This is a genomic window from Providencia sp. PROV197 (assembly GCF_028479625.1).
Classification (GTDB): Bacteria; Pseudomonadota; Gammaproteobacteria; order Enterobacterales; family Enterobacteriaceae; genus Providencia; species Providencia vermicola.
This window is the reverse complement of record NZ_JAMPNZ010000036.1, coordinates 1-57,671: the sequence shown is the minus strand read 5'-3', so window position 1 is coordinate 57,671 and position 57,671 is coordinate 1. Positions and strand designations below refer to the sequence as shown.

Genomic DNA, 57,671 nt, shown 5'->3' with positions numbered 1-57,671 from the left:
CTTCCGCATCGCTTTGCAAAATAATGTCAGGGTTATCTTGAACTTCTTTTAATAATGTATTTAACGCTTGTTCTAAAGATTGCTGTTCGCTCTCTGTCAACACCCCGACGGTGACCAATGATTTTGACCATGCGACTGAACCGATAATATCTTGTTGCGCCAAGCGATAATCGAAACGCAATGAATCATTAAATTGTTTAAACCGCTGATCTGCCTGCTGACTAAAACGTCCACCCCAAAGTGCCATAACGGATCCCTACCTGATTGATAAAATAAGTTTTTAACACCCGACAGCTGTGTAACTGCCGGGTTACTGCGATTAGCTTTATTTTGCTTTGTTTTGTTCTTTCAGCGCACGAATACGTGAGGACAGGGAATAAAGACGGATAAACCCACCAGCGTGGCTGTGGTCGTAAACTTCATCTTCACCAAATGTCGCAAATTCTTCAGAGTACAAACTCTTATCCGCTTTTTTCTGAATCGCTGTTACTTGGCCTTTATACAGTTTCAGTACCACTTCACCCGTGACGTCTTGTGCTAAGGACTCTGCCGCTGCTTGTAATGAATGACGTAATGGCGCGAACCAACGGCCATCATAGACCACATACGACATTTCTAAACCTAGCTGCTCACGCCATTTGTAGCTGTCACGGTCTAATACTAATTGCTCAATCCCACGCAGCGCAGCCATCATAATGGTGCCTCCTGGGGTTTCATAGCAACCACGAGATTTCATACCGACTAAACGGTTTTCAACGATGTCGATACGGCCAACACCGTGTTTCGCACCCAGCGTGTTCAGTGCTTCTAAACACCCTAGAGGAGACAATGCCTTACCGTTAACAGAAACCACTTCGCCTTGTTTCACACCAACAGTCACCAGTTCCGCTTCATCTGGCGCATCTTGCGGATCAACAGTCCATACCCAGCAATCTTGGTTGGCTGCATTCCATGTGCTTTCTAATACGCCACCTTCAGTGGAAATATGCCATGCGTTTTCATCACGGCTATAGATTTTTTCAAGACTCGCTGTTGTCGGGATATTACGCTCTTTCAGGTAATCGAGCAGCGCTTCACGAGAACGCAAATCCCACTCACGCCATGGTGCAACCACTTGCAGTTGCGGCGCTAACGCCGTATAGGTGCTTTCGAAACGCACTTGGTCGTTTCCTTTACCCGTTGCACCATGAGCAACGGCATCCGCACCCACTTTTAATGCGATTTCAACTTGTGCTTTCGCAATAATTGGGCGAGCCATTGATGTGCCTAATAAATAGCTACCTTCATATAACGCACCCGTTTTTAATACTGGATAGATATATTCTTTGATGAACTCTTCACGTAAATCAACGACATAGCATTCTGATGCGCCTGATTGCAGTGCTTTTTTCTCAACACCAACGAGATCTTCCCTGTCTTGTCCCACATCGGCAACGAATGCAACCACTTCACAACCGTCATAGTTTTCTTTCAACCATGGAATAATTGCCGAGGTATCTAAACCACCAGAGTATGCTAATACAATCTTTTTAATGCCCTTTTTCATAACGTACCTATCCGCTCAATTAATTTTTTATGTGTATGGCTCGATTACGATGCCAAGATCCGAGTTCCGATTGCTGTACCATTAAACAGCTCAGGAAGTTGTTCTGCGTGACGCCAACTTGCAATATCGACGGAGCGTTGTAGTGCGTTAGCTGCGTCTAATGCAGCATTCACCTTAACAATCATTCCATCTGTAATAATTCCTTGGTCGATGAGTTTCTGCGCTTTTTGCGTGGTCATCTCATCAATTTTTTGGCCTTTACCATCTAAAATGCCACTGACATCCGACAATAAAACCAGATCGGCATTGAGTGCTTGGGCTACAGCGGTTGCGGCTTGGTCTGCATTCACATTCATCAGCTCACCTTGTGCAGTGATCCCAATAGAACTGATGATTGGCAAATAACCCGCACTAAGCAGCAATTTTAATAGTTTGGCGTCACCTGGTTTTGCATTCCCAACATGACCCAGTTCGTCATTTAACTGTGTGACAACCGCACTTTGTCCGTCACCGAGTGATAACCCCACCGCGGGCAACTGGTGTTTGATGCTCCATGCCAGTAAGGTTTTATTTGCCGTACCCGCTAAAGCCCCCGTAATAATGTCAATTTGATCCGCGGGTGTGACACGCAGTCCTTGCTTTTTCACCACAGGAAGTTGCAGTTTCTGCATTAATTCATCAACTAGACAGCCTCCACCATGGACAATTACCAGCTCACGCTTATGCGTTTGGCGGTAAGTTTGAATGGCAGTAAAAAGTTTTTCTAACGCTTCGGTACTATCGAGTAACACACCGCCCAATTTAATCACTAAGGGTTGCATGGGTTGTCCTTATTAAAGTAATGACTGAGTTTCATTGAAACCAAAACGAATATTCATGCACTGTACAGCCTGTGCAGCGGCACCTTTTAGTAGGTTATCTTCTGTACCGACTAAAATCAGGTGTTCCCCTTTCAATACATAACCGATATCACAAAACGGTGTGCCGACCACCGATTTCAATGCAGGAACGCCTTTATCATATAAACGCACCAATGGTTTGTTTTGATATGCTTCTTTAAACGTTTCGCCAATTTTCTCTGCCGTAACACCTGCTTTCACCTTGCATGTAATAGTGGCAAGGATCCCCCTTGAGAAGTTGCCCAGATGCGGCGTGAAAATCACTTCTTGCCCTAAATGTGTGGAGATTTCAGGTTGATGGCGATGAGTGAAAATACCGTATGGCTGCAAGCTCACTTCACAGAAGCTATTTGTCATTGAGGCCTTACGCCCTGCCCCTGACACACCACTGGTTGCATTGATAACAGGCCACATGTTGTTGTCTAATAATTTTGCGTCAATTAACGGCTTTAACGCGAGCTGTGAAACGGTTGGGTAACAGCCCGGCACTGCAACTAATTGAGCTTGACGAATTTTATCGGCTTGCCATTCAGCCAAACCGTAAACTGCTTGCATTAACCATTCGGTATTTGTATGTTCAAAGCCATAGTATTGCGTGTAGAACGCAGGATCTTGAACGCGGTAAGCACCCGACAAATCGAATACCACACAGCCTGCCTCAAGGAATTGCGGAGCGATATCGTGGCTTACTTCGTGCGCCGTGGCGAGGAAAACAACATCAATACCTTTTGCCGCCTCAGCCACATCAGTTAATGGCTGTACAGGAAGGTCAATAATGCCTTTATACTGAGGATATAAATCAGAAAAACATTTATTTGCATCGGCACTTTGCTTCGATACCATCAACCCTTGAAGGTTAATTTCAGGATGACGTTGCAAATAAGCGGCTAATTCTGCTCCAGTATAGCCACTAGCCCCGATAATGAGTGTGTTCAACATGTGCTTTCTACCTTGTACTCGTGACTCAAACAGTTTAATGTGTATTTTTATTCAAATAAAGTGCATGAATATTGATACTATTATGGATTAAGGCTGTCAACAGTGAATATTAAATTACCTGCATTTATTGAGATTTATCGTCAATTAATTGCCACTCCATCGATTAGTGCAACTGATTCTCATTTGGATCAAAGCAATAAAGCCCTTGTGGAACTCCTTGGTGGATGGTTAGAGACTCTGGGGTTTTCGGTCAATATTCAGCCCGTACCGGAAACACGTGATAAATATAACCTGCTGGCTTCCATTGGAGAGGGTAATGGCGGCCTGATGCTATGTGGGCATACCGATACTGTGCCTTTTGATGATGGACGTTGGAGTAAAAACCCTTTCGAGCTTACTGAACATGATGGTAAGCTTTACGGTCTTGGTACTGCTGACATGAAAGGCTTTTTTGCTTTTATTGTCGATGCATTGCGCGATATGGATCTTGCCAAACTCAAGCGCCCTCTGCATATCCTTGCGACTGCCGATGAAGAAACCTCGATGGCAGGAGCCCGTTACTTTGCAGCGAATACAGCACTGCGCCCTGATTTTGCCATTATCGGCGAGCCAACCTCATTACAACCGATACGTGCACATAAAGGCCATTTATCTAACGCTATCCGCATTACGGGGCAATCGGGACATTCAAGTGACCCTGAGCGTGGTGTAAATGCCATTGAGCTGATGCATGAGTCGATTTCTCATTTAATGACGCTGCGTAACACATTGAAAGAGCGTTTTAATAACCCAGCTTTCGTGATCCCTTATCCCACCATGAACTTTGGTCATATTCATGGCGGTGATGCGGCGAACCGTATTTGTGGTTGCTGTGAATTACATATGGATATTCGCCCATTACCAGGGCTGACATTGCAAGATTTGGATGAGCTATTGAATGATGCACTCGAACCTGTGCGGGCAAGATGGCCAGGTCGTTTGGCGATTGAGTCAATGCACCCACCGATCCCAGGTTATGAATGCCCGACAGACCACAAAATGGTCGCCGTGATTGAGCAGTTACTGGGTCAAAAAGCGGATACCGTGAACTACTGTACCGAAGCGCCATTTATTCAAGAACTTTGCCCTACTTTAGTCCTCGGCCCAGGTTCTATTGAACAAGCTCATCAACCCGATGAATTTATCGATATGCGCTTTATCGAACCTACACGCCAATTAATTAGCCAAATGATTGAGCATTTCTGTTTCACCGAATAAATCTAACTAGCCACTCATATAAACGCGACGCTGAAAAGAGTCGCGTTTTTTTATCATGAATTTTTTTCCTGTTCTGACTGAAAAAACATCAGCGACATAATTTAATTTAAGTATTGACTATTGATACCGATCTGGTAATTTCTATTTAGACGTCTAAACGTATAGATGCATACATGGATATAATAATTTACAAAGATAATAGTTAGTCTGCTAATTGCGAGGTTACAGGGTATGAGTTTTTTTCACGCGAATCAGCGCGAGGCGCTAAATCAAAATTTAGCTGAATTAGATGGCCAAATTAATGTTTCATTCGAATTTTTCCCACCTCGCAGTGAAGAGATGGAGCAGACGCTTTGGAAATCCATCGATCGGCTCAAAAACCTGAAACCTAAATTTGTCTCTGTTACCTATGGCGCTAACTCAGGCGAACGGGACAGAACCCATAGCATCATTAAAGATATCAAAGACAAAACTGGCTTAGTAGCTGCACCACACTTAACCTGTATTGACGCAAGTAAAGATGAATTAAAATCTATTGCTCGTGACTATTGGAATAATGGTATTCGCCATATTGTTGCCTTACGAGGTGATTTTCCCGATAGCAGCCATAAACCTGATATGTATGCGACAGATTTGGTTGAGTTATTAAAAGGCGAGGCCGATTTTGATATTTCAGTCGCGGCTTACCCTGAAGTTCACCCTGAAGCCAAAAGCGCACAAGCTGACTTAATTAACCTGAAAAAGAAAATTGATGCAGGGGCTAATCGCGCTATCACCCAGTTTTTCTTTGATGTCGAAAGCTATTTACGTTTTCGTGACCGCTGCGTAGCAACGGGTATTGATGTGGAAATAGTGCCAGGAATTTTGCCTGTGTCCAATTTCCGCCAATTAGAGCGTTTTGCCAAACTGACCAACGTGCGCATCCCTGCGTGGATGAGCAGAATGTATGAAGGGTTAGATGATGACCCAGAAAGCCGCAACCTTGTTGGGGCATCCATCGCGATGGACATGGTGAAGATCCTCAGCCGCGAAGGCGTGAAAGATTTTCATTTTTACACACTGAACCGTTCTGAGCTCACCTATGCCATCTGCCATACTTTAGGGGTTAGGCCTTAATCCCTCATTGTCGTGATGCGTTTTTGATAATACATCACGGCATTGCTTGCTTTATGAAAGCGTTCTAATTCCACTTAGTTATACTCATTGAACATGATGAGCGAAGCTCAATCACTCAGCGAGTATTTATCCTTAAAAAGTACCGTACCTTACTACGATATGCCACCTTGGAAAGAGGGCGTTGCTGAAGGCTTAATCAAGCACGCAAAAAAATACGGTACTGAAGATGCCATGACGTCTAAAATCAGTGGTTACACACTTGATGGCGATATTAGGGCTTCCTATTTAAATGCGGCCCAGTATATTCCACCAACCCCAAACCAATTAAATTAGCTAAAGAAGAAGCAACTAATAAGGAGATTGCTAGTTTAAAAGCCAACGATAAAATCCGTGAATTCATTACACCAAAAAATGAATGGGAAAAATGGGATCAATGGAAAGCAAATCAATAAAAAGTAAAAAGGTTACCTTAATAGGTAACCTTTCAATTCTCAGCTAAATCGGTAACTCGCTACTAACCTGTATTACGCATCCCTGCCGCAACACCAGCAATAGTCACCATCAGTGCTTGTTCAACACGTGGATCTGGGTGTTCTTGTTGGCGAGAACGGTGCAGTAATTCTGCCTGCAACACGTTAAGTGGATCGGTATATACGTTACGCAGGGCGATAGACTCGGCAATCCACGGTAAATCCGCCATAAGTGCTTCGTCTTTCGATACCGCCAGCACACTCTTAATATCATCCGATAACTGGTCACGCAGTTTTTGCCCCAATGGCCACAAACGCTCTTCCACTAAACGGTGATCATAGTATTCCGCCAGCCACAGGTCAGCTTTGGCATACACCATCTCTAACATCGCAATTCGCGTATTAAAGAACGGCCATTGCTGCCACATTTCATCAAGCACAGATTGCTTGCCCTCTTGCTCAATTACATGTTTCAGTGCCGCCCCAGCACCTAACCATGCAGGGAGCATTAAGCGGTTTTGCGTCCAGGCAAAAATCCATGGAATTGCACGCAAGGTTTCCACACCACCCGTCGGGCGACGTTTTGCTGGACGTGAGCCTAATGGTAATTTACCCAGTTCTTGCTCGGGGGTTGCAGCACGGAAGTAAGGGACAAAGTCTGGCTGCTCACGCACATAGTCTCGGTACATAGTACAAGAAACGTCAGACAGCGAATCCATGACAGATTTCCACTCATTTTTTGGCTCTGGTGGTGGTAATAAATTCGCTTCTAAAATCGCACTTGCATACAACGCAAGGCTGCTAATGGTGACTTGTGGTAGACCGAATTTAAAGCGGATCATTTCCCCTTGTTCAGTCACGCGTAAGCCACCCTTTAAACTTCCTGGTGGTTGAGACAGTAATGCAGAATGTGCTGGTGCACCGCCGCGACCGATGGTACCACCACGGCCATGGAATAACGTCAGCGTAACACCTTCTTTTTCACACAGTTTAATTAACGCATCTTGCGCACGATATTGCGCCCATGATGCGGCCATCACACCCGCATCTTTCGCGGAGTCTGAGTAACCAATCATCACCATTTGGCGGTCATCGATAAGCTCACGATACCAGTCAATGCTTAACAGTTTTGTCATGACGCTTTGTGCGTTATTTAAGTCCTCAAGGGTTTCAAATAACGGAGCAACAGGCAGTCGAATAGAAGCACCCGCCTCTTTGAGCAATAATTTGACTGCTAAAACATCTGAAGGGACTTTTGCCATTGAAATCACGTAGGCTGCGATGGAATCATTCTTCGCTTTCGCAATCACGCGGCACGTTTCAAACACTTCTTGGGTTTCAGCACTTGGTTGCCAATCTTGCGGGATCAATGGACGGCGGGACTGCAATTCTGTTAATAAAAATTGCTGCTTTTCTTCCTCAGACCACTGTGCATAATCGCCTAATCCCAAATACTGAGTAAGTTCTGCAATCGCATCGGTATGACGTGTGCTTTCTTGGCGCACATCGATACGCACCAGTTGTAAACCAAAGCTGCGAATACGGCGTAAGGTATCTAACAACTGACCATTGGCAATAATTTTCATATTGCAGGCAATCAATGATTGATAACAGGCGTATAGCGGGTCCCATAATTGGGCGTTATCCGTTAACAGATCTGCAGGTGGCAGAACTTGTTCGCCTTTCACACGACGTTCTAAATATTCTAACGTAGAGAATAATTGACTACGCAGGTTTTTTGCGATCTGACGATAAGGTTCGTCAACATCGTCTCCCCCTGCTAACGCACGCAGCTCAGGTGTGGCTTCCGTCATGGATAACTCAGAGACTAGAACCTGAATATCTTTGAGGAATAAATCTGCCGCTTTCCAACGGCTTAATAGCAAGACGTGGCGAGTGACATCTGCTGTTACGTTTGGGTTACCATCCCGGTCGCCCCCCATCCATGATGTAAAACGGATTGGGTTAGCTTCGACAGGAAGAACAGCCCCAATAGACTCTTCCAGTTGCTCGTTAAACTCGCGTAAAAACGCAGGAACCCCTTCCCACAACGAATTTTCTACAACCGCAAATCCCCATTTTGCTTCATCAATTGGCGTTGGGCGAATTTTACGGATTTCGTCCGTATGCCAGGATTGAGCCACTAATTGGCGCAGACGGCGCATGATGTTATTACGTTCATAGTCGGCAATATCATCGTGATCGAGTTGTGATAAGCAATTATTTACCTCGACCAATTTGTGGATCAGAGTTCGACGCGCAATCTCAGTTGGGTGCGCGGTTAACACCAGCTCAATGGATAACTGCTCCACCGCTTTTTGGATATCGTTATCGGTAAAACTTTTGTCTTTTAAGCGGCTGAATAATTTTTTCAGTGCCACTGGGTTGCTTGCCGCTTCCCCGTGTGGAGAAATACTGTGGTACTGCTCAGCCACGTTAGTCAGGTTTAAAAATTGGTTAAATGCCCTTGCAACGGGAAGCAATTCATCATTCGAAAGGTTTTGTAATGTCATCAACAATTTTTGGCGTTGAACTTCATTACCTGCACGGGAGGATTTGGAAAGCTTACGAATGGATTCAACTTTATCAAGTATGTCCTCGCCTAGTGCTTCCTTGATGGTATCGCCGAGTAGCTTACCCAGCATACTGACATTACTGCGCATTGCGGAATATTGCTGATTCATGAGACTCCTGACCTTGTGCTTCTGGCAGAATGCATCCCCGCACTAAGCACGGTTAACAGACTGCGACCTGTTTCCTGTAACAAAATTTCAGTCGGCTGCGTTAGAGTTGTCGTTTTGTGATGCAGCCCGCTAAATTTACCCTTGAGTGTATATTCATATCAGAAAAAAATGGCTTTGGGGGATTTTTCTGAAATTTAATTACAGCCTTATTTTTATTAATTTTTCTTATTTAAGTATTGTTTCAGCGCAATATATCGTCGATTCAGCACTTTTAAGACATGAATAATGTTGAAGAATTAAATCATCAGAATAAAAAAAGGGAAAAAATGGCGAGAATTAAAAAATTTCATGGATGCATTGGCGCTCTTTATAAAAATAAGAGCACCAATACAAACAAAAAATAACTACAGCAATTGAGATAATCGGTTTAAATCCGATTGAATTGCCCCAGCAGTGACATCGCGCCCAGCACCAGGGCCGCGGATGACTAATGGGTTATCACGATACCAACGACTTTCGATAGCAAATACATTATCGCCTGGCAATAATGAAGCCAATGGGTGGTCTGGTTTTACCGCTTCCACACCCACTTTCGCTTTCCCTTTCACTGCATCAAACCGAGCCACATAACGCAGCACTAACCCTAGTTCTTGTGCCGCTTCTAAACGCTGTTGCATTTGCTCGTTGATCACCGCGCTGTTTTCGAAAAACTCATCCAAAGAACCTGTCTGTGCTTGTTTTGGTACTAATGATTCAACACGTACTTCATCGGGTTCAATATCATAACCCGCCTCACGTGCTAAAATAATCAATTTACGCATCACATCTTGCCCAGAAAGGTCAATTCGTGGGTCAGGTTCAGTTAAACCCTGCTGCCACGCTTGCTCGACAAGTTCGCTAAACGGTACTGAGCCATCAAATTGCAAAAATAACCAAGACAACGTCCCCGAGAAAATACCGCTAATCGCCAGTATTCCATCTCCACTTTCTTTCAAGTCACGCACTGTGTAGTTGATGGGTAACCCTGCACCTACAGTCGCGTTATACAACCAGTGGCGACCTGTTTTTGAAAAGGCGTCACGAATTTGGCGATATTGCTCTGTTTGTGCCGCCCCAGCGATTTTGTTGGCACTGATCACATGGAAACCATAACTGGCAAAATCTATATAGCTTTCCGCTAATGCCTCACTGGCTGTAACATCTAAAACCACTAAGTCATCATAAGGATGGGAACGCATCCAAAGAAATAAGTTGTCGTCTGCATGTTCAATGGCTTCATCGTCAAAAAAGGCTAATGCACGACTTGGGTCGATACCTTGATAATTCAATAAGCTGCGACGACTATCCACCACACCTGCCAACACAAAATCGAAATCACTGCGAGCAGAGATATTCGGTTGTTCTGCCGCGAAAAGCTCTAACCAACGTGCGCCAATATTCCCTTTACCAAATAACACTAAGCCAATACGTTTTTCGGCGCGGAACAAGCTTTGGTGCATACCTTGGATCAGGTGCTCAGTTTGATTAGTTCGCAGCACTGCAACCAAACTAATGGCATCTTCTGAATGCCAAATGAATTCGACAGGCTGGCCTTTAAGCTCTTCATAGAAACGATGGCTATGTAGTGGTTTTTTGCAAACACCTGCGCCAACTAAAGCGACTAAAGAAAAACCTTCCCGTAACGATAATGCCCCTGGTAAAGCCGCTTCTTCGAGAACATTTAGCGCACTTTCGACAATTTCAGAGGTATAACACAATTGAATTAACGCACGGTCATCGTGAATTCCCCGCGCAAGTGGACGTAACTGAACGCGTTTGAGCAGTAAGTCCACATCTTTGCAAATTTGTTTGAAATCACGACCTGCTGCAATACGCAGCTCAATCAAACAGACATCATCATGGCTTGTGACAATTTTTGCCCCTGCACCAGAGGCTAAAACGCGTTCAATTTTTGTAGAGCCCTGCTCTGGCTGGTAACTACACCTAAGTTGCAAATCAATATTGCTTACAGAAACAGGCTGTAAAGTACGTGTATGTAAAACAGGAGCCGCTAAACGCGCTAATTCACTTGCTTCATCAAGGCGCAATAAGGGCAGCAAACAGGCATCTTTCACTTTACGAGGGTCCGCACTGTACACCCCTGCAACATCACTCCAAATTGTGACTTTTGCCACATCTGCCAATGCTCCCACTTGGGTCGCCGAATAATCACTCCCATTGCGCCCCAATAGAACTGTTTCACCCTGCTGATTACGCGAGATAAACCCAGTCACAACAATACGGCGATTAGGTAATTGCGTTAACTGCTGCTGTAATAAATAGCGTGATTTTATTTCATCAACTTGTGGCTGTGCAGCACGTTCAGCGCGTAGAAATAGACGTGCATCTAACCAAGCACTTGGCATGCCAGTTTGTGTGAGTACTTCCGCCATTAAGCGTGCCGACCAAATTTCACCATGGCCAACCACTTCCGCATAAACCGCATCATTAACGGGATGATCAAGCAAAGCACTTAAACGCTCTAAGTCTTGAATAAATAACCGCCCTAAAGTCTCTGCCTGTTTTTCTGGCAAAAGATTTTCAATTAGCTCAAGCTGATAACGACGTAAAGATTGCTGTACCTGATGAGCCGAAATACGGTCACTTTGGCTCAATTTCAGCCAATTAATCAATTGATTAGTTGTACTGCCAGCTGCAGAAACCACCATTAAATCATCGGGTTGGCTATAGTTTGCCATAATAGCTGCGACCCGCTGATAACACTTTGCATCCGCTAAACTACTTCCCCCAAACTTATGTAACTGACGGTGACAAGGAGCCACCTCAACCGCTGTTAGTACACTCATCAAAAAACTCCGCTAACGTTGTGCCGCAACCTTAAATGCTTGATCTAAATCTGCAATTAAATCCTGCACATCTTCAATCCCGACTGAAATACGCAATAAACTGTCTGTAATACCTGCCTCAAAACGCGCCTGTGCTGACATCCCTGCATGGGTCATTGTGGCTGTATGTGAAATCAATGTTTCTACCCCACCTAATGATTCCGCTAATGTAAACAGCTTTAGTGCACTCAAGAAATGACGTAATTGTGACTCATCACCTGCAAATTCAAAACTTAACATCGCCCCAAACCCTTTTTGTTGTTTGAGTGCAATTTCATGGCCTGGATGATCTTCCAGTGCAGGATAATACAATTTTTTGACCAAAGGCTGAGCTTTAAGATATTTTACGATTTCATGTGCATTTTGTTGTTGCTGTAAAATACGCGGGGACAAGGTTCGAATGCCCCTCAACAATAAATAGCTATCAAACGCCCCGCCTGTTACGCCAATATTATTGGCCCACCACGCTAATTCTATTGCCCATTTCTCTTCTTTTGCAATCACAACCCCTGCCACAATATCTGAGTGACCATTAAGATATTTTGTACACGAATGCACAACAAAATCGGCACCGAGCGAGATAGGTTGCTGAAGTATCGGGCTCAAAAACGTGTTATCCACCACGACCAATGCGCCAACTTCATGGGCTAACTGAGTAATCTGCTGGATATCAAAAATTCTTAATAGCGGGTTACTTGGCGTTTCGATAAGAACTAATTTTGGTTTTTTCGCCAACGCCGCTTTTAATGCCGTTTCATCACTTTGGTCGACAAACTGAACTTGATATGCCCCGCGTTCATGCAGACTGTTAAATAAACGGTAGCTGCCGCCGTAACAATCATGTGGGGCGACTAATAAATCTCCTGGTCGCAAAAATACAGTACATATTAGGTGAAGCGCCGACATACCGCTATTTGTCATCACTGCTCCGCTACCACCTTCCAGCTGTGCCAATGTTTTTTGCACAATATCACGTCCTGGGTTGCCACGACGTGAATAATCATGAGCCCGAGGCTCATTAAAGTCAGTAAAATTATAGGTACTGGATAAATAAATGGGAGGCACTACGCAACCAAATTGTTGGTCTTCATTTAATCCATTATGAATTGCGATGGTTGACGGCTTGTAAGTCATAAACGCTTCTCCTGAACAGTGATAGACCAAATCATACCCATTGGATGTTTAGACGTCAACATATCTAGACGTCTAAACCTCTTTACGTTTATATCAAGTAATGGAATAATCAGCCTTAATAATTATGTGTTAATTGATAGTCAATCGCATAAGTAGGCTTAGATCGTTAATTTTACGCAATATTTTGTGTTAAACTACATTAAGTCGCGCCTAACATATATGCAGGCATTCTCGATTTAGAGCTTAGAATAAGTTTCTATTAAAAAGAATATGCATATTATTTTTTATTATTACTGAAAATATCCAAGGTATCTCATGGCTGAATGGAATGGTGAATATGTCAGTCCGTATGCTGAACATGGCAAAAAGAGTGAGCAAGTAAAAAAAATTACAGTATCTATTCCGTTAAAGGTACTCAAAATTTTAACTGACGAACGTACTCGCCGTCAGATTAACAACTTACGTCATGCCACTAACAGTGAATTACTGTGTGAAGCATTTTTACATGCGTTCACTGGACAACCACTGCCAAATGATGAAGATCTGCGTAAAGAACGCAATGACGAGATCCCAGAAGCCGCAAAAGAAATTATGCGCGAATTGGGTATTGACCCAGAAACGTGGGAATATTAATTCTTACGAATTGCACTTACGCATTCCAAATACCCGTACTACGCCACAATCTCTGTGGCGTAGTGCCGTTTCCTAGATAAAAAATGGGCTAGATTCTTCTGAATTATTTTCAATTCAGAATCCCCCTCAGGCTTTATTCACTCCCACGCTCTACACTTTCGAGTATTAATCCATAGCCATAGCTAATAGTTAAAATCACGAAGGATAGTGCAATGAATAAATACAATCTGGCTTTAATTGGGCTACTAAGCGGTATGTTACTGGTCACCGCGGGGTGTGGGAATCGCCCATATGCGGAATTCCAAGACAATAAAGATGTCGCAGCACCCCAATCTTCAGCGAAAAAACTCGGGACAAAATGGGGGGAAGATATCAATTCTGCGGTTACCACCGTTAATGCCACACGCTTAACCAACACGCCTTTTGATACTGCTGCTATCTATTACCGTGGCGAACGAGTTCCTAACCATCTTCAAACCATGAGCTATATCGCGTTATCTCCCGTCGAAATTCGGGTGACAGATGAACGTGGTCGTAAAATGCCAATGTACCGTAATAACCAAGGGCAATATATTTTGCCTGCTCAAGAAGGCCAACGTTACCAATTAACCATCAAAAATACCGATAGAAATCGGATTTATGAAGTGGTGACAAGCGTCGATGGCATTGATGTATTAAATGGCCGCGCAGGTTCTTATCAAAATAGTGGATATTTAATTCGCCCTAGAAGTGAAGTGACTATTGAAGGCTTCCGTAAAAGCCAAGATCAAGTCGCCGCATTCCGTTTTGCCGCTCCGCAAGAGTCCTATGTGAATCAAAATGCCCAAGGCGATGAACGAAATATTGGCGTCATTGGTTTTGCACTTCTTGAAGTCCGTGAAGAATTACCTGATTGTGAAGCCAATCCGTTCCCAGCAGATACGCAATACGCACCGGCTCCGTGCCGTAAGCGATAGATAATAAGCTATCGCTTCTTAGACGCGGGTAAATCTGATGTCAGTTATAACGACGATGGCGATACACTCAAGTCTAAAGTATAAGCCCGTAGTAATGATGGCATGTTCGGCGTGCTTAACCGTTTCTAATTTATTCGGTTAAAAACAAGAAACGCCTATTTTAGGCATTAAAAAAGGGAAACTGAGTTTCCCTTTTTTTCGCATTTCACAAGTTCGATTATTTTTTAGAACCTGGGATGCTGAAACGTTGGTTGAAGCGATCAACACGACCACCAGTTGCAACATCACGCTGTTTACCAGTATAGAACGGGTGGCAGTTACCACAAACGTCCAGGTTCAGCGAGTGACCAGCAGTTGAATTAATTTTCATTACATTACCGCAAGAACAAGTTGCAGTAACTTCTTCGTATTTAGGGTGAATACCTTTTTTCATGGGAGAACCTCTATTAAGGCCGTGTCGCCATTCCAGCCCTAACGCCGGACACCACACGTCGTGTTGATTGAATTTACGTATTGGTAAAATTAAGTACCAAAGGCGGCGGATCATACAGAAATTCTGTTTATCACGCAATGAAAACCGAGTAAATTTTGTGATACTCTAGTGAAATATTATTGTTATCATCGCATAAAAAATAGACGGAAACCCAGTTATGATCGTCGTTCAGGTGGCTTTACCTGTTCCTTTAAACCGCACTTTTGATTATCGACTGCCAGATAACATGCCACTTCCTGTTGTGGGGAGCCGTGTGATGGTACCATTTGGTAAACGCCAAGCCCTTGGTATTGTGGTCAAACATAGCGATAAAAGCGAGTTTACAGAAGATCAGCTAAAAACCATCGAACTGGTTCTAGACACACAAACACTGTTTCCTGATGATGTGTGGCAGCTCTTACTGTGGTCTTCTCAATATTACCATTACCCGATAGGCGAGGTTCTCTTTCATGCCTTACCAATATTACTGCGCCAAGGGAAAGCCGCTGAATTTACGCCAATCTGGCAATGGCAAGTCACTAAAACGGGAAGCGCTGCCGATCTCAATGAATTTAAGCGATCGCCCAAACAGCAACAAGCGCTAGCACTCCTCAAACGCCGCGCGGTTTATCGCCATCAAGTTAGTGAGCTTGAAATCAGTGAAAGCGCGCTACAATCCCTTAAAAAGAAAGAGTATGTCGAACTACATCCTGTGCAACCGACTGCCGAAAAATGGCAATCCACTTTTGAAGTGTGCGGTGAACGGTTACGTCTTAATAGTGAACAAGCTACAGCTGTCGGGGCGATACGTGCTCAAGACGATGAGTTTTCGCCTTGGTTACTAGCAGGTATCACGGGCTCAGGGAAAACAGAAGTCTATTTGAGTGTGCTAGAAAATGTGCTGGCACAAGGAAAACAAGCGCTCGTCCTGGTGCCTGAAATTGGTTTAACGCCACAAACGATTAACCGCTTTCGCGAACGGTTTAAAGCCCCTGTGGATGTGCTACATTCCGCTCTTAATGATAGCGAACGCTTAGCCGTCTGGTTACGCGCTAAATTAGGCCAAACCGCCATTATCATTGGTACGCGCTCTGCCCTTTTTACGCCATTTGCCAACCTCGGCATCATTATTATTGATGAAGAACACGACAATTCATACAAACAACAGGATGGCTGGCGTTATCACGCACGGGATTTGGCCGTTTTTAGAGCGAAAAAAAATAACATCCCAATAGTGATGGGCACTGCAACCCCTTCACTCGAAACCTTACTCAATGTGAAGCAACAAAAATATCGCCAACTAAATCTGACTATCCGCGCAGGAAATGCACGCCCTGCTACACAGCATTTAATTGATTTAAAAGGCCAACCGTTGAAGTTTGGTCTTTCACACTTGCTTATCCAACACATTAAAGAGCATCTAGCACAAAATAATCAGGTGATTTTGTTTTTAAATCGCCGCGGCTACTCCCCTGCGCTGATTTGCCATGAATGTGGTTGGATTGCTGAGTGCCAACGCTGCGACCACTACTATACGTTGCACCAAAACTTCCACCAGTTACGCTGCCACCACTGTGATAGCCAGCGCCCCGTCCCTCGCCAATGCCCACAATGCGGCTCAACCCATTTGGTTCCCGTTGGCATGGGAACGGAACAACTCGAAGAAGGGATATCGGAGCTATTCCCTAATACCCCTGTCACACGCATTGACCGAGATACAACAAGCCGCAAAGGGGAACTTGAACAACACTTGAACCAAGTCCACGAGGGCGGAGCTCGCATTTTAATTGGTACGCAAATGTTAGCCAAAGGCCATCATTTTCCTGATGTTACGCTAGTCGCATTACTGGATGTCGATGGTGCCCTCTTTTCCAGTGATTTTCGCGCCGCAGAGCGTTTTGCTCAACTGTATGTGCAGGTTTCAGGTCGTGCAGGTCGTGCGGGTAAACAAGGGGAAGTACTTTTACAAACTCACCACCCTGAACACCCTTTACTATTAACCTTATTGGAAAACGGCTATAACGCATTTACTCAAGAAGCGATGGAAGAACGCCGTGTAGCAATGCTCCCACCTTATACCAACCATATTTTGATCCGCTCAGAAGATCATAATAACCAGGACTCACGACAGTTCTTACAAAATGTCCGTCAGTACATCACAGAGCACCCACAAAGCGATGCTAAGCTATGGATTTTAGGGCCATCTCCGTCGATTCAAGCAAAACGTGGCGGTCGTTTCCGCTGGCAACTGCTGTTACAGCACCCTTCTCGCCCTTATTTACAACAATTTATGGCGCAGTTACTCCCTGAAATTCTTAAGCAGCCAGAAAGTCGCAAAGTAAAATGGAATGTAGATGTCGACCCAACAGATGGCTAAAGCATGACCGAAATTTAAAGGGGTATTTTATTTTACCTGATTATTCTATCAGTCGTTCTTCGTCTCTTGGCGTTCAGTTTATTGATATTATGAGCTATCTACTTTTTTGCATAAATATCATTTTTGTGTGAATTTCGAACAGATTGAGTTTCACCTATCTTTTTGCATCCTAAATTATTTTTGAAATTTGCGAAGCAGCTCTAAAAAATGACGCATGTCACACTTTTTATGCAAACTAGGTAACAGATATTATTGAGAATCCAATTAGAATAACTTCTAATCATAAATAATGACGTGCTTGCGCCATTCAAAAAAAAGCAAACGATTAAATCAATCTAAGGAAGGCGTTGTGGAAAGTAAAAAACACAATAACACAGCAACAATGAAAGATGTTGCTAGTGCCGCGGGCGTTTCGACAGCGACGGTCTCCAGAACATTAATGAACCCTGAAAAGGTCTCCTTACAGACCCGCCAAAAAGTCGAACAAGCGGTTATGGATGTTGGCTACTATCCTCATAACTTAGCAAGAAGCTATAAACGCAATGAATCAAAAACCATTCTGGTGTTAGTTCCCAATATTCGTGACCCGTTTTTTAGTGACGTGGTCTGTGGCATTGAAGAAATTGCCGCACAAGAAGGCTACTTTGTGTTGATTGGTGACTGCAAACATCAAGAAAAACAGGAAAATGCTTTTATTAATCTAATAATCACCAAACAAATCGATGGCATGGTGTTATTAGGCTCAAATATCCCGTTCGATATTTCGACTGAAGAACAAAAAAACTTACCCCCTATTGTGATGGCGAATGAATTCGCCCCTGAATTAAAACTACCGACTGTACACATTGACAACTTAACAGCAGCATTTAATGCCACCCATTACCTTCAAAAACAAGGCCACAAGCTGATTGCGTGTATTGCAGGGCCATCGCATATGCCACTTAGCCAGTATCGTTTAGAAGGCTACAAAAAAGCGATGCTGAGGACAGGGGAAAAATTGCGTGATGACTATATTATTCGTGGCGACTTTACACATGAGGGTGGCGCTGAAGCCGTGAAAACACTGTTATCTCTCCCTGAACCACCAACTGCGATTTTTTGCCACAGTGATATCATGGCTATTGGCGCAATGTGGCAAGCCAAAAAGATGGGGTTAACTCTGCCAGATGATTTATCTTTTGTTGGATTTGATAATTTAGAACAAGCAAAATATACCTTACCTGCGTTAACAACAATTAACCAACCTCGCGCGGAAATTGGTCATCATGCAATGCAATTGCTACTTGAACAAATCCATGGCAACAACGTTACACCAGGTTCACGTCTCCTAGATTCTGATTTAATCATCAGAGAAAGCACAAAAGCGCCTAAAAGCTAGTCAAAATTGTTCAGGTTAAGTAACATGTTAATCCAGATGATGACTAACGATTGATAACTAGTGAATTAATAGCGTGGCACAAAAAGATTATGTAGCTCGTGGGCGGTCATCCGCCCGTAAAAAAGGCAAAGGGAAATCAAAAAAAGCACAAGGTCTACCAATGACCACGCTGGTTGTTGCGGTGGCAATTGTTGTGCTATTTGTTGGTGGCCTGTTTTATATCACCCACAACAAAAAGGATGCGCCGCAGCCGCAAGTTGTTACACCTTCAGCTCCTGCAGGCAGCACGCTTCCCCCCAAACCTGAAGAGCGCTGGCGCTATATTAAAGAATTAGAACGCCGTGGCGTTGATTTGCCAAATACCCAGCAACCTAGCTCGGGTAATAATATTCTGCGCCCTTCAGACTTAACCCCTGAACAACGCCAATTATTAGAGCAAATGGATTCAGATAGACGCCAACCCGTCACGAATTTGCAAGAAGTGCCGTCCAACGGCAAACCTGTTCCTCGTTCTCAAGTGATTATCAATGAGCCCGCTCAACCTATTGAGCCTGTTCAACGTAAACCCGTGGTGAATGCTGAGCCAAAACCAGAAACTCGCCCTACTGCGCCAATTGCCCCTGTACAACCTGCAACACCTGCGGAGCCAAAGCCCGCAAATAGCATGCAAAACATGTTGGTACAATGTGGCTCATTCCGTACCGCTGACCAAGCGGAGTCTGTTCGCGCCACTTTAGCTTTTGCAGGGATTGAAAGCCGCGTGACTGCAGGTGGTGGCTGGCATCGAATTGTTCTTGGCCCTTATTCCAAGTCAACTGCAGAGAAAATGCGTGACCGCGCAGCAGGTGTTGGCGTTTCAGGTTGTATTCTTCGTGCATCAGGGGGTTGAAAAACCCCATCCCCCACCCCATCTACTGTTTTAACGCACTCATGAGCGGTTGTTTTTATCTTTAACCTAATCCAAGTGATAGCTAATCAACAACTATCACTTGGGTTTTATCTCTTGAAAATAAAACTCAACTGCATTTTTTTGTAATAAAACCAGGGGCTAACTCATGACAACAATCGTAAGTGTTCGCCGTAATGGCCAGGTCGTAATTGGTGGTGATGGACAGGCGACGATGGGTAATACCGTCATGAAAGGCAATGTCCGCAAAGTTCGCCGTCTCTATAATGACAAAGTCATTGCCGGATTTGCCGGTGGCACCGCAGACGCATTCACGCTTTTTGAATTGTTCGAACGCAAACTCGAACTGCACCAAGGCCATTTAACCAAAGCGGCCGTAGAACTCGCTAAAGATTGGCGTACAGACCGTATGCTGCGCAAACTAGAAGCACTGCTTGCCGTAGCAGATGAACATACCTCCCTCATCATCACGGGTAATGGTGATGTCGTTCAGCCAGAAAATGATTTAATCGCTATTGGCTCTGGTGGCCCATATGCACAATCTGCTGCACGCGCACTGTTAGAAAATACAGATTTAAGCGCAAAAGAAATTGCTGAAAAAGCACTCGCCATTGCAGGCGATATCTGTATTTACACCAACCATAATGTCAACTTTGAAGAAATTTCTTCAAAATCATAAGGATTGTTAGCATGTCCGAAATGACTCCACGCGAAATTGTCAGCGAACTCGACAATCATATTATTGGCCAAAATAAAGCCAAACGTTCTGTTGCCATTGCTCTGCGTAACCGCTGGCGCCGCATGCAGTTAAACGAAGTGTTACGCCATGAAGTCACGCCTAAAAATATTTTGATGATTGGCCCAACAGGGGTAGGTAAAACTGAAATTGCCCGCCGCTTAGCTAAATTAGCCAACGCGCCATTTATTAAAGTTGAAGCCACCAAATTTACTGAAGTAGGTTATGTGGGTAAAGAAGTCGACTCAATCATTCGTGATTTAACTGACTCCGCAGTAAAAATGGTGCGTTTGCAATCTATTGAAAAAAACCGCTACCGTGCGGAAGAAATGGCAGAAGAACGTATTCTGGACGTGTTGATCCCACCAGCAAAAAATAACTGGGGACAAACGGAGCCTGCAGATGAGCATTCCCCAGCACGCCAAACTTTCCGTAAAAAATTACGCGAAGGACAGTTAGACGATAAAGAAATTGAGATTGAAGTCGCTGCGTCACCGATGGGTGTTGAGATTATGGCACCTCCAGGTATGGAAGAGATGACCAATCAGCTGCAATCGATGTTCCAAAATCTCGCAGGGCAAAAACAAAAACCGCGTAAGATGAAAATCAAAGAAGCGTTCAAGTTGCTGGTGGAAGAAGAAGCCGCTAAGTTAGTTAACCCTGAAGAGTTAAAAGAACAAGCCATCGAAGCCGTTGAGCAAAACGGTATTGTGTTTATCGATGAGTTCGACAAAATCTGTAAACGCGGTGGGCAAAGTTCAGGTCCAGATGTCTCTCGTGAAGGGGTACAACGTGACTTACTGCCACTCATCGAGGGTTGTACCATTTCGACTAAACACGGTATGGTAAAAACCGACCATATCCTGTTTATTGCCTCTGGTGCCTTCCAAGTCTCTAGCCCATCGGATTTAATTCCTGAATTACAAGGCCGTTTGCCAATTCGCGTTGAATTGCAAGCGTTGACCACGGAAGATTTCGTGCGGATATTAACGGAGCCAAATGCCTCTTTAACGGAACAATATAAAGCACTGATGGCCACTGAAGGGGTAAATATTGAGTTCACTGCTGACGGTATTCGTAAGATTGCTGAGTCTGCATGGCAGGTCAATGAGTCTACCGAAAACATCGGTGCACGCCGCCTGCACACAGTGCTTGAGCGTTTAATGGAAGACATCTCTTTTGATGCAAGCGACCGTAATGGCCAAACCATCCAAATTGATGCGCAATACGTGAAACAGCACTTAGATGAGCTGGTTGCGGACGAAGACTTGAGTAGATTTATTTTATAATCTTATTAATTATCAGGTTTTCATGTATCCTTAATATACATCGACTAAAGTGCAGCTTTTATCGCTGCACTTTTTCTATGAAATATTCAGCCCATTGCATTGAATATACTCTGGTATTTCTTCATGCGGTGGGTTATTACATTTTTAAGAACGTATCTCAAAGAGTTTGAATTATAGGTAACTGCATGCAGCCGACATCCACAACAATAAGTCGTAAACAAGCTTGGATTGAAAGTCTTCGCCCTAAAACCCTGCCTCTTGGGGTTATCGCCATTGTCACTGGCTCTGCACTCACCTACCTGACAGGTCATTTCAAATGGCCAGTCGCCTTGCTTGCGCTAATTACAGCAGGCTTACTCCAGATTTTATCAAACCTCGCGAATGATTACGGCGATGCCGTAAAAGGGTCGGATACCGCTGAACGCATTGGGCCACTGCGCGGAATGCAAAAAGGGGTGATTACCCAAGCGGATATGAAAAAAGCGCTGAAACTCAATATTACCGCAGCCTGCCTATCAGGGTTATTACTGATTATTGTCGCCTGCGAAAAGCCTGAAGATGCCTTTGGCTTTCTTGCGCTAGGCCTCGTGGCGATTGTGGCCGCGATTACCTATACCGTGGGCAAAAAACCCTATGGTTATCTGGGGTTAGGTGATATCTCCGTCTTAATTTTCTTTGGTTGGCTAAGTGTGATTGGCACCTATTATTTGCAAGCGAATACATTCAACATCATCACCGTCTTACCTGCTACCGCATGTGGCCTACTTTCTGTCGCCGTATTAAATATCAACAATATGCGTGATATTGAGAACGACATCAAAGCAGGAAAAAATACCTTAGCGGTTCGTTTAGGGCCACAAGGTGCACGTATTTACCATGCCATTATTATTATTGTGGCTATTTTATGTTTAGTGCTGTTCAAGTTGATTTACTTATCAGGCTGGAGTGGTTGGTTATTCTTATTCGCAGTCCCAATATTGCTCAATCACCTTCGCCGTGTCCTGACCGACCCCACCCCCGAAGGGATGCGCCCGCTTCTTGAGAACATGGTTAAAGCCGCCCTTGTGACGAACGTGTTATTCGCTGTTGGCGTGGTAATGAGTAAATAACCTGCGTTATTTGACCATTTTTTGACTTTTTCCGCCTATTTTTAGGCGGGGAATTTTGCCAAGTACAGATCAAAAGGGATATACTGGCATCCTCTTGCAGCAAAAAAAGACCTAAATCCTATGAAATATGATACTTCCGAACTCTGCGATATATACCAAGAAAGCGTTAACGTGGTAGAACCTCTTTTCTCCAACTTTGGTGGACGTACTTCATTTGGCGGTCAAATCATTACAGTGAAGTGCTTTGAAGATAACGGCCTCCTGTATGATTTGCTGGAAGAAGAAGGCGCTGGTCGTATTCTGCTCGTTGATGGTGGCGGTTCTGTCCGTAAAGCACTAATCGATGCCGAAGTGGCAAGGTTAGCCGTCGATAACCACTGGGAAGGCATTGTAGTTTACGGTGCCGTGCGCCAAGTTGATGCCCTGATGGAACTTGACCTTGGGATCCAAGCTATCGCTGCGATGCCTGCGGGCTGCCCTGATGAAGGTATCGGCGAAAGCGATATCCGTGTTAATTTTGGTGGTGTTACGTTCTTCTCAGGTGATTATCTGTATGCGGATAATACTGGCATGATTTTGTCTGAAGAACCGCTCACCCAAGAAACTACAGAGAATGAATTCGACGAATAAGCCTCACCAAATTCAATAAAAAAAGGCAGATTCGAATATCTGCCTTTTTCTTTTTTGTTCTGCCTTCCGCTTTCTGTTTTTTCACTCACTTTTCACATATCTCAGAAAACATACTCCAAAATAATTCGAGTCACAGGTAGGCGGCAAGTGAAGGATATCCCGATGAGCATACATAAGTATGTAATTAGGGTATCCAAACGAAGCCAGCGCTCTACAACGTGAGGTATAACAAACATTTCTCTAAATAATTCGTGTTGTAGGTAGGCGGCAAGTCGATAAGACCCTAGGAGCATACATAAGTATGTGACTAGGGCGAAGAGACGAAGCCAACACCCCTACAACGCGAAGTATGACGAGAAATTACACTTCTTCCATCTTACCTAGCAAAGTCCGTAAACGCTCCTGCCAAGCTTGCTGTTCTTGCTTCAATTGTTCATTTTCACGCACGAGTGAATCGGTCCCTGATTTTGCAGTTTCTAACTCTTGGCTTAATGCACCGTTTTTATCTTTTAATTCGTCGATTTCCATTTGTAACAGGGTAATTGTATCAATCGCTTGTTGAACTTTGGATTCGAGCTTCTCAAATACTTCAAATGACATGTTTCTGGTCTCCCTTATCAGCTTTTACACGATTGTAAGTAGCATGATCCTCTGTGTCCAGCTCCTTCCATCTGAATCAGTACATTGTGATGATAAAAACACTGGTCTGATCACATAGCAAAGGTCGATTACATCACTATTTTTGTTTGTTTTTGTTCGCTTTAGTGATGTAACACACAATTTTCAATTTCGATATTTCTCGTTTATGTTCTTTAACGATAAATTTACAGATAAGGGTTTTCCATTAGAAAATCTTAACTTAAAAAAACATTACAATAATTTTCATTTTCGTAGGATAGAAACATATGAGCCAAATGACCTCAACATCACTCACTGGTCAGTGCATCTCGGAGTTTTTAGGGACTGCGCTACTTGTATTCTTTGGTTTAGGTTGTGTTGCCGCCGTCAGAATCGCAGGGGCACAGCTTGGCCTCTGGGAAATTAGTGTTATCTGGGGATTCGGCGTCGCTTTAGCCGTTTATCTCACAGCAGGTATTTCAGGTGCCCACCTTAACCCTGCAGTTACCCTCGCTCTCTGGCTGTTTGCATGCTTTGATAAGCGCAAAGTTGTGCCGTACATCATTGCGCAAATGTTAGGTGGCTTTTGTGCCGCTGCACTCGTTTACGCCATGTATTCCCCTGTTTTTTTCGATTACGAACAAGTTCACCATATTATCCGCGGCACACAAGAAAGCTTATTTACCGCTGGGGTGTTCTCAACATATCCCGCTCCGCAAATTAGCGTCTTTCATGCATTCTTTATTGAAGTCGTCATCGCTGCCATCCTCGTTTGCTTAATCTTAGGCTTAACTGATGATGGTAACGGTGTGCCACGTGGCCCTCTCGCCCCCCTATTAATTGGTATCTTAATTGCGGTTATCGGCGGTTCATTTGGTCCACTGACAGGCTTTGCCCTCAACCCAGCACGTGATTTCGGCCCTAAAGTTGTCGCTTATCTCGCTGGATGGGGTGATATTGCCTTCACGGGTGGTCGAGACATTCCCTATTTCCTTGTCCCATTGACAGCGCCTATTGTCGGTGGTCTGCTAGGAGCCTTCGGTTATCGCAAATTAATCGGTCGCCACTTGCCTTGCATGGTATGTGAAGAAGAGACCAAAGCAGAAAAATTATCCGTCAAAAACCCAAAATCCTCGGAACAGGCTTAAATTATGACAACTGAAACCACCATTGAAAAAAAATATATCGTTGCACTTGATCAAGGCACAACCAGTTCTCGAGCTGTCGTACTCGACCACGATGCGAATATTGTGAGCATTTCACAACGTGAATTCACTCAGGTTTACCCTAAGCCTGGCTGGGTAGAGCACGACCCAATGGAAATTTGGGCATCACAAAGTTCCACATTGGTCGAAGTATTAGCTAAAGCAGATATTCGTACCGATGAAGTCGCAGGGATTGGTATCACCAACCAACGTGAAACAACCATTGTCTGGGAAAAAGAGACAGGTAAACCTATTTATAATGCGATTGTGTGGCAATGCCGCCGTACCGCTGATTTCTGTACTCATCTCAAGCAAAATGAAAAAGATTTAGAAGAGTATATTCGCCAAAATACAGGCCTTGTGGTTGACCCTTATTTTTCAGGAACAAAAGTTAAGTGGATTTTAGATAACGTCGAGGGTGCTCGCGAACGTGCTGAAAAAGGGGAATTGCTATTTGGTACCGTCGATACCTGGCTGGTCTGGAAAATGACCCAAGGCCGCGTACATGTGACTGATTACACCAATGCATCTCGTACCATGTTGTTTAATATTCGCAATTTAGAGTGGGATGACAAAATTCTCAAAGCATTGAATATCCCACGTGCCATGTTACCTGAAGTTCGCCCTTCTTCTGAAGTATATGGTCAAACCAACATTGGGGGTAAAGGTGGTACGCGTATTCCCATTTCGGGCATGGCAGGTGACCAACAAGCGGCACTGTATGGTCAGTTGTGCGTAAAACCAGGCATGGCCAAAAACACCTATGGAACAGGTTGTTTCTTGCTGTTAAATACAGGGGAAACCGCGGTTCGTTCTAACCATGGGCTATTAACCACCATTGCTTGCGGGCCAAAAGGGGAAGTGAATTACGCCCTCGAAGGCGCAGTGTTCGTTGGTGGTGCATCCATTCAATGGCTGCGTGATGAACTAAAACTGATTGATGAATCCACAGACTCTGAATATTTCGCTACCAAAGTGAAAGACAGTAATGGCGTGTATGTGGTGCCTGCTTTCACTGGTTTAGGGGCTCCATACTGGGACCCATACGCACGTGGCGCGATTTTTGGATTAACGCGCGGTGCGAACCGTAACCACATCATTCGCGCAACGTTAGAATCTATCGCTTACCAAACCCGTGATGTGCTTGATGCGATGCAAGCCGATTCTGGCGAACGCCTAAAAGCACTGCGTGTTGATGGCGGTGCAGTGGCAAACAACTTCTTAATGCAGTTTCAATCTGACATCCTAGGCACGCCTGTTGAACGCCCTGAAGTACGTGAAAGCACTGCACTGGGTGCGGCTTACCTTGCTGGTCTAGCGGTTGGTTTTTGGAATAACCTGGATGAGCTGCAAAGCAAAGCGACTATTGAGCGCGTCTTTAAACCAGGTATTGAAACCACTGAGCGTAATTTCAAATACGAAGGCTGGAAAAAAGCAGTCGCACGGGCACAAGAGTGGGAAGATAAAGCGTAGGCATTAACTTAAAACTGATCTCGTTGTCACAAAGGTGGTACTTCGGTGCCGCCTTTTTTATTTTTATAAAATCAATTCGCTAATAAATAGAATGGAAATAATCAGACTAATAATAAATTAGAAAGACACTATTTTCTTGTTTAAAATCGTTGCTTCACATGTACATAAAATGACGTATTTTATAAAAGGTATAAGGTTATGGATGACCAACAAAAACAACAGAAAGTATTAAAGTTAGGGTTATATCGAAATAGAGGCAGAGTCGCAGTACTAGATGCAAATTCGCCATGGTTGGGCGCATTACAAAAAAATCCCGTGTCCTCTCAGGAAGCAAAAGCGTCACATAGCCTATTCAGCTGGCTAATTGATAAGCCTAGAATGATTGGAGAAACTAAGTATCACTTTGTGCTTAGCACCCTACTCGAGGAAACATTTTCGGGTTTTGCCTTTCATTCACTACAGGGCCTATTTGTTGATAGTTTTAATTCACCCCACGAATGGCGTGAAGGCGAACCCCGCGCTCAAGAACAAATTGCCGATTTGCTACTACCCAGCGGCCAATGGCATCGCCATTATGATATCGTGGTGCTTTCTGAAAGCGCCAACGATAAACAAGTTGAATTAATTCGTCACTGGCTGGAATTAACTGGGGGGAGTCTGTTAATCATTCGAGATAGCCAAAAAGCAGCATCTCAACCAGTCCAGCAATTGATAGCTGAATTATCCCCTGTAGAGCAAAATAAAATTCGGCCATCACGAGTGAAACACCATGGTTACCAACACACCATTACGCTTTCCCCAGCCTCAATCAATGCACTCAAATTAACCGATGCTTTATTGGAAAATACACAATATTTTTCGATTGCCATTCACGACACTGATGGCAAACCACTTGTTACGTTGCATGATATTGCCCTTGAACGCCACACATCATGGAATTCTATCGCTCAAGCGATTGAATTTCATGTAAATCAAGAGATAGCAGCATTACAGCAAAACCCTATCACGGTGAGATATCAAAATAACACGCTGAATATGACGGGAAAGCACATTGTTTTTTCACAATTTCAGCTAAAGCAACAACGAGGGGAACAAATACTACCGATTTTAGTGACTGAAAACCCCCATAAACATCCCAATCAACTGATTATTGGCACCGTAACAGGGCAATTAGCTCAGCATGATAATATTCAGCGATATCAGATTCTTGAGCAGGCTAAATTTGGCGATGTGACCGTCGATCCGCAAACTGGAGAATGGATCTATATCCCCCATGAAACTGCATTAAGATCAAACCTAGATCAATTTGATTTAGCGACAATCAGCCACGATGGTCGCCAATCTGCACCGATTTCCATTCATTTACAAACGGATGAAGCTCCCCAAGTCGTTATACCAGGAAAACGAACCTTTACCCTTTCAGACCCGATTTACCAGGCTCCCAAACGACGATATCACCCCACACCAGAGGGTATGCAGGCTCATGCTATTCAACTGGCGCAAACTCACTTACAGTCACCAAATGACCCTTATTTTAGCCTAATCGCTAACCGCTGGGCACTGCTCAAAGTGGATATCACGCATCCCTATTCAGCTAATTCCCCTGATTTAGTGGCTATTGTCAGCAATAAAGAAAAAAAAATATTGGCACGAGTCGCTCTGACGGGGCCTGACAACCTACCAACTCAATTAACCCCCCTCCCTAATACCACGAATCCCTTAGCCTACCACCAGCACGCCCAAAGTTTTACCGCACCCATAAAAGGTGAATGGGTACAACCTGGTTTTCAAATTGTTATCGTTGCCAACCAAAAAGCCTTGATTACCCCAGAAACAAACCAATACGGCCTCATTTCACCCAACGTCACATTGGATAGTCATATCACCGCCTATGTTGATAACTATACCCTATACCAGCACGGCCACGGTATTTATGCTTATTCTCCACTGAGCTGGGGACAAGAAGCAGTGACGATGTTGCCAATTAAGCAACTCACTCTGTATAGCCCCCCTGCAACCACTCGAAGCCCAGGCGTGCACCCTTATAAAGAACTCGCTTATGACGCAGAAAATTTAATTCACCCTAAATATGATGATCCCAAAAAAGTTCCTCACCATCTCAACTCACAAATCAACTGGGCATATTTAAATAGTTCACAATTTCACAATTCAAATCATTCAGATGAAATTTACCATTATTCGGCGATTCACCCCTTTACCGCATCACTCCGTTACCATGTTCTCGGCTTGGCGAGGCAACATGCAGGCGGCGGCATACATGAGCCAGCAACCTTATGGCATGAAATCTTTGGTCATGGGTTAGGCTTACCTCATACCAATGTTAAAAATACGACATACCCTTATGACCCAACAGCCCACGGCCCAACGCCTGCCTATAACCAACACCGCCAGCACTATTCCACTTATCAATACCAAGATAAACATGGAACCACTGCTCCCCTTTACCCAGCGATGTACTCCAGCCTCTCCTATTTTACTAGCGAACAATATGATGCATTTTTGCCCCACTCTGATTATTTTAACCAACGTATTTCGCAATTTTTAAGCCAAAAAACACGCTGGCAACCGAATCACATTAAAGGGGAAGATATTGAGGATAACAACTTTGCAAGGGATGGTTTTTACCAACGTTGGAACGAATCAGAAAAACAGTGGGAAACCTTAACGCAGGAAAATTTCACCCAATATTATCCATACAAAAATATCGATGAATGGCCCCATCAACGTGATGTACCAGTGTATTGGCTTCGCGGTCAGTTATCCTTCAAGGACGACATTCCTCATCCTTATAATACTTTACTGGTAGACCGTACAATCGGTAACCTATCCGCTGATTATCATAACCTTGAAACGGGTAAAGGCCGCCCTTATTACCCCTATCATAGCCATGCCATTGTGGTGACTTATGCAACACCCAAAGGCCTAATAACAGAAAAGTTACAAGTCAAAATATATAAAAATGATATTAGCTTAAATATTGCAGACAAAGGAGAGCTGGTTAAATTCGCAATATACCAGCTCAACCCTCAAAAAGAGCTGGGGCGAGAAATCATCCGATACACCAACCCTTCCTCATTGGCAAATCGTTTATTTGCAAATAGCCACACTGATGAATTGCCAGAGAGACTCATTTTGGATAACTACTGGCAAGGAAATACACTTTTTTGGGCAAGTACAGATGCAGATGCTATTGATTTTTCAACGGGTAAAGTAAATAAAGAAAAAATTACACCACTAAGTGCACTAAAGGCAAATTGGGTTGTAGGTGGCAAACTACATCAACAGTATTTTTCTTTATCTGACCCATTTGGCGTGAAAGATAACGTGTATACTTCTCAATCTTTCACGCCAATAAATCACCTCAATAAACAGATAGAAACATCACAGGAAGTTGTATGTATCGCCGTCCGCGCTGAACAGTTATTGATTGCTGATATGAATATTTACCAGGAAATTGACATAACGAGCTTATCATTACCTGAAGGTGAGTATCGTTATTGGGTAACTCTAAAGATGGTTGATAAAAAGGGTGAACAACAAGAAAAGACGCCACTGGAGGATTGGCACTTTTCACATGAAAAGATGACATTAACAGTAAGAGGAACCATTGACAGCACACCAGGCTTAGAGTGCACTGATATCGTTATTCATATTGACTCACATTTACAAGATAGTATCAACGCGAGGAAAATTTGGCTTGTACAAGACAAAAACTCACTGCTAACAGAGGATAAAACATTTTTAGATTATCATCGTCCAGTTGTGTTTAATGCACTCGCCAACCAAGCGGAACTTATATCGGCGCTTCCAACACAGGAGGCATACACGGCGACTTCATTATCCGATATTGCCACACCAAAACCCTATTTAATGGGAATACCTACTCAATAAATAATTAGGCGGGTGCCCCCGCCTAACTATTTAATATTAAACTGTTCTTTCCGAATGCCCCATACGACGAGCCAGCGGCAGCCAACACAAGAGTACAAGAACCGACATCAAGAACATCAGCAAGCCAAGACTAAATTGCCCATGCTGTGGCATTAATGAAGAAACCCATGTTGCAACCCCAGAACCGACATTTTGTAAGCCCCCCACAAGTGCGCCCGCAGCGCCCGCCAAATAAGGGAATGGCTCCATCGCTCCTGTGGTCGCAAGCGGAAATAACATACCTGCTCCAAAGAAAAATACGGCGGCAGGGACTAACAACGTCCACGTATTCATGATGCCAAACCAACTCGGCATCCACATCATTAAACCTGCAAGCAAACAAATTAATACCGATTGCCACATCAAGTTGTAGAACGTTTTTCCTTCACGCCCTGCATACCACGCACCAAAAAAGGCAGCGGGGATAGGTAATATAAATAAAATACTGACAGTAATGCTACTGAGGCCCAATACACCGCCCATTAAAACACCGCTACTCGCTTCAAAAACAGCAATCCCCGCCAGCGCACCAATTAACATCGATAAATAAGACAAAAATGCCCCATTAGAGAGTAACTCACAATATGACGCCACCATTTTACGTTTTTCTGGGGATACAGGCCGTGTTTCAGGTAGCCACCGATACATGCTAAATAATACGCCCGCACCTAGGATAAATAGGAAAATATAACAGGCATGCCAACCAAAAAAGTGAGCCAATATTCCACCAAACATCGGCGCTAATAATGGACTTACCAAAACACCCATATTTAATAAACTATTTGCATAGCGCAATGCCGTGCCTTTATATAAATCTCGGGGCATGGTTCTCGCCATAACACCCGCAACCCCTGTACCAAGGCCTTGCATGCCGCTTGCGATAGTGAGCGTATTTAAAGTCGGCGCAAAAATCGCCACAATGGTCGAAAATAAGAAAATAGTCAGCCCCGCTAAAATAACAGGACGACGACCAATTTGGTCGGATAATGGCCCATATAATAGTTGCGAAAAACCATATGAAAATAAATATGCCGCCATCACCTTCTGAACGGCACCAGAAGGTTCATTAAAGTACACTGCAATTTCAGCAATCACAGGGACATAAATAGTTTGCGTCATTTGGCCAACAGCCGCCAATGCAATAAGCATTAATAACAGATTGAAATGTTCCAGCTTTCTCATTTTTCTCTCGGACACAGCAAAAATTCCAGACACACAGCAACCCAGTATTATTAAAAGTTAATAATACAAACCGAATATTGGAATTTAATGACGAATATTTAAATGTTGTTTTTACGCATTAGAACTATCCCAGATAAACAACAGATAGCACGTTTTGCTCTAATGTGATTAAGATAACAAAATTTACGATTTTTTCTAAGTAGCTCGACATTTTAGTTTATACACCAACGGCAGCTATATTCGCCACATCTGTCAACATAACTGTACATTAAAATTAATAAATAACTATTATTAAGAATAAAACACTGGAACACATTATCGATAAGCATAAATAGTGAACTGTTTTAGTATTAAATCCTAATGAGCAATACCCCGACTAACTTAAGGTAAAACATCACTCACTTAGCGGGATTGATTTTGAAATAATAAGAGGTGGATTTATGGCAAATTGGGTAACTGGGAAAGTGATTGAAGCCAAGTTTTGGACTGATACATTGTTTAGCCTTGTCATCGACGCCCCCATTAAACCTTTTACTGCAGGACAATACGCTAAACTTGGCCTTGAAATCGAGGGAGAACGAATTCAACGTGCCTATTCTTATGTGAATGCCCCCAGCGATAACCGACTTGAGTTTTATTTTGTGATTGTTCCCGGGGGCAAACTGAGTCCCAAATTAGCACAGCTAAAGCCTAACGATACATTACAAATAACAGATGAAGCGGCAGGTTTTTTTGTCTTAGATGAAATTCCAGCGTGTAAAAATTTATGGATGCTTTCAACTGGGACAGCTATTGGCCCATTCTTATCAATCTTACAAGAAGGAAAAGATCTCGAACGATTTGAAAAAATCGTTTTATTGCACGCTGTTCGATATGAAAAAGACTTGAGCTATCTGCCATTAATGCAGGAACTTGAGCAACAGTACCAAGGAAAATTAAAAATTGTCACTGTTGTCAGTCGAGAGCAAACCCAAACATCTTTGCATGGTCGAGTCCCTGCCTTAATTGAAAGTCATGCTCTCGAAAATGCGGTTGGTTTATCCCTTTCGCCTGAAACTTGCCATGTGATGTTATGTGGTAACCCTGAAATGGTACGTGACACACGAGATACGCTAAAAATTAGCCATGGAATGATTAAGCATTTACGCCGTAAGCCTGGTCATATTTCCAGCGAGCAATACTGGTAAAGAGAGATAAACACTACCCTGAATATTTCAGGGTAGTCAATGCGTTATAAATAATTCACAGTCTCAGTTTTTTCACCGTACTTATTCGCACTATCCATTCCGACAAACACACCACAATCCAATAGCATAATCATCGCAATAAATAGGGGTAAGAATCGCCCAATTCCCCACTGCCAAATAGGTTCGAACTGGCTGACATCCATTGAATAAAGCGCAAAAGCCAATACAATTAATGCGAACCACCCACCTGATTTTCCTCTGTCGTGTAGGCGCTTTGAAAAAATCGCGGCTAAAGGATAAAGCAAGAGGACAAAAAGAAAAAGAGTAACCATTTCAGGTAATAAAAACGTATTCTGTAACAGGACAATCACAGCCACCAAAATAAAGCTGGCAGCGATACCGACCCAAAATGGTCGCCGCCCTATTCGACCTTTGAAGGAAAAAGCCCATTGTTGTAATGTCATTACTTATAATCCTGATACAATGTGAAAACCCAAAGAATGAGTGGCAAAAAAATGACTCAAACCTTAATTCGTTCGATATCCGCCATCATAACCATTTTTACACTCAGTGCGCCACCATTGGCATTCGCCCAAAAAGTGCCAACCTTACCTGATACTGATTTTGAAGTCGCTTACTTAGCCCCTGATGCGGCTTCTTTTAACCTCACCATCCCTGAGTTACGCACTCAGTTTAATCAAGCCTATAAAGATTTATATCTTCATGAATATAAAGTCATTGCGAGCCAAGACATTGCAGCTCCTTATATTCGTGCCGCTTCCCGTATCAATCAACAAATTTATTCTTCTGCGGTGTTAGAACGCGGTAGTGAAAAAATTAAAAGCTTACAAATTACCTTACTCCCAACAGATAACGTACAAGAAGCCCAAGAAAACCGCCAATTAATGGAACGCTATACGCTTGCAATCATCCATCAATTTGCCCCTGATGTTTCTTTAGATAAAGCCCCAGAGCTAACCACTGCCTTAAATAAATTTATGGCAGATCAAAACCCAACCCGTGCAGAAGAAGCTCGGTTAGGCGACCTGCGATATATTTTAGTAAAAAGTGACAATAATGTGCTTACTTTTGCTGTTGAACCGATTAAGCTAGAGCAACAAACACCCTAAACAGACTGTGATCACGCTCTAAGAACAAGCATGATGAAAAGCAAAGCTATTATGCCCTAATGTTCTTATAATACTTAAGGTGAATGGCGACAAAACTGTCCCGTTGCGTTGGCAACATTAATGCGCAATGAATAACTTATTGATTAATCATTCAAACTCTCTGGTTGGAGGAAATAACATGCGACATCCATTGGTAATGGGTAACTGGAAATTAAACGGCAGCACCCATATGGTCAATGACCTGATCGCAGGTCTGCGTAACGAACTGAGCAGCGTCGATGGCTGTGATGTAGCTATCGCACCACCCGCAATCTACCTGACTCAAGCAAAACATGCTCTAGCGGGCAGCCGCATTGCATTAGGTGCACAAAACGTTGACGTTAACTTGTCTGGCGCATTCACGGGTGAAACATCGGCTGAAATGCTTAAAGATGTAGGTGCAAAATACATTATTATTGGCCACTCTGAGCGCCGTACTTACCACAAAGAGAGTGATGAGTTTGTTGCTCAAAAATTCGCAGTGCTGAAAGAGCAAGGCTTAATCCCTGTTCTGTGTATTGGTGAAACCGAAGCGGAAAACGAAGCAGGTAAAACTGAAGAAGTTTGTGCTCGTCAAATTGACGCAGTGCTGAACACCCTAGGTGCGCAAGCATTCCAAGGTGCCGTCATCGCATATGAACCAATTTGGGCTATCGGTACAGGCAAATCCGCAACGCCAGCACAAGCACAAGCTATTCATAAATTCATTCGTACCCATATTGCGAAAAAAGATGCGGCGATTGCTGAGCAAGTCATCATCCAATACGGCGGCTCAGTCAATGCAAGCAATGCTGCTGAATTATTTACTCAGCCAGATATCGATGGCGCATTAGTGGGTGGCGCATCCCTGAAAGCAGATGCATTTGCTGTCATTGTCAAAGCAGCCGCTGAAGCGAAAAAAACAAAATAAATTTATTTTGTTATTTAATGATTAGCCGCCATTATTGGCGGTTTTTTTATTTAACGAGTAGCAAATTTTTAATTATTAAAGTTACGAATAATTTAAATTAATATTATTTTTAAAATCAAACGCTTGAGAAAACTCATTACCTCACACAAAAAATAAAAAACAATAAAACCAATTAAATTCAAAGTGATAAATATAATATTCACATCTTTAGTTTATCCACTATCAAATAATAACAATAGACACTACTGAAAGTTTAATTCAAATTTATCCTGCTTAACAAATTAGTAAATAACAATTAATAAAGTTTACTTTAAAGGATGAAAATGAAATATATAATTAGTTTAGTATTTAATATTATAATTATATTTCCAGCCATTTGCTTTTCAGAAACAAATAATGATTTTTGGCGAATTAAAACCAATGTCTATATGGAAATAGAAGAATATCAAGGGCAAGTCGATGCATTTAAAAATAAAGTGAACGATAAAATCAGTACCGTAGGCCAATTATCCCTGACAAACCCAGCATCTCAGTGGCGATTTGACATAGAACACCGCGAATCACTGAGAAACCATGGGCGTAATTTTAGTACTTCCCGTGATTCTTATCTTCGTAGCCGCACTCAACTTGACATTACAAAACAATTTGTTAAAACACCACAATCAGACATTGAAATTGGCGCCCGATATCGAAAAGAATCTAATGACTCCCCACCAGGAACCAAAGTACGCTCCTCCAATAGCTTATACGCACTAACACCAGCAGGTAACTATCATTTTAATGATAAATGGTCTTTTAATTTCTGGCTTTCTTATTATTATTACAGTAATTATTTTAGTTCTAATAGCCATGAAGCAGAAACAGAATTTGGAGCCACTTACCAACACTCTGAGGCCTTAAAAGCAAAACTGACCTTATACTTTGACAAAGCATGGGATAAACACTTCAGTACCCGGTTTATGCAATCACAAGTCCGCGCTTATTTACCTTTCACTTTAAAGTCTGATTGGCGTATTACGCCTTATGTTCGTTATGCTTTACAGGAAGACACCTATGATGAACATTTTTATCTCGTTCAAAAAATTAATAACGGTTTTCGTCTAGGAACAAATATCGAATATCAAGCCACTCCATCCTTAACATTATGGGGTGGTGTCGCCTATGAACCCTCAACATGGAAACATCCAAAAGATGATGGTACAACATCTGGTAATAATAATAAGCAGACGCTTTATCTCGGAAACATTGGCGTAAAATACCTTTGGTAACCGCACTAGTTAGTACACATAAGTATGTGACTCTACGGTTTAAAATATCAAAATACCAATTTTCAAAATAGTTTGAGTTGCAGCTAGGCGGCAAGTAAGTGAATCCCTAGAAGCATACATAAGTATGTGACTAGGGTGAGCGCACGCAGCTAACAACGCTGCGGCTCAAAATATGAAGAAAATATAGGAGCATACATAAATATGCGACTAGGGTGAGCGCACGCAGCCAACAACGCTGCGGCTCAAAATATGAAGAAATCTCCCTGCAAATTGAAATATGACGAGTATTAACGCTGAATTATCTCATCAAATACTCCCCCATTCGCAAAATGCGTTTTTTGCGCTGCCTGCCAGCCACCGAAATCCTTATCTACCGTTAGCAACTTCAATTCTGGAAACTGCTGCTGGTATTTTTTTGCAACTTCACTATCTCGTGGTCGATAATAATTCTTAGCAGCAATTTCTTGCCCTTCTGGTGAATAAAGATGTGTAAGATAGGCCTCTGCGACCTCTCTGCGATCACGCTTATCAACTGTTTTATCAACAACTGCGACCGTTGGCTCTGCTAAGATGGAAATACTGGGTGTAACCACTTCAAACTGGCCATTTTCACCTAATTCATTGATAGCAAGTAACGCTTCATTTTCCCAGGCAATTAATACATCACCAATGCCGCGTTCAACAAAGCTATTTGTCGCCCCTCGAGCCCCTGAATCTAATACTTCTACGTTTTGGTAAAGCTGCTTCACAAATTGCTTCGCTTTTTCAGGATCTTGTTGATTTTTATTTAGTGCATAACCCCAAGCCGCTAAATAATTCCATCGTGCACCGCCTGAAGTTTTCGGATTTGGCGTCACCACAGAGACATCTTTGCGGACTAAATCATCCCAATCGCGAATGTTTTTTGGATTATCTTTACGGACTAAAAAGACAATCGTTGAGGTATAAGGAGCTGAGTTATCGGGGAGTTTTTCTATCCAGTTTTTATCTATTCGCCCACTTTGCGCAATAGCATCCACGTCATAGGCTAAGGCTAACGTAACAACATCCGCCTCTAACCCATTAATAACTGAGATAGCTTGTTTACCAGATCCACCATGAGACTGACGCACGGTAACAGTATCCCCCGTTTTCTTTTGCCAATAATCACTAAACTCCTGATTATATTGCTGATAGAACTCACGCGTAGGATCATAAGACACATTCAACAGTTGAATATTTTTCGCCCAAGCCCCCGTCGTCAATATTAATAACAATGCGGTCGTTAATTGTGATTTTGTTACCTGCCATGAACGTGCCATTTTGAGCCCTCATCAAATTGTCGATAAGGCGAGGCTGACAGATAGCATCAATAACTGGAAATAATTAAAAAGAAAAACTTATGCTTACGGGGAATATATGAACAGGTAAGGGAGAGATTTAAGTTGTGACTAGGCGGCAAACGAGGATAGCTCGGGGAGCATATATAAGTATGTCACTAGGGTTAGTGAGTTTAGCTAACACCCCTACAGCTTGAAATATGACAAATATCCATCTTCTAAATAGTTTAAGTTGTAGGTAGGCGGCAAACGAGGATAGCTCGGGGATCATATATAAGTATGTCACTAGAGTTAGTGAGCGTAGCTAACACCCCTACTGCTTGAAATATGACAAATATCCATCTTCTAAATAGTTCAAGTTGTAGGTAGGCGGCAAGCAAAGCTAATCCCTAGGAGCATACATAAGTATGTGACTAGGGTTAGTGAGCGTAGCCAACACCCCTACAGCTTGAAATATGACGAAGATTTTAGTAGAGCTTCTTAGCTGTATCAAACCAATCCTTCTTAAAGACGCGTTTCATATTCATTACCGCATCAATGATATCATGGTGAACCAATTTCTCATTTTGGATACCCACGCAGCGGCCGCCGTAGCCTTCAAGTAGTAATTGAATGGAGTATGCGCCCATGCGTGATGCTAAAATACGGTCATAAGCCACTGGCGAGCCACCACGTTGAATATGGCCGAGAACCGTTGCGCGAGTTTCGTGGTGTGTTTCTTGCTCAATATATTTGGCTAACTCACCCACGTCACAAACGTGTTCAGTGATAGCAACGATTGCATGGCGTTTGCCTTTTTCAATACCGCGTTTGATTTCAGATAACAATTCTTCGCGATCGAACGCCATTTCTTGCTCAGGCAATACAAGGAATTCGCACCCGCCCGCGATCGCCGCAGATAATGTTAAATCACCACAGTAACGTCCCATCACTTCAACAATAGAGATACGTTTATGAGATGTAGAGGTATCACGCAAGCGGTCAATTGCTTCAACAACGGTTTCAAGCGCAGTAAAATAACCAATGGTGTAATCGGTTCCTGCAACGTCATTATCGATTGTACCTGGTAGACCAATGCACGGGAAGCCTGCTTCGGTCAGTGCTTTCGCACCCAAATAGGAACCGTCACCACCAATAACGACTAGCGCATCAATATGATTTTTCTTCAGATTTTCAAAGGCTATTGCACGTACTTTTTCATCACGGAATTGTGGGAAACGAGCTGAGCCTAAAAAGGTGCCACCGCGGTTGATCATATCCGATACGCTGTATCTATCTAATTGTTTCATGCGGTTTTCATACAGGCCAAGGTACCCATCAAAAATACCCATCACTTCTAGCCCTTCACCTAAAGCAGCACGTACCACACCACGGATCGCGGCATTCATACCTGGTGCATCGCCACCACTCGTTAAAACCCCAATTCTTTTAATCTGCTTGACCATGATGACCTCTGATTAATGAACATAAAATTGCAAATCGATAAAACCGTTACGCTGCTAATCTTTTTAACGCTAATTACGCTGGCTTACTAGTGCTGAATTGATTCACCTAACAGCATAATACGGCAAAGAGTGAATTATGCATCTGCTTTCCATCAAGCTTTTATGTTTTATTGTGATCCAGTTTACATAATTCTAGCCGATCACCCCAATAGGTAAATCTTTCAATGCAAAAAAAGCCCTAGAGTACCAACTCAAGCGAATTACCCTAGTTGAATCTTAGTTTGAAATAAAAATTAAGTACTGATGATAACACTTAAACTCCTTCTATGCTGTACCTATAAAACAAAAGAAAAGCACCATTTGGTGCTCTTTTAATTAACGAACAAAAACGAAAATAAAATTGGCCTATGTATAGTAATAACGCGTTAAATGGAAAAAAATAGGCGCGGCAAAACACAATGAGTCAATGCGATCCAGCATGCCCCCATGCCCTTCAATAATCGCCCCAAAATCTTTAATACCACTATCACGCTTAATGGCTGACATACATAAACCACCCACAAACCCCATAATCGTGATCGCCAATGACATTAAACCAGCAACCCACCAACTGAATGGCGTAACCCAATATAAGCAAATTCCAATCAGTACAGAGGATAAGATCCCACCAACAAAGCCTTCTATCGTCTTATTTGGGCTCAATTTAGGTACAATCGGACGTTTACCCATCAGTTTACCGAATACATACTGCAAGACATCGGAAATTTGCGTCACAATAATTAAGAAGAGCAATAATTTCACACCCTCCCCTTCATAACCCTCAATATTGAGCATCAACAACGCGGGAACGTGGCTTAAACAGAAAACTGTCACCAACATCCCCCATTGAATTTTTGCCGTGCGCTCAAGAAAATGAAAGGTATCCCCTGCGAGTGCAATACGTGTAGGTAAAAAGAGGAAAACAAACACAGGCACAAAAATTGAAAACATCCCATACCACTCAATACCGACCAGAAGGTATTGCAATGGAATGAAAATAAAGAAACACCAAAATAACGCTTCATGATCACTTCGCCGTGTTGGCGTTAAAGTAATAAACTCGCGCAACGCAAAGAATGATATCAATGCAAATAAAATAACGACTGCAATGTTGCCAAGTACTACCGCCAATACGCAGATAATACACATCACCCACCATGCCCGGATACGAGCATTCAGGTTATCAATTGTTGGATTGCTTTTATCACCAGAATAACGGTAAGCCAAGATCCCACCAACGACACTCGCAAATACTAATATTCCAAACACACCCGATAACAGTAAGGCTAATTCGCTGTCCCAAACGCTCATGGCATCAACTCCTCTAGCGCTTCTTTGGCGCGTTGCAAAAATTCAGTTTTATTTTCAGCTTCGGTTAAAGGAGAGATAGGCTTACCGACTACCGCAGAGCAAATAACAGGCACAACTAATTTAGACCCTTTTGGTAATACGCGGTTAAGGTTTTCAAGGTAGATGGGGACGACTTCAACATCGGGATATTTTTTCGCTAAATGGTACAGGCCACTTTTAAATTGACCTAGCACTTCGCCACTACCACGGGTTCCCTCGGGGAAAAATATCAATGAATGCTTTGCTGCCAAAACGGACTCAAGAGGCTCCAAGATATTACCTTGCGCAGGTTTGTCCCCTTTTCTATCGACAAGGACAGCGCGAAAAACGTTATTCACTAAATAACGGCGAAATGGCGTTTTATCCCAATAATCTTTCGCGGCGACAGGGTGAACAAAATGGCGCATCAGTGGCGGTAAACCAGACCAAATGACTAACCCATCTAAGTGGCTTGAATGATTTGCATAATAAATACGCGGGGTTATGGCAGGCTGGCAGCCAACCCAACGAGTACGAACCCCTGTTAATAAACGGCAAGTTCCCGATAACAGCATTCCCATTCCTTTTGCAAGAAGGGAAATTTTCTGCACTTTTTCCATCTTTTTTCCTTGTTAGCGTTTTATCAAACGTAAAACTGCAACACCATGAAAAAACCTGAATATTATTTAATAGATAAGATAGTGAGTGATTTAAGGAAGTACAACGGGGGAAGTTCTGATTTCTAATTCTGAAATAAGAATATCTGCAAGAAATACATAATAGGTGCAACAATGCTTATTTACACTGTTACACCTTATTATCAAAAATAATTAATAATTATTTTTTATCAGCGGCGATACGGTCACGGATGTTTTGTGCGCGCTCACTTGAAGGTGGGTGAGAGTCAAACATGCTGGTCTCTTGGCTACCCATTTTTGCCAATTTCTCAAAACCAGTCACTAAACCGTCAGTTTTTACACCACGTTTTTTCAGTAAGTCATAAGAGAAGTTATCCGCTTCGCTTTCTTGGTGTTGAGAGAACTGGGAGTTGATCAGTTTTTCACCCAATGCAGCAACTTGTGATGCGCTCAGTTGTTCAACTACGCCGCCAGCTGATGCTGCCGCTGTACGCGCTGCAACTGCTGCATAAGCAACTTGCATTGCTTTACGAGTATGGCCTAATGCTACGTGCCCCATTTCATGGCCCAGAACGCCTTCAACTTCGTTGTCGTTCATGACATCCATCAGGCCGCTGTATACACGCACACAACCATTCGCCATCGCCCATGCGTTTACATCGTTAGTCATGTAAACTTTATAGTTAACGGGTGTACCATCAACTTCGTTACCCAGAGCTTTAGCGATTTTGTCTAAACGTTTGGAATATTTGCTTGATGAAGGAGCAATTTTGTTCTGTGCGTCCATCTCTTTACAAGATTGATCGCTTAATTGCTTAACATCTGAATCACTCAGTGTTGCTGCTTGGAATAATTGCATTCCAGAGTTAGTCAACATCCCTTGGTCCATATTTTTACAGCCAGTTAAAATCACAGCAGAGACAGCAACGGCGACAAGCGCTTTCATTTTCATAGATCATTTTTCCTTTAAGAAATACCATTCTTATTTTTTTAGTGACGCTAAAGACTATAAATTTTGCGGAAAATAACAATAGGAATAAAGCCATAATTACAGGTTCTATGAATTTGATAACATTTTTACTAAAATAATTTAATCGACAGAGTAATATCCCACCCTAAAAAATAATTAATGCTAAAAATATTGGAAAAACATCCAAATAAATAGCATTAAGTCCCTAACTATTTAATAAACAACTCTATTATGCAGAAATCCTGTCCTGCAGATTGCTGAGTTGAAAATTGCAGTGGCTGGATATTGTTTCTCACTAACAACGTTTCAAAATGTTTTAACACAAACGGTTGCGAGTTTACGTCCAAGCTCATACTTGGCGCAGTACTGAAAATGAGAATTTGGGCTGCATCGCTAATCCAAGAACTACCCGATGCTGAATTTACCCACTGTAGGCGTGCTGAATATTTTGCAGGATTATAAATGAGATTAAAATCACGAATAGCGCCTTTAACTAATTCAGCATGCACATTGCTCTCCCCCTTGAAGGCAAAGAATTCTTTTTGCTGTAACGTCACTGGGCTCTGGTCATCCACAAGCAAAGTCATCCCATTCCCTTCCAGCACACCAATAATACGTTGGCGATTTAAAAAATGAGAAAAAGGCCCCGCAGCTTTCACATCCGCAATTGATACCCGCCAGTCAAAATCATCAAGCCCTTCACCATGGCTTCTCGCCACTTCCAACGTGACGCCTTGCCCATTTTTCCAAGGCATACTGCGATAATCCTGAGCTGTTAACACCTGAACCATAACGTTATCCTATTTTTTAGTAGAGAGGTAATAGCAAGATAATGAGATAAGAAGTTTTTATTTTAATAAAAACAGAGTATTAAATACTTTTAAATTGTAGCTTCAAACCAAGAGAGTTAACTATTTTTATGATTGTGGTGAATGTAGGATTACCTTGACCTGATAATGCTTTATATAAACCTTCACGGCTCATCCCTACCTCTTTAGCTAGTTGACTCATATTGCGAGCTTTTGCTATATCCCCGAGAGCCGATAATACTAAAGCAGGGTCACCTTCCTCCAAGATCTCATTAAGATACAATTGGATTTCTTCTTCGCTATTTAAATGCTCAGCAATATCATATTCTTTTAATTTTATGGCCATAATTCACCTTCAATTTGACTAAAAACCTGTTTGGCTTTGATGATATCTTTTTGCTGGGTTCCTTTACTCCCACCTGAGGACAAAATGACCATAACGTTATTTTTCTGTTTTAAATAAACACGATACCCTTGCCCCTCATGTATCCTCAGCTCTGAAAAGCCATCACTAATTGGCTCAATATCGCCAAAATTTCCATTTTTTAGGCGCCGAATTCTCACTTGAATCTTTGTTTTCGCCCTTAAATCCTTGAGATCGCGTATCCAGTTGTCGAATAGATCTGTCGTTAAGACTGTTGTCTCCTTGTCTTGATACCTGTATCTTAATCGCCCTCGACAAATTGTCAACTATAGTTAACACCCAACCTATTTAAACAAAAAAAAAAGCCCCTAAAAGGGGCTATAAAAGACAGGGATGGTGTCTATGGCAAGGAAAAACTTCATTTATTGCTACTTCACTACTTACTTCAAAATTAAGGATCTGAAATTAACTTGCTTACTCAACTACAACTACGGGTACTCTCAATCTGATTTATTGGAACTGCATCGCTTGATATTCAGCCATTTTGTGTTGGTGAATCTGTTCAAGCTCACTTTTCTGCTCTGGCGTCAATAATTGGTATAATTCATGATGAATTCTTGCCATTTCAACGCGTTGTTCCAATTCTTTTTGCATTCTTTTTTCAAGTTGCTGGCGAACCGCTTTATCATCAAAGCTATCCGCTATAATTAATTTATGTAACGCTTCACGCTCTTGCACTAATGCCGTGCTATCAGTGCGATAATGGCGCTGCGTTGCCATCAAATCACGTAGCTGCTGGCGTTGCTTTTCATTTAATGTGATACCATTAAACATAAATGTGCTGGCGCGTTCTTCACTGCTAAACATGTCATGTGACTGAAATGGCACAACGACTTGGTGAGCTGTCGAAGGTACTTCCTCAGGCTGCATCTGCAACATTAATGGCACTGAGCTTTCATCATTCGCAACGTTCTGTGAAACTTCTGCGAAAGCAATTGTTGGTCCGAACACAAATGCAGAAGCTAAAACTAACATTGCGGTTTTATGTACTGTATTATGTACTTTGCTATGTGTTGTTCTTCGCATTTGACACCTTGTCTCCGAACTGTGCTCGTGATTCAATGTGAATAAATATACACCTGTGGCTGCAAACTAGCGTCAGAGCATGTAAAAGAACGTAAAGTCATGGAATCGTACAGATTGTTATCGTATTTTGGCAGTTGGAGGACTTAAAAAATGCATAAAATCCTATTAGTTGATGACGACCGTGAACTCACGTCGCTCTTAAAAGAACTGCTGGAAATGGAAGGTTTCAATGTCGTCATCGCTTATGATGGTGAACAGGCATTGCAACAGATTGACTCATCCATTGATTTGCTTTTATTGGATGTCATGATGCCGAAAAAAAATGGTATTGAGACACTCAAAGAATTGCGCCAAATTCATCAGACCCCTGTCATTATGTTAACCGCTCGTGGTAGTGAGTTAGATAAAGTACTGGGCTTGGAATTAGGTGCGGATGACTATCTACCAAAACCGTTTAATGACCGTGAGCTCGTGGCACGTATTCGTGCGTTATTACGCCGCTCAAACTGGAGTGAACAAACACAGGATAGCAACAGCAATACCCCTGTATTGCAAGTTGATAAACTGCAACTCAACCCAGGTCGCCAAGAAGCCAGTTTCGATAATGAAATTTTGGACTTAACGGGCACCGAATTCACCTTGTTATATCTGTTAGCACAACATTTAGGCCAAGTAGTTTCACGAGAACACCTTAGCCAAGAAGTTTTGGGTAAACGCCTAACACCGTTTGACCGTGCTATTGATATGCATATTTCGAATTTGCGCCGTAAATTACCAGAACGCACTGATGGCCAACCTTGGTTTAAAACCTTACGTGGCCGTGGTTACTTAATGGTTTCTGCCACATGATCAACAGCTTAACCGCAAGGATCTTTGCGATTTTCTGGTTTACCCTCGCACTAGTGCTAATGCTAGTGCTGATGGTGCCCAAGCTCGACTCTCGGCAAATCACCGTCCTGATGGAAAGTGAACAACGCCAAGGGGAGATGCTTGAGCAACATATTGAAGCCGAACTCGCACAAGCTCCCATGAATGACCTACTTTGGTGGCGTCGGATTTCCAACGCCATCAAAAAATGGGCGCCGCCGGGTCAGCGGCTAATTATTGTCACCAGTGAAGGCCGTGTTATTGGTGCGATGCCCAGTGAAATGCAGGTGATCCGTAACTTTATTGGTCAATCCGATAACGCCGATCACCCCAAAAAGAAAAAATATGGCCGAGCTGAAATTCTCGGGCCGTTCTCTATTCGTGATGGCGAAGACCACTATCAACTCTATTTAGTGCGCCCAGCCAGCAGCCCGCAATCTGACTTTATTAACTTATTGTTTGATAGGCCATTCTTGCTCTTAATTGCCACCATGTTAATCAGTGCCCCACTGTTATTATGGCTATCTTGGAGCTTAGCTCGACCCGCTCGAAAACTCAAAATGGCAGCCGATGATGTGGCCAAAGGGAATTTGCGGCCGCACCCTGAACTGGAAGCTGGGCCTCAAGAGTTCCTCTCCGCAGGGAACAGTTTCAATCAGATGATCAGCGCACTTGATGGCATGGTGAGTGCACAACAGCGCTTAATTTCTGATATTTCACATGAACTACGCACCCCACTCACTCGCTTACAACTGGCAACCGCCCTATTACGCCGTCGCCATGGTGAAAGTAAAGAGCTGGAGCGCATCGAAACCGAAACGCATCGTTTAGATAGCATGATCAATGACTTGTTGGTGCTCTCACGTAGCCAACATAAAAATGAAATTCTGCGCGAAAATATCAAAGCCGATGAACTTTGGGGGGATATTTTAGATGATGCCAGCTTCGAAGCGGAACAGATGAACAAAACGCTCGATATCACCTCAAACCCAGGCCCTTGGCCGTTGTATTGCAATCCTTCAGCGGTGGGCAGTGCGTTTGAAAATATTGTCCGTAATGCGCTGCGTTATTCACATACCCATATTGCTGTTGATTTTAAAGAAGAAAACAACGGTATTTTGATTACTGTGGATGATGATGGCCCAGGTGTTAGCCCTGCAGACCGTGAGCATATCTTCCGCCCATTCTACCGTACCGATGAAGCGCGAGACCGTGAAACTGGCGGTACAGGGTTAGGCTTAGCAATTGTTGAAACTGCGATTACACAGCATAAAGGCTGGGTGAAAGCCGATGACAGCCCTCTGGGCGGGCTAAGGTTACAAATCTGGCTACCTGAGCACGGCCGTTAAGCCATTTCAAACATTACTCCCAAAAGCCTTCTATTTAAAATAGAGGGCTTTTTTATTTCTATTCCCCAAATGGATTTATAAGCACCTAATATAGAATATTCTTATATTGAGTTCCCATAGCAATAAACCCTAAACCATCCTGCAAAATATTAATCTGTTTATTTTAAATTCAAATAACAAAGCAAAATTAAATCTCAATAAAATTGAAATAATAGACACACAAATCTAATGCATATCACATTGCTATATATTTTAATAAGTTACTCTTTCCTATCCCGAATAGTTTAATCTGATATTCTATTTTACTTAATTTAATTGTGATGATTGCTTCTCGACATAACACGGGTGGCTCACCCGTTAAAATTAGCATACTTATAATAAAGCAAAATATCACCACACTTTATATTGGTTTAATTTTTAGAAATTTATTTATCTTTATTGACCTGTTCAATATTAGGCGAACTCAACTTCAAACGGATTTATCAATGAAAAAATTCAAGCTTACCAAGCTGGCAATGCTTGCGGTATTAGGCGCAATGAGCGCACACAGTGTGGCGGGGGGATTAGTCCTACCCAATGATAACTTACGCAGTGATTTAGCATGGCTTTCAGAGCGTAACGTCATTCAAATTAGCTTATCCACTTGGCCACTCTCCCAAGAAGAAATTACCCGCTCGTTGAATAATGCAAATATTACCAATAGCGAACAAGAAGCGATTATTCAGCGTATTAAGAAAAACCTAGACCGTAAAAAGAACAGTGTTCAACTGGAAACGCACTTTGCCTCTAGCCATAACTCTATGCCGCAAGGCTTTGCCCAAAGTGAAAAAAGTGACATTCGTTACACCGTTTCAGGTAACTACAGCACAGACGATGTGGATTTAAACCTCACCGCTAATGGTGAGCGCGCTCTGCGCGTTGAAAATGGTTCTGACTACAACCTCAATGGCTCATATGGTGGTGTAAAAATTTGGAACCAATGGGTCACTTTTGGTGAGATCCCACAATGGTGGGGCCCTGGCCACGACGGCAGCTTAATTCGTACCGATGCGGCTCGCCCTGTTACTGGCTTTTTGCTGCAACGCGCCGACCAAAGCCCATTTGAAACCCCATGGCTTTCTTGGATTGGCTCGTGGCAATATCAGCTCACCGCTGGCCAAATCAAACAATACTCATCCCGGCCAAACACTAAACTGATTGGTTTACGCATGACCATGAACCCAACTGATTTCTTTGAACTCGGCGGTTCCCGCGTAGTCATGTGGGGAGGCGATGGCCGCCCTAATAACTGGAATTCTTTCTGGAATGCCATGGGCGGTAGGGATAATACTGGTGATGTAAATGACGATCCAGGTAACCAACTCGCAGGTTTAGACTTTAAACTGAAACTTTACCCATTAATCGATCTACCTGTCAGCTTATATGGCCAAATGGTCGGTGAAGATGAAGCCAACCTTTTTCCATCGAAAAATGCCTTTATGGGCGGTATCGAGGGCTATCACACGCTATGGGGCCAACCATTAAATTGGTATATTGAAGGCGCCAACACTCACACTGAGTGGAATAAAGATAAAGTCATGTATCGCCACTTTATCTACACTGATGGCTATTACCAACAAGGTGCATCATTAGGCCATGGTATGGGCGGTGATGGCCGTATGTTAACCACCAAAGTGGAATATACCCTTGATGATGATAACCGTGTTAGCACACGTTTGATGTATGCGAAAGTGAATAAGTCTAACTTTGACGGCAACAAGTTATTCCCTAAATCTGAAACCATCAAAGGTGTTGATATGGGTTGGTGGCATAACTTTGACAATGACGTCAGTACTGACGCAAAAGTGTGGGTTTCAAAAACCGATTATGAAACACGCAATGATGTCGGTGCCGCAGTGACGGTAAACGTGCCATTTAAGTGGTAATCATCTTATAGTCACAAGCCATGCTTATTATTGAAATGGATTATGGGTAAACTATAATCCATTAGGTTGCTGACAAAGCAGGATAAAAGCGTGGTTTTTCCTGCTTTGTGTTATCAGCCAAAAATCAATCCTTTGATTTTCCTTAGCCTTTTTCAAAACCTATCCAACCTGCAGCCAAACCGAATCGCTTTGTCAGCAGTCTGACGGATTATAGGTAAACTATAATCCGTTTTTTTGCTAATTTGTTTCTGTTTTGCAGTAAAACATATCTGGCTGAAAAATAAACGTAAAAATTGGGTAAATTAATATTATCAATCACGCATATTATTAATCCATCGTAACGCCAAATTCGCGTAAAAATAGGTATGTTTTATTTTTGAGCTAATTATATCCACATTAAATGCAATGATATAAAAGACTTAACTTAAGCAAAATATTTAATCACGGCACACGCGTATAATAAGAATTATAACCTGATAATTTAAAATAACTTATTCATTTAATACTCCTATTAGGACTATTCTCTAAGACAATCGCAGTGATAGTCACTACCTAGGTTTGGTGGTATTATTAAGCGCTTTTGCTTGACCCGATTCGCCATGAGGCATACCCTTTGGGCGGCAAAAAACAATAAGCCATGCTTATCAATTGAACGCGATAGCAAAAAATGTAACGTTTTCAATTAATAAGTATGCATTTACAAATTCAATGGTGCTCTGGGACCCGACAACCCAGTGCGGTAGCTATGGGTTGAGAACAATATTAAACCTAAAATGAAAACAAAAAATATACTAATTATTGGTGGAGGCAATGTTGGCCATTCACTAGCATATTCTTTATCTGACAAAGCTAATGTTAACCTACTTGTACGTGATAAAACAAAATGGGATACAAAATTAAAGTTTGGTCCAAATGAGTCGCAATCATTTAATGTATTAACTTGGAATGAAAAAATAGAAGACAGTCCAAGTATAATCTTTTTAACATTACCCTTACAATATAGAAAGGATGCTCTTAATAAATTATCACAATTAAACATTCACCATAGTACCATCGTGGCCATTCCCGGCTATGGGAATTTTGAAGACCTCATCTCTAGCATCACGGGTTATGAAAAGTTTAACTATGGTTCACTTCAGAGGGTTCCATATATTTGTAGAATAAAAGAATATGGAAAAGAAATTGAAATAACAGGATACAAAGATAAATTATTTTTATACCTTAAGGATAAAAAAGATGATTTATTGGAAACATTTTCCTATCTGTTTAATACACCTACATACTATTTAGAATCCCACTTACAAAACACTCTATCAAACTCAAATCCTCTTCTTCATACATCAAGATTATATTCAATTTTTAACAATGACCTAAAAAAAAGGGAAAAAATATTATTTTATGAAGAGTGGGGTGACGAGTCCTCACACCTGCTAATTAATATGGATAATGAGCTAAAAAAAATCTATAAAGCGAACGGTATAGAAAACTTACATACCGATATTTTAAGTCACTATGGTGTAAGCTCAGCCATAGAATTAACAAATAAAATTAAAAATATCAATGCATTCAAAAAAATTGAAACGCCAATGATTGAAGATGGGAAAGGTCACTATACTGCAGATCTTCAATCAAGATATTTTACTGAAGATTTTGGGATTGGGCTAAAATGCATAGATGATATCGCTATTAAATCTGGCCTGAAATTAAATTTTATACCTATGGTTTTGGATTGGTATAACTCAATTATGAAAGAAGAGGCATAATTATGCAAGTTGTCATACCCGCTGCTGGAATGGGAAATAGGCTTGGAAAATACACAAGTGATAAAACAAAATGTATGGTAGAAGTTCATAACGTTACATTAATTGAACGTTGCTTATCAATTCTTTCAAATTATGATATTTCGCGAATTGTGTTAGTAGTTGGCTATCACAAGAATAAATTAAAGGAGCTTTTAGGTAGTAGTTATAATGGCATAGAGATAATATATATTGATAACGATATATATGATAAAACAAATAATATATATTCAATATACCTTGCCAAAGATGAATTAGTAAAAGACGATACTATTCTATTGGAAAGTGATTTGATTTTTGAAGAAAAAATCATAGAAAATCTTGTATCAAATCAATTTCCAAATATTGCCGTAGTAGATAAATACCAACCATGGATGGATGGAACTGTTGTTGAGATTAATAATAACTTTGATATAGTTAATTTTGTTCCTAAAAAAGATTTTGAGTTTAGTAAAAGCGATTTATATTATAAAACAGTAAATATTTATAAGTTTTCTAAAGAATTTTTGGAAAATACATATGTACCTTTTTTAGAGGCTTATTCAAAAGCATTAGGTCAAAATGAGTATTACGAGCAAGTATTGCGAGTTATCACACTATTAGAAACTCAAGAATTAAAAGCATTACCATTACAGGGTGAAAAATGGTACGAGATAGATGATGTACAAGACCTTGATAATGCTAATGTTATTTTCGCAAAAAAAGAAGAAAAATTAAGCCTATTATCCCGTCGTTACGGTGGTTATTGGCGTTATAGTGACATTATTGATTTCTGCTATTTAGTGAATCCGTATTTTCCTAATAAAACATTTATGGGAGAAATGAAAAACTCGTTTGATACTTTAGTTCGCGAATATCCATCTGGTGCTAATGTACAATCGCTTTTGGCGGCTAAAATGTTCAAGTGTAACCCAGATCAAATCGCCGTAGGAAATGGCGCAGCGGAGCTGATCGATATACTGGCTCAATATAAAAATGAAAAGCTAGGTCTTTTTATTCCAACATTTGAAGAATACTCATCAAGGTTCAAATCTGTAACTCTGCAAAAACTTAATAATCAAAATTTCACATATGATAAGAATGACATTATTAAATTAGCTCAAGAAAATGATGGAGTTATTCTAATTAACCCAGATAATCCATCTGGAAACTTTATCCCATACAAAGATTTACTAGAACTAATTGATTGGTTTAAAGCAAATAAAAAAACATTTATTGTAGATGAGAGCTTTGTAGATTTTGCCGAGAATGGCCTAGACTCAACATTAATGAAAGAAGAAATTCTTAATTTATACTCAGGGTTAATTGTCATAAAAAGTATCAGTAAGAGTTATGGCGTTCCTGGAATTCGCTTAGGTGTTATAGCAAGCTCAAATATTGAATTAATTTCATTAATTAAAAAATCAATCCCTGTGTGGAATATAAATTCTTTAGGCGAATTTTTCTTTCAAATTATTGGGAAATATGAAAAGGTATATGCTAGTGCTTGTAAGCAAATAATTACCGAAAGAAACTCACTATTTGATGCATTATCAAAAAATAAACTACTAACTCCTATTAAATCTCAAGCTAACTATATTTTATGTAAAGTAAGTCTGATTTCATCCAAGGAACTTATTGAAATACTTTGCACTGAGTATAATATTTTAGCGAAAGATTGTGCAGAGAAAAAAGGCTTTGATAATCGGTCATATATTAGATTAGCCGTTAGGGATAGTATTGATAATCAACATTTGATCGATAGCTTACTTGAAATAGAGTCTAAGGTTAAATAAGTGTACCGTTTAGAATTAGTTAATATTGAAAAAATTCAAATTACGGAAGAACATATACCTGAACGTGTTGAATGGCTTGTAGAAAAAATTAAATCGGAGGCACTCTGGCGAGTGCCTTTACTTCTAGAAGAAAATTCATATGCAATTATGGATGGACATCATCGATTTGAGGTTGCAAAACGCTTAGGACTAAAACGAGTTCCTTCAGTCATGTTAAGCTATGACTCACCTGCTGTTAATGTTGTGTCATGGCGTGATGATTTTGAGGTTAATAAAAAAATAGTACAAAATTATATAAAACAGAAAAAAATCTTTCCACATAAAACAACTAAACATATCATTGAACCATACCCTGATGAAATATCTATCCCGATATCCTTTTTATACTAAAACTCTATGCCTACAGGTAGCAAAGTGATTACTAAATATTTAAAAAATATAAAAAGAAATCTATCTTTTTACAAAAGATCTAGAGTTTTAAATAAAGAAAAAGATCAGATGCTAGATAAAATGTATCTTTTTTTCAAACATCAGAAAATAACTTATTGGTTAGAGTATGGCACATTATTAGGAGCAGTGAGAAATAATAAAATCATTCCTCATGATTATGATGTTGACCTTGGATTACTACAATCACAATGGAGTATAGGCATACGCAACGAATTAAAAAAACTAGGTTTTCAGTTTATCAGAGAAATAGCAGTAGATGGTATTGTCTATGAAGAGTCTTACAAATTTAATGGGATAACTATAGATTTTTTCTATTGTTCTATAATAGATAATATAGTAAATACTCCTGTTTTCCGCCCTTTTAAAAATATGACTTGGGATGAGTCATTGAAACAAAAAGGTGGATTTGAACTTTACCTCTTTAAAAATCCATATAATGGCGTACAAGAAATATTATTTGAAAATGAGTACTGGAATGTACCTAAAAATTCTAATCTACATCTGATCAGCTACTATGGTAATAACTATATGATCCCAGAAAAAAACTGGAAGGGCGAAAATGCTGCAGTTGCTATGGATCGCGTAGGTAGAGTTAGTTACTAGTTCTCTTACTAAACTCTTAAATAAAAATTATATATAATGTTCAATAAAAAAATAGTTAGTAATTTTTCATACCTATCTCTAATTCAGATAATCACATTATTAGTTCCTTTTATATATTATCCATACTTAATTAGAAAATATAATATTGCTGATTATGGCCTTGTCGTCTTTATCCAAAGTATAATTATGCTTTTAGCTATTATAGTAGATTTTGGGTTTAATATTTCAGGAACCCGCAGCGCTGCTGAAAACCGAGATAAAAAGACAAGATTAAACATTATATACAGCAGTATTACATATATAAAGATTATTCTTTTTTTTATTTGTCTAGCTGTATATCAAGTATTTATCCTGCTGAATAGTAAATTAAGTCAAGAATATTTCTTATCTAATTTTTTATTTTTAATAGTGCTGGGAGAAGCATTATTTTCACAATGGTTATATTTAGGTCTGGAAAAAATAAAATTCGCCGCTGTGATAAATTTATTTTCTAGGTTTATGTTACTTTTAATCATACTAATTGGAACTAATACTAGTTTAGGTTTTTTCTCATTTCCATTAGCTCTAGTTATTACATCTATGTTAAATGGTATCATTTCAATTTATTTCGTCAGAAAAAAACTACAGATTAAGTTTGTACGCGTTTCCTTTTTTAGAATGAAAAGAGACCTACTAAAATCTTACTCTTTTTTACTATCTAGATCTGTTGGTGTTATTATCTTAAAATTAAATACCTATCTTATTGGTAACTACATAGGCCTAGCTCAGGTAGCCTATTACGACCTAGCTGAAAAATTAATAAATTTAGCTTTAATGCCATTAAATATTTTAAATCAAATACTATATCCCCATATCGCAAAAACAAAAAACTTCAACCTAACATTTAAAATTATTTTTGTACTTCTTATTATATACCTAGCCGCATACCCATTTATATTCCTCTTCGGTGAAGATGTCATAGCTCTATTTGCTGGTGATGACATGCGAGATACTTATCCTTATTTATTAATTCTTTATATTATTCCCATAGCAAATATAGTCACCTATTTTTCTGGAAACTGTGCTTTAATTCTTATTAATAGGAAAAAAGCTTTCAACAACAGTATTTACATATCAGCTTTATTCTATTTATTAGTAATACTATATTTATTAATTACAGAAAACTTTAATATTATAACGCTTTGCTGGGCTCTAGTATTAAACTCAATAGTTACCTGTCTATATAGAGCAATTGCATGCTTTAAAAACAAAGAATTATTTAAAAAATCAGTTTAGAACGGCTATTAAATTATGAATGAAAATGAACTAGTTTCAGTTATATTACCTGTATATAATGCTGAAAAATTTCTTTATGAAGCAATTGACTCAATAATCAGACAAACATACAAAAATCTACAAATCATTATTATAAATGATGGCTCTACCGATAGGTCATTAGATATAATCAATAGTTTCGATGATAAAAGAATACTGATAATTACTCGTGAGAATAAAGGGTTAATATACACTCTCAATGAGGGACTTCATTTATCAAAAGGAAGCTATATTGCCCGAATGGATGCCGACGATATAGCAAGATTTGACCGCATTGAAAAACAGTTGCGTTTTCTGAAAAAAAATAAAAATGTTGCGATTGTTGGCTCTTATGCTAATTTAATTGATGAAGATGGAAATGATATTGGACTCAAAAAAAAACCACATTCAGATAAAATAATAAAAGCTATTTGCTTTTTTGGAAGTCCATTTATACATCCTTCTGTGATGTTTAATAAAAATTTAATCAAAGAAGAACTTTATTATTCTAATAATTTTGTACACGCTGAAGACTATGAATTATGGGCTAGACTAATAGCTAATGAAGAACTAAATTTTTTTAACATCAAAGATACCTTACTAAAGTATCGTATAGTTAGCACTAGCGTAAGCAGAAAATATGAAGATCAACAAAAAAAATCCCATGAAAACATAACAAAAAAATATTTTTTAAAGAAAAGTGATAATTCATCTCTAGATACGACATTATCTTTACTAAAAAATATTATTTTTAATCAGAAAAAGAAATCAAAAGTTCCATTACAGATTATATATGTACTAAGAAAAATGATTAAAAACTTTCGATAACTTTCATATTAATAAGTTCGACTAACTATTATAAGAGTAATCATGCAATATTTTACTAAACCTCAACATAATAAAATATTAACATTAGCTATATCAACTATTTATAAAAACCTTAATGACACTTTAAAATATTTAGAAACATTACCAAAAATAGAAAATGTTGAAATATTAATTATCTGTCAGTTACTTTCTTCTAATATAGAGAATTTAAAACACCAAAAAACCATTTATAATAATGAGATAATCACCTATTATTATAATGAAAAAGGAATTAGTAATAGTAGGAATAGAGCCATAGAAAAAAGTTCATCAAAGTATATATGGTTTCTCGACGATGACATTGAATTAAATATTACGGATATTTATAAATTAATTGAGCTCTTACATGACTCCCAAAGTGACTGTGAATTAGTTAAAATCGGCAGTCTAGAAAATGATAATGAGTTTTATAAAAATTATAATTCTCGAAAATTTGGATTGTGCACTAATTCCGTACAATTACTACAAGTTAGTTCTATTGAAATTATCATTAATAAAGAGTCAATTACGAATAAGAAAGTCTCTTTTAACCCAAAGTTTGGCTTAGGAAGCGATTACCCTGCAGGTGAGGAAAATTTATTTCTTATTAATTTATTTGAGAAAGGAAGCACTATTAATTTTTTAGATATTACTCCTATAAGACATACTACTCTAATGACTTATAGGCTAAAAAAAACTAAAGAGCACTATTTAGCTCAAGGATATATTGCATCAAGATTTCCATTTTATATTAAGTTGCCCTTAATCCTTAGATGGAGTCTGAGAGATAATAAAAAAATATCATTTGTAAAAAGAATTAAATACCTTATATCTGGAAAGTCAATTATGGATTCCTAGCATGTTATTAAAACACAGCCATCTAATAACAATAGTATTATTACTTACCACAAAATTAATGTTATTCTCTACAGTCATTGACAATAGCATAATATACTTAATAGCAATTACGTCCTCATTGTTAATAATACTTTTTAATCATGAAAAAAAAATTATAAAAACAAACAATTTCATTGGGTTAGTTCTATTAATATTAAGCACAATAATATTTTCTTTTTCAAAAATAAATAATGACGTAAGCCTATTAAATTTCATTACCCCTATCAACCTAATAACTATACTAATGGCATATATATCTATATCATATAAACCACTAGTCATGAAAAAATCACTAATTGCATACAGTAACATTATGTCATGCATAATTCTTACTGGTTTATTTTTTTACATCGCATTATCTTTAAATATAATTTCCCCGACTGAAATAGTTCACGCAAGCGACCATGCAGATGAACGTGGCTATTTTTCCTTTCATGGCCTAGTATATTATCCATCTTGGATTTCTATTAATGTATTTGGGTTAACTTTTTATCGATTTACAAGTGTTTTTTGGGAACCTGGAACATTAGGTCTGTACCTTGTATTTCTAATAAGTATAGAGTTAATTAACAACGATACTAAGTTACGAAAGTATAAAATAGGTATATATACAATCAGTGGCCTTCTATCGTTATCCCTTGTTTTTATCTTTTGCATTATAACTTTAGTTCTATTTAGATTTTTATCTAGACATATATCTAGAAATATAAGCAAGAAAAAATTTATATTTAGAACCATACTCATATTTTTAGTTATAGCTGTTTTTTTTACAAGCTATGATTTACTGCATCAGTTGATATTATATAGGCTTGATTTTGATGCTAATCGTGGGTTTGTAGGGAATAATAGAAGTGGCACCTTCACCTCATTTTTATCTCAATTTAGCGATGGCAATATACTACAACAATTATTTGGGTTCGGCCCATACGCAAAATTTGATGGTGATACTACTTCCATATTTCTCAAACTATACCAACGGGGTATTTTAGGGTTTACATTATTTTTTACATCTATATGTTTTTTTGCTGCAAATACAAATAATAAATATTTGTATTTATCATGGATTGTTGGTTTATTAGCCCTGACTCAAATTGAAGGTGCTATTTTTTTTATTATGATGATGATTATTCAAATTAATAAAAAACAATCTGAAAACATCAATACCTAATAAATTATGATACTCATAAAATTATTTATAATCCTACGTTAAAATTTAGCTCTTAATAAAATAATTTGGTCTAACATATGAAAATAGCAATCGCAGGAACCGGCTACGTCGGCCTATCTAACGCCATGTTACTGTCACAACACCACGAAGTGGTTGCGGTGGACATCATCCCTGAAAAAGTGGCGATGTTAAATAATCATCAATCACCGATTGTTGATGCCGAAATTGAACAGTTTTTAACGGAAAAAACACTTAATTTCCGGGCAACGGAAGATAAAACTGAGGCCTACACAGGCGCTCAGTACGTGATTGTGGCTACA

50 protein-coding genes and 1 pseudogene (1 of these 51 running past the window's edge) are annotated in these 57,671 nt (G+C 40.7%); 31 read left to right on the top strand and 20 right to left on the bottom strand.

Annotation, left to right across the window (positions count from 1 at the left end):
• The 4 genes from argH to argC form a co-directional block, all read right to left on the bottom strand.
• A protein-coding gene (gene argH, locus PR808_RS19035; RefSeq protein ID WP_206085986.1) for an argininosuccinate lyase crosses the window boundary here: on the bottom strand, positions 1-247 show its 5' portion. 1,130 nt of this gene lie to the left of the window's left edge; only the first 247 of its 1,377 coding nucleotides appear in the window; the start codon lies at positions 245-247; its stop codon lies beyond the left edge, outside the window.
• Between the two features lie 78 nt (positions 248-325).
• Positions 326-1,546 (bottom strand): argininosuccinate synthase, encoded by a 1,221-nt coding sequence (locus PR808_RS19030; RefSeq protein ID WP_206085985.1) that lies wholly within the window; start codon positions 1,544-1,546, stop codon positions 326-328.
• A gap of 44 nt (positions 1,547-1,590) precedes the next feature.
• Positions 1,591-2,367: an acetylglutamate kinase gene (gene argB / locus PR808_RS19025; protein WP_206085984.1), complete on the bottom strand. Its 777-nt coding sequence runs from the start codon at positions 2,365-2,367 to the stop codon at positions 1,591-1,593.
• A 12-nt stretch (positions 2,368-2,379) separates the two neighbouring features.
• Positions 2,380-3,384 carry an N-acetyl-gamma-glutamyl-phosphate reductase gene (argC, locus tag PR808_RS19020; RefSeq protein ID WP_206085983.1) on the bottom strand — a complete coding sequence of 335 codons (1,005 nt, stop codon included), beginning with the start codon at positions 3,382-3,384 and terminating at the stop codon, positions 2,380-2,382.
• A 102-nt stretch (positions 3,385-3,486) separates the two neighbouring features.
• Here argC and argE point away from each other — a divergent pair, with 102 nt between their 5' ends.
• From argE to PR808_RS19005, 3 genes are all read left to right on the top strand, one after another.
• Positions 3,487-4,641, top strand: coding sequence for an acetylornithine deacetylase (gene argE, locus PR808_RS19015; protein ID WP_206085982.1), 1,155 nt, complete (start codon positions 3,487-3,489; stop codon positions 4,639-4,641).
• A 231-nt stretch (positions 4,642-4,872) separates the two neighbouring features.
• Complete coding sequence (gene metF / locus PR808_RS19010; RefSeq protein ID WP_206085981.1) at positions 4,873-5,757, top strand: methylenetetrahydrofolate reductase; 885 nt, start codon at positions 4,873-4,875, stop codon at positions 5,755-5,757.
• A 93-nt stretch (positions 5,758-5,850) separates the two neighbouring features.
• Positions 5,851-6,090, top strand: a complete 240-nt coding sequence (locus PR808_RS19005; protein WP_272539886.1) for a hypothetical protein — start codon at positions 5,851-5,853, stop codon at positions 6,088-6,090.
• A gap of 181 nt (positions 6,091-6,271) precedes the next feature.
• Here PR808_RS19005 and ppc read toward each other — a convergent pair whose 3' ends face one another.
• The 3 genes from ppc to metB all read right to left on the bottom strand — a co-directional run bounded on the left by ppc (position 6,272) and on the right by metB (position 12,930).
• On the bottom strand, positions 6,272-8,911 hold the full coding sequence (ppc, locus tag PR808_RS19000) for a phosphoenolpyruvate carboxylase (RefSeq protein ID WP_206085979.1): 2,640 nt from the start codon (positions 8,909-8,911) through the stop codon (positions 6,272-6,274).
• Between the two features lie 404 nt (positions 8,912-9,315).
• Positions 9,316-11,757 carry a bifunctional aspartate kinase/homoserine dehydrogenase II gene (locus tag PR808_RS18995; RefSeq protein ID WP_206085978.1) on the bottom strand — a complete coding sequence of 814 codons (2,442 nt, stop codon included), beginning with the start codon at positions 11,755-11,757 and terminating at the stop codon, positions 9,316-9,318.
• A gap of 12 nt (positions 11,758-11,769) precedes the next feature.
• Complete coding sequence (gene metB / locus PR808_RS18990; protein WP_272539885.1) at positions 11,770-12,930, bottom strand: cystathionine gamma-synthase; 1,161 nt, start codon at positions 12,928-12,930, stop codon at positions 11,770-11,772.
• Between the two features lie 315 nt (positions 12,931-13,245).
• Here metB and metJ point away from each other — a divergent pair, with 315 nt between their 5' ends.
• Together metJ and PR808_RS18980 are read left to right on the top strand one after the other, a co-directional pair.
• A complete protein-coding gene (gene metJ / locus PR808_RS18985; protein ID WP_004265315.1) occupies positions 13,246-13,563 on the top strand; it encodes a met regulon transcriptional regulator MetJ in 318 nt (105 codons plus the stop codon).
• Between the two features lie 212 nt (positions 13,564-13,775).
• Entirely contained in the window at positions 13,776-14,519 is a 744-nt protein-coding gene (locus PR808_RS18980) for a hypothetical protein (protein ID WP_272539884.1), read from the top strand.
• Positions 14,520-14,736: 217 nt separating this feature from the next.
• Here PR808_RS18980 and rpmE read toward each other — a convergent pair whose 3' ends face one another.
• A complete protein-coding gene (gene rpmE / locus PR808_RS18975; protein WP_004265313.1) occupies positions 14,737-14,952 on the bottom strand; it encodes a 50S ribosomal protein L31 in 216 nt (71 codons plus the stop codon).
• Between the two features lie 217 nt (positions 14,953-15,169).
• Here rpmE and priA point away from each other — a divergent pair, with 217 nt between their 5' ends.
• The 7 genes from priA to rraA all read left to right on the top strand — a co-directional run bounded on the left by priA (position 15,170) and on the right by rraA (position 23,417).
• Positions 15,170-17,368, top strand: a complete 2,199-nt coding sequence (gene priA, locus PR808_RS18970) for a primosomal protein N' (RefSeq protein WP_206085975.1) — start codon at positions 15,170-15,172, stop codon at positions 17,366-17,368.
• Between the two features lie 349 nt (positions 17,369-17,717).
• Positions 17,718-18,746 carry a DNA-binding transcriptional regulator CytR gene (gene cytR / locus PR808_RS18965; protein WP_206085974.1) on the top strand — a complete coding sequence of 343 codons (1,029 nt, stop codon included), beginning with the start codon at positions 17,718-17,720 and terminating at the stop codon, positions 18,744-18,746.
• 73 nt (positions 18,747-18,819) lie between these two features.
• Complete coding sequence (gene ftsN / locus PR808_RS18960; RefSeq protein WP_272539883.1) at positions 18,820-19,635, top strand: cell division protein FtsN; 816 nt, start codon at positions 18,820-18,822, stop codon at positions 19,633-19,635.
• Between the two features lie 166 nt (positions 19,636-19,801).
• Positions 19,802-20,332, top strand: coding sequence for an ATP-dependent protease subunit HslV (gene hslV, locus PR808_RS18955; protein ID WP_004265304.1), 531 nt, complete (start codon positions 19,802-19,804; stop codon positions 20,330-20,332).
• A gap of 11 nt (positions 20,333-20,343) precedes the next feature.
• On the top strand, positions 20,344-21,678 hold the full coding sequence (gene hslU / locus PR808_RS18950) for an HslU--HslV peptidase ATPase subunit (protein WP_206085972.1): 1,335 nt from the start codon (positions 20,344-20,346) through the stop codon (positions 21,676-21,678).
• Between the two features lie 185 nt (positions 21,679-21,863).
• Entirely contained in the window at positions 21,864-22,787 is a 924-nt protein-coding gene (locus PR808_RS18945; RefSeq protein ID WP_206085971.1) for a 1,4-dihydroxy-2-naphthoate polyprenyltransferase, read from the top strand.
• Positions 22,788-22,907: 120 nt separating this feature from the next.
• Entirely contained in the window at positions 22,908-23,417 is a 510-nt protein-coding gene (gene rraA, locus PR808_RS18940; RefSeq protein WP_206085970.1) for a ribonuclease E activity regulator RraA, read from the top strand.
• A 360-nt stretch (positions 23,418-23,777) separates the two neighbouring features.
• Here rraA and zapB read toward each other — a convergent pair whose 3' ends face one another.
• Complete coding sequence (zapB, locus tag PR808_RS18935; protein WP_004265299.1) at positions 23,778-24,017, bottom strand: cell division protein ZapB; 240 nt, start codon at positions 24,015-24,017, stop codon at positions 23,778-23,780.
• A 305-nt stretch (positions 24,018-24,322) separates the two neighbouring features.
• Here zapB and PR808_RS18930 point away from each other — a divergent pair, with 305 nt between their 5' ends.
• The 3 genes from PR808_RS18930 to PR808_RS18920 all read left to right on the top strand — a co-directional run bounded on the left by PR808_RS18930 (position 24,323) and on the right by PR808_RS18920 (position 30,625).
• Entirely contained in the window at positions 24,323-25,183 is an 861-nt protein-coding gene (locus PR808_RS18930; protein WP_206085966.1) for an MIP/aquaporin family protein, read from the top strand.
• A gap of 3 nt (positions 25,184-25,186) precedes the next feature.
• Positions 25,187-26,713, top strand: a complete 1,527-nt coding sequence (gene glpK, locus PR808_RS18925; RefSeq protein WP_206085963.1) for a glycerol kinase GlpK — start codon at positions 25,187-25,189, stop codon at positions 26,711-26,713.
• A 198-nt stretch (positions 26,714-26,911) separates the two neighbouring features.
• On the top strand, positions 26,912-30,625 hold the full coding sequence (locus PR808_RS18920; RefSeq protein WP_272539882.1) for a hypothetical protein: 3,714 nt from the start codon (positions 26,912-26,914) through the stop codon (positions 30,623-30,625).
• Between the two features lie 36 nt (positions 30,626-30,661).
• Here PR808_RS18920 and emrD read toward each other — a convergent pair whose 3' ends face one another.
• Positions 30,662-31,846 (bottom strand): multidrug efflux MFS transporter EmrD, encoded by a 1,185-nt coding sequence (emrD, locus tag PR808_RS18915; protein ID WP_206085999.1) that lies wholly within the window; start codon positions 31,844-31,846, stop codon positions 30,662-30,664.
• A gap of 440 nt (positions 31,847-32,286) precedes the next feature.
• Between emrD and fpr the strand changes: the two genes are divergently transcribed.
• A complete protein-coding gene (gene fpr, locus PR808_RS18910; protein WP_206085959.1) occupies positions 32,287-33,033 on the top strand; it encodes a ferredoxin--NADP(+) reductase in 747 nt (248 codons plus the stop codon).
• A 44-nt stretch (positions 33,034-33,077) separates the two neighbouring features.
• On the opposite strand, the gene PR808_RS18905 is transcribed toward fpr, so the two are convergent.
• Positions 33,078-33,497: a DUF805 domain-containing protein gene (locus tag PR808_RS18905; protein WP_272539881.1), complete on the bottom strand. Its 420-nt coding sequence runs from the start codon at positions 33,495-33,497 to the stop codon at positions 33,078-33,080.
• 51 nt (positions 33,498-33,548) lie between these two features.
• Here PR808_RS18905 and PR808_RS18900 point away from each other — a divergent pair, with 51 nt between their 5' ends.
• From PR808_RS18900 to PR808_RS18890, 3 genes are all read left to right on the top strand, one after another.
• Positions 33,549-34,163: a DUF1454 family protein gene (locus tag PR808_RS18900; RefSeq protein ID WP_206085955.1), complete on the top strand. Its 615-nt coding sequence runs from the start codon at positions 33,549-33,551 to the stop codon at positions 34,161-34,163.
• Between the two features lie 178 nt (positions 34,164-34,341).
• The gene (tpiA, locus tag PR808_RS18895; protein ID WP_206085953.1) at positions 34,342-35,112 is read left to right on the top strand and encodes a triose-phosphate isomerase; all 771 of its coding nucleotides are present in this window, start codon (positions 34,342-34,344) and stop codon (positions 35,110-35,112) included.
• Positions 35,113-35,435: 323 nt separating this feature from the next.
• Positions 35,436-36,380, top strand: coding sequence for an autotransporter outer membrane beta-barrel domain-containing protein (locus PR808_RS18890; protein ID WP_272539880.1), 945 nt, complete (start codon positions 35,436-35,438; stop codon positions 36,378-36,380).
• Positions 36,381-36,667: 287 nt separating this feature from the next.
• On the opposite strand, the gene PR808_RS18885 is transcribed toward PR808_RS18890, so the two are convergent.
• The 9 genes from PR808_RS18885 to PR808_RS18845 form a co-directional block, all read right to left on the bottom strand.
• A complete protein-coding gene (locus PR808_RS18885) occupies positions 36,668-37,681 on the bottom strand; it encodes a sulfate ABC transporter substrate-binding protein (protein WP_206085944.1) in 1,014 nt (337 codons plus the stop codon).
• Positions 37,682-38,166: 485 nt separating this feature from the next.
• Positions 38,167-39,144 (bottom strand): 6-phosphofructokinase, encoded by a 978-nt coding sequence (gene pfkA, locus PR808_RS18880; RefSeq protein ID WP_047756829.1) that lies wholly within the window; start codon positions 39,142-39,144, stop codon positions 38,167-38,169.
• A 405-nt stretch (positions 39,145-39,549) separates the two neighbouring features.
• Positions 39,550-40,494: a phosphatidate cytidylyltransferase gene (locus PR808_RS18875; RefSeq protein WP_206085942.1), complete on the bottom strand. Its 945-nt coding sequence runs from the start codon at positions 40,492-40,494 to the stop codon at positions 39,550-39,552.
• Entirely contained in the window at positions 40,491-41,132 is a 642-nt protein-coding gene (locus PR808_RS18870; protein ID WP_206085940.1) for a lysophospholipid acyltransferase family protein, read from the bottom strand. The genes PR808_RS18875 and PR808_RS18870 overlap by 4 nt, the downstream gene beginning before the upstream one ends.
• Before the next feature lie 217 nt (positions 41,133-41,349).
• Positions 41,350-42,102: a M48 family metalloprotease gene (locus tag PR808_RS18865; RefSeq protein WP_047756827.1), complete on the bottom strand. Its 753-nt coding sequence runs from the start codon at positions 42,100-42,102 to the stop codon at positions 41,350-41,352.
• 227 nt (positions 42,103-42,329) lie between these two features.
• A complete protein-coding gene (locus tag PR808_RS18860; protein ID WP_206085938.1) occupies positions 42,330-42,911 on the bottom strand; it encodes a HutD/Ves family protein in 582 nt (193 codons plus the stop codon).
• Between the two features lie 79 nt (positions 42,912-42,990).
• On the bottom strand, positions 42,991-43,275 hold the full coding sequence (locus tag PR808_RS18855; RefSeq protein ID WP_206085937.1) for an addiction module antidote protein: 285 nt from the start codon (positions 43,273-43,275) through the stop codon (positions 42,991-42,993).
• The gene (locus PR808_RS18850) at positions 43,266-43,619 is read right to left on the bottom strand and encodes a type II toxin-antitoxin system RelE/ParE family toxin (RefSeq protein ID WP_442960068.1); all 354 of its coding nucleotides are present in this window, start codon (positions 43,617-43,619) and stop codon (positions 43,266-43,268) included. The genes PR808_RS18855 and PR808_RS18850 overlap by 10 nt, the downstream gene beginning before the upstream one ends.
• Positions 43,620-43,803: 184 nt before the next feature.
• Positions 43,804-44,379 carry a Spy/CpxP family protein refolding chaperone gene (locus tag PR808_RS18845; RefSeq protein ID WP_206085858.1) on the bottom strand — a complete coding sequence of 192 codons (576 nt, stop codon included), beginning with the start codon at positions 44,377-44,379 and terminating at the stop codon, positions 43,804-43,806.
• 150 nt (positions 44,380-44,529) lie between these two features.
• Between PR808_RS18845 and cpxR the strand changes: the two genes are divergently transcribed.
• The 12 genes and pseudogenes from cpxR to PR808_RS18785 all read left to right on the top strand — a co-directional run.
• The gene (gene cpxR / locus PR808_RS18840) at positions 44,530-45,228 is read left to right on the top strand and encodes an envelope stress response regulator transcription factor CpxR (protein ID WP_206085856.1); all 699 of its coding nucleotides are present in this window, start codon (positions 44,530-44,532) and stop codon (positions 45,226-45,228) included.
• Positions 45,225-46,595, top strand: a complete 1,371-nt coding sequence (cpxA, locus tag PR808_RS18835) for an envelope stress sensor histidine kinase CpxA (RefSeq protein ID WP_047756819.1) — start codon at positions 45,225-45,227, stop codon at positions 46,593-46,595. Before cpxR ends, cpxA begins: the two co-directional genes overlap by 4 nt.
• Before the next feature lie 485 nt (positions 46,596-47,080).
• Positions 47,081-48,520 (top strand): capsule assembly Wzi family protein, encoded by a 1,440-nt coding sequence (locus PR808_RS18830; protein WP_272539879.1) that lies wholly within the window; start codon positions 47,081-47,083, stop codon positions 48,518-48,520.
• 773 nt (positions 48,521-49,293) lie between these two features.
• Positions 49,294-50,283 (top strand): NAD/NADP octopine/nopaline dehydrogenase family protein, encoded by a 990-nt coding sequence (locus PR808_RS18825; protein WP_272539878.1) that lies wholly within the window; start codon positions 49,294-49,296, stop codon positions 50,281-50,283.
• 2 nt (positions 50,284-50,285) lie between these two features.
• Positions 50,286-52,094, top strand: coding sequence for an aminotransferase class I/II-fold pyridoxal phosphate-dependent enzyme (locus tag PR808_RS18820; RefSeq protein ID WP_272539877.1), 1,809 nt, complete (start codon positions 50,286-50,288; stop codon positions 52,092-52,094).
• Positions 52,095-52,484 carry a ParB N-terminal domain-containing protein gene (locus PR808_RS18815; RefSeq protein ID WP_272539876.1) on the top strand — a complete coding sequence of 130 codons (390 nt, stop codon included), beginning with the start codon at positions 52,095-52,097 and terminating at the stop codon, positions 52,482-52,484.
• A 24-nt stretch (positions 52,485-52,508) separates the two neighbouring features.
• Positions 52,509-53,147 carry a LicD family protein gene (locus PR808_RS18810; RefSeq protein WP_272539875.1) on the top strand — a complete coding sequence of 213 codons (639 nt, stop codon included), beginning with the start codon at positions 52,509-52,511 and terminating at the stop codon, positions 53,145-53,147.
• 36 nt (positions 53,148-53,183) lie between these two features.
• On the top strand, positions 53,184-54,422 hold the full coding sequence (locus PR808_RS18805) for an oligosaccharide flippase family protein (protein ID WP_272539874.1): 1,239 nt from the start codon (positions 53,184-53,186) through the stop codon (positions 54,420-54,422).
• A gap of 15 nt (positions 54,423-54,437) precedes the next feature.
• Positions 54,438-55,268 (top strand): glycosyltransferase, encoded by an 831-nt coding sequence (locus PR808_RS18800; RefSeq protein WP_272539873.1) that lies wholly within the window; start codon positions 54,438-54,440, stop codon positions 55,266-55,268.
• Positions 55,269-55,310: 42 nt separating this feature from the next.
• Positions 55,311-56,144 (top strand): glycosyltransferase, encoded by an 834-nt coding sequence (locus tag PR808_RS18795; protein ID WP_272539872.1) that lies wholly within the window; start codon positions 55,311-55,313, stop codon positions 56,142-56,144.
• 319 nt (positions 56,145-56,463) lie between these two features.
• Positions 56,464-57,351, top strand: coding sequence for a hypothetical protein (locus PR808_RS18790; RefSeq protein ID WP_272539871.1), 888 nt, complete (start codon positions 56,464-56,466; stop codon positions 57,349-57,351).
• Between the two features lie 77 nt (positions 57,352-57,428).
• Positions 57,429-57,671, top strand: a pseudogene (locus PR808_RS18785) (UDP-glucose 6-dehydrogenase); the annotation flags it as partial.

Excerpts from the sequence above, each read along its gene's own strand:
- PR808_RS19030 (WP_206085985.1), bottom strand. The coding sequence starts at position 1,546 with ATGAAAAAGGGCATTAAAAAGATTGTATTAGCATACTCTGGTGGTTTA.
- argB (WP_206085984.1), bottom strand. The coding sequence starts at position 2,367 with ATGCAACCCTTAGTGATTAAATTGGGCGGTGTGTTACTCGATAGTACC.
- argC (WP_206085983.1), bottom strand. The coding sequence starts at position 3,384 with ATGTTGAACACACTCATTATCGGGGCTAGTGGCTATACTGGAGCAGAA.
- metF (WP_206085981.1), top strand. The coding sequence starts at position 4,873 with ATGAGTTTTTTTCACGCGAATCAGCGCGAGGCGCTAAATCAAAATTTA.
- PR808_RS19005 (WP_272539886.1), top strand. The coding sequence starts at position 5,851 with ATGATGAGCGAAGCTCAATCACTCAGCGAGTATTTATCCTTAAAAAGT.
- ppc (WP_206085979.1), bottom strand. The coding sequence starts at position 8,911 with ATGAATCAGCAATATTCCGCAATGCGCAGTAATGTCAGTATGCTGGGT.
- PR808_RS18995 (WP_206085978.1), bottom strand. The coding sequence starts at position 11,757 with ATGAGTGTACTAACAGCGGTTGAGGTGGCTCCTTGTCACCGTCAGTTA.
- metB (WP_272539885.1), bottom strand. The coding sequence starts at position 12,930 with ATGACTTACAAGCCGTCAACCATCGCAATTCATAATGGATTAAATGAA.
- metJ (WP_004265315.1), top strand. The coding sequence starts at position 13,246 with ATGGCTGAATGGAATGGTGAATATGTCAGTCCGTATGCTGAACATGGC.
- PR808_RS18980 (WP_272539884.1), top strand. The coding sequence starts at position 13,776 with ATGAATAAATACAATCTGGCTTTAATTGGGCTACTAAGCGGTATGTTA.
- rpmE (WP_004265313.1), bottom strand. The coding sequence starts at position 14,952 with ATGAAAAAAGGTATTCACCCTAAATACGAAGAAGTTACTGCAACTTGT.
- priA (WP_206085975.1), top strand. The coding sequence starts at position 15,170 with ATGATCGTCGTTCAGGTGGCTTTACCTGTTCCTTTAAACCGCACTTTT.
- hslV (WP_004265304.1), top strand. The coding sequence starts at position 19,802 with ATGACAACAATCGTAAGTGTTCGCCGTAATGGCCAGGTCGTAATTGGT.
- hslU (WP_206085972.1), top strand. The coding sequence starts at position 20,344 with ATGTCCGAAATGACTCCACGCGAAATTGTCAGCGAACTCGACAATCAT.
- PR808_RS18945 (WP_206085971.1), top strand. The coding sequence starts at position 21,864 with ATGCAGCCGACATCCACAACAATAAGTCGTAAACAAGCTTGGATTGAA.
- rraA (WP_206085970.1), top strand. The coding sequence starts at position 22,908 with ATGAAATATGATACTTCCGAACTCTGCGATATATACCAAGAAAGCGTT.
- zapB (WP_004265299.1), bottom strand. The coding sequence starts at position 24,017 with ATGTCATTTGAAGTATTTGAGAAGCTCGAATCCAAAGTTCAACAAGCG.
- PR808_RS18930 (WP_206085966.1), top strand. The coding sequence starts at position 24,323 with ATGAGCCAAATGACCTCAACATCACTCACTGGTCAGTGCATCTCGGAG.
- glpK (WP_206085963.1), top strand. The coding sequence starts at position 25,187 with ATGACAACTGAAACCACCATTGAAAAAAAATATATCGTTGCACTTGAT.
- PR808_RS18920 (WP_272539882.1), top strand. The coding sequence starts at position 26,912 with ATGGATGACCAACAAAAACAACAGAAAGTATTAAAGTTAGGGTTATAT.
- emrD (WP_206085999.1), bottom strand. The coding sequence starts at position 31,846 with ATGAGAAAGCTGGAACATTTCAATCTGTTATTAATGCTTATTGCATTG.
- fpr (WP_206085959.1), top strand. The coding sequence starts at position 32,287 with ATGGCAAATTGGGTAACTGGGAAAGTGATTGAAGCCAAGTTTTGGACT.
- PR808_RS18905 (WP_272539881.1), bottom strand. The coding sequence starts at position 33,497 with ATGACATTACAACAATGGGCTTTTTCCTTCAAAGGTCGAATAGGGCGG.
- PR808_RS18900 (WP_206085955.1), top strand. The coding sequence starts at position 33,549 with ATGACTCAAACCTTAATTCGTTCGATATCCGCCATCATAACCATTTTT.
- tpiA (WP_206085953.1), top strand. The coding sequence starts at position 34,342 with ATGCGACATCCATTGGTAATGGGTAACTGGAAATTAAACGGCAGCACC.
- PR808_RS18890 (WP_272539880.1), top strand. The coding sequence starts at position 35,436 with ATGAAATATATAATTAGTTTAGTATTTAATATTATAATTATATTTCCA.
- PR808_RS18885 (WP_206085944.1), bottom strand. The coding sequence starts at position 37,681 with ATGGCACGTTCATGGCAGGTAACAAAATCACAATTAACGACCGCATTG.
- pfkA (WP_047756829.1), bottom strand. The coding sequence starts at position 39,144 with ATGGTCAAGCAGATTAAAAGAATTGGGGTTTTAACGAGTGGTGGCGAT.
- PR808_RS18875 (WP_206085942.1), bottom strand. The coding sequence starts at position 40,494 with ATGAGCGTTTGGGACAGCGAATTAGCCTTACTGTTATCGGGTGTGTTT.
- PR808_RS18870 (WP_206085940.1), bottom strand. The coding sequence starts at position 41,132 with ATGGAAAAAGTGCAGAAAATTTCCCTTCTTGCAAAAGGAATGGGAATG.
- PR808_RS18865 (WP_047756827.1), bottom strand. The coding sequence starts at position 42,102 with ATGAAAATGAAAGCGCTTGTCGCCGTTGCTGTCTCTGCTGTGATTTTA.
- PR808_RS18860 (WP_206085938.1), bottom strand. The coding sequence starts at position 42,911 with ATGGTTCAGGTGTTAACAGCTCAGGATTATCGCAGTATGCCTTGGAAA.
- PR808_RS18855 (WP_206085937.1), bottom strand. The coding sequence starts at position 43,275 with ATGGCCATAAAATTAAAAGAATATGATATTGCTGAGCATTTAAATAGC.
- PR808_RS18845 (WP_206085858.1), bottom strand. The coding sequence starts at position 44,379 with ATGCGAAGAACAACACATAGCAAAGTACATAATACAGTACATAAAACC.
- cpxR (WP_206085856.1), top strand. The coding sequence starts at position 44,530 with ATGCATAAAATCCTATTAGTTGATGACGACCGTGAACTCACGTCGCTC.
- cpxA (WP_047756819.1), top strand. The coding sequence starts at position 45,225 with ATGATCAACAGCTTAACCGCAAGGATCTTTGCGATTTTCTGGTTTACC.
- PR808_RS18830 (WP_272539879.1), top strand. The coding sequence starts at position 47,081 with ATGAAAAAATTCAAGCTTACCAAGCTGGCAATGCTTGCGGTATTAGGC.
- PR808_RS18825 (WP_272539878.1), top strand. The coding sequence starts at position 49,294 with ATGAAAACAAAAAATATACTAATTATTGGTGGAGGCAATGTTGGCCAT.
- PR808_RS18820 (WP_272539877.1), top strand. The coding sequence starts at position 50,286 with ATGCAAGTTGTCATACCCGCTGCTGGAATGGGAAATAGGCTTGGAAAA.
- PR808_RS18805 (WP_272539874.1), top strand. The coding sequence starts at position 53,184 with ATGTTCAATAAAAAAATAGTTAGTAATTTTTCATACCTATCTCTAATT.
- PR808_RS18800 (WP_272539873.1), top strand. The coding sequence starts at position 54,438 with ATGAATGAAAATGAACTAGTTTCAGTTATATTACCTGTATATAATGCT.
- PR808_RS18795 (WP_272539872.1), top strand. The coding sequence starts at position 55,311 with ATGCAATATTTTACTAAACCTCAACATAATAAAATATTAACATTAGCT.
- PR808_RS18790 (WP_272539871.1), top strand. The coding sequence starts at position 56,464 with ATGAAAAAATCACTAATTGCATACAGTAACATTATGTCATGCATAATT.